This window comes from Leclercia sp. LSNIH3 (genome assembly GCF_002935105.1).
In the GTDB taxonomy this organism is placed as follows: Bacteria; Pseudomonadota; Gammaproteobacteria; order Enterobacterales; family Enterobacteriaceae; genus Enterobacter; species Enterobacter adecarboxylatus.
The window spans coordinates 57,672-115,342 of record NZ_CP026387.1 but is presented as its reverse complement, the minus strand read 5'-3'; the positions used below and the strand labels follow the sequence as shown (position 1 = coordinate 115,342).

Below are 57,671 nucleotides of genomic sequence, written 5' to 3'. Positions count from 1 at the left end.
CGGGTTGGGTTGCAGCAAGACGTGTGATAAGACGGTGGTCGATAACGTCCTGAAGGATCCTGAGCCGGTTTACATCGCTCATTGAGAAAAATTCCGCTGCGAGAGCTGTCATGATGCGGAACCCAGAGTCCGTCAGACGTCATCCAGTTGCGGACGGTCTCGATTGAAAGCCGGATATCATGGCGCTCTCTGAGTTTTTCAGCGGCCAGCGTGGGTCCAAAATCGCTGTAGTTTTCACGTATCAGTTTGAGCACGCGTAGTATGAGAGATTCGGTCAACCGGCGGATGCTGAGCTGGCTAAGTTTGCGGCTGATAAGTCCTTCAGCACCTTGGTGCGCATAATGTATATTATGTTAAATGCGATCTGTGAGTTGATAGCGTCCTGTCCCTTATCCATACCGCATCACTAACTTCCCTCTTCTTTTCATAAGTCGAAGCATTTCAGTCAAGGTTCTACAATTGAGCGCATCACTGGTAATACGGGCGCTTTTCGTCATGGGTCTGGGTCCCGGATTTCTGTCACGGCTCGCCGCGCCCCATGTTGTTGATCAAGCAAGTTTAAGCAAGTGCGTGGCAATTCCCCATCTTACAGCGCTGCACTGCCCATTGATCAGATCGAACACAGAGTAACTCGCGTTGGGTTGCGCGTACCGTGGGAAATTAACGATAGCCCCTTCGTTAAGCCTCGCAAGAACGCCCTGACTGACATGCCCGTGAGACACAATGCAAACTGTTTGATGACGCGAAGTTGCTTCCAGGCGAAATAAAAAATCCATAACCCGCTGAGACGCATGTGCGAGAGTCTCTCCACCTGGTGGGCAGTAATCTGCATCTCGCTCAAATAATGCATGGGCTTCGTTTTGATGATTTTGTCCGAACAGGTCTGTGGACATGCCTTCAAATTCACCAAATGCCTGTTCTTTAAGAGCGGGTTCAGCCGTCAACGAGCAGCGAAAGTGCTCAGCCAGGCGCTGACCCATTTGCCAGGCACGTCCAAGCGGAGAGGCATAAACATATTCTATCTGGTGATCACTTGCAGCAAGCGCCGCCAGTAAGGCAGATGTTTCGCGCAAACCCTTATGAGTTAACGGGCTATCGCTGTGCCCCTGAATAATGCCTCGCATATTCCACTCTGTTTCCGCATGCCGCACCAATATCACCTTCATCGCTTCATTCTCCCGCCGACCGACACACTGCCCTGACCTTCTCTCTTAGCCAGCGATGTCCGGGATCATTTTCCATGCGGGGATGCCACATCTGCGAGACCGTTATCGTCCGGGTTTTGAATGGCAATTCAAAAATATGCAGTTGCTCTGTCATCTGCTGGTTCCGCAAATAGAGTGCGGGCACCATGGCAATCAGATCGGACGCCAGGGCCACGGATAACGCAGTCGGAAAACCAGGCACTACGCTGGCAATCTTACGTGTCATCCCTGATTCTGCCAGCGCATCATCCACAAACCCATGCAAGGAACCGTTGGGTGCCGCGACCACATGGCCCCATGCGACATAATCCTTTAGACCGATTGTCGGTAACGATGCCAGCGGATGCGTCTTACGAACCGCACCCACAAACCTGTCCTGGAACAGCCTCTGAAGTCGGATCTCTGGACCCATATTGCTCTGCACACCAATTTCCAGGTCAACCAGCCCCTCACGCAGATAGCGTGACGTTTTTTCAGGTTTTGGCGCAAAGCGGATGCAGACATCAGGCGCGGCCTCAGCCACGGCGGCAATCAGTGCCGGGCCAAACGCAACGACAAATCCATCATTTGCCCGGAGGGTGAAAAACCGCGCCAGATTTTCCACCTTGAGCGTCTCCATGGACGGCTGCAGCACCGCCCTCGCCTCATGCACCGCGTTTTTGGCGCGATCCCGGGAGGCTTCAGCCCAGGGAGTCAGCACCATGTTACGACCTGCCCGCACCAGGATCGGATCGCCCGTCACTTCCCGTAGCCTGCTAAGGGTACGGCTCATGGCGGATGTACTCAGGTTTAAACGGCGCGCGGCACCTGCAACGCTCGCTTCTGCCAGCAGGATATCGAGCGCGACGAGCAGGTTAAAATCAGGATCGGACATAGTGAACCTCTAAGCGATATCAGATAAGGCGTTTGGTGCAATGATTAAGTGTAAATGCTGCATCTTCCGCACTGTATACCCCATGATTATAGTTTCTTCATCAAAACACCATCCCCAGGAGTCAAGATGAATACGCTATTTTCAAACCAACCCGGCGATGAGGGGTTGCCAGGACAGGCGCGTGCCCGGGTTATGATCGCCGTCATGATTACCACGCTGATGGGCGTGTTTGATGGCACGATGATCAACATTGCCCTGCCCTCTATGGCGAAAGCCATGCAGGTGCCTGCAAGTATCGCCGTCTGGTTCGCCAACGGTTATCTGCTTTCCGCTGCGATGACGTTGCTTATTTTTGCCTCGCTGGCGGCCCGCTACGGATTTCGGATGGTTTTTATGGCTGGCCTCGCCATGTTTGTCCTGACATCACTGGGCTGTGCGCTGGCAACAACCCCGGAAATGCTCATTGGTATGCGTATTATTCAGGGGATCGGCGGCGCGGCCACACTGAGTATCGCCCCGGCCATCCTGCGATCGGTCTTTCCCGGACGGCTGCTTGGACGCGTCCTCGGGCTGCATGCCCTGCTTATTGCCTCCAGTACTGCGGTTGCGCCCGTACTGGGCGGCACGATCCTCGATACGCTGAGCTGGCAATGGCTGTTCGCCATTAACCTGATCCCGGGTACCCTCGCCCTGGTGCTGGCGGGTAAAGCGTTACCCGCAAAACGCATGGCCGGCAATACGGCGTTCGACACCCCCGGGGCGGTGTTATCGGCGACGCTGCTGGGAGCGACGATCATGGCGGCGAACAGCTTTTCCGGCCCTGAGGCCGTGGCTCAACACACCCATCTCGAGGCAACCTGTTGGGGTCTGCTCGCGATGGTCAGCACCGTTGCGTTTATCTGGCATATCCGCCGCGCCCGGGAGCCGTTGCTGCCCCCGGCTATTTTCAACAATGGCCGTTTTTCCCTCGCTGCATTAACCTCGCTGGCCTCTTTTATCAGCCAGGGGATCACTTTTATTGCGCTGCCTTTTCTGTTTCAGAGCGTATATGGCTATAGCCCTGTCGTGTCGGCGCTGCTGTTTGTCCCTTGGCCGGTGGGAATTGTGCTGATTGCGCCCCATGCGGGACGTTGGGCCGATACGTTCTCAGCGCCGCTGATCTCCACCGTTGGGCTGGTTATTTTTGCCGTGGGGTTGATCCTGTTGGCGACGCTGCCCGCCACGCCTGCCATGTGGGATATCTGCCTGCGAAGCCTGGTGTGCGGTATTGGATTTGGCTGTTTTCAAAGCCCAAATAACAGGGAGATGCTGTCTAACGTTTCGCGTGAATATGCCAGCTATGCCTCCGGGATCTTGTCCATCGCGCGGACCTTTGGACAATGCCTTGGCGCCGCCGTTGTGGGTATTCTGCTCACCGTCATATCGAACGATACCGGCCAGACATTACATGAGCAGGCTGTGCATGTTGCCCTGTGGATCGCCGTCGCCGCCTCTGTCGCGTCGGTGTTATTCAGCCTGAGCCGGCTGCGCAAAACGGTGACGTTCTCGCTGGGAGGCGGACGCTAATGATCTCAACTAGACTTCTAAGCGGCTGTAAAATGCTACGTGTTGATTCACTCATTTCACCCAGGTGTTGTTACTCCCCGAGAGGTCTACCATGTCATTTGTCACCACAAAAGATAATGTCCGTATCTTCTATAAAGATTGGGGTCCCAAAGATGCACAACCTATCTTCTTCCACCACGGCTGGCCATTAAGTGCGGATGACTGGGATAACCAGTTACTGTTCTTTTTAGCGGAAGGCTTCCGGGTCATCGCCTCGGATCGTCGTGGACATGGCCGCTCCGATCAGGTCAGCGACGGGCATGATATGGACCATTACGCTGCCGATGTTTCTGCCGTGGTTGAGCATCTGGATCTGCACAATGTGGTGCATGTCGGCCACTCCACCGGCGGTGGCCAGGTGGCGCGATACGTGGCGAAGTATGGCCAACCGCAGGGCCGCGTGGCGAAAGCCGTTTTAATCAGCGCCGTACCGCCATTGATGGTGAAAACACCGGATAACCCGGGCGGTACGCCGATTGAGGTGTTTGATGGATTCCGTAAAGCCCTGGCCGCAAACCGGGCGCAATTTTATCTGGATGTGGCGACAGGTCCTTTCTACGGCTTTAACCGTGACGGAGCTGAAATTTCACAGGGCACGATCCAGAACTGGTGGCGACAAGGGATGATTGGCAGCGCGAAGGCGCACTATGAAGGTATTAAGGCGTTTTCAGAAACTGACCAGACCGACGATCTGAAAGCGATCACCCTGCCGGTCCTTATCTTGCAGGGCGATGACGATCAGGTTGTGCCTTATAAGAATGCCAGCCTGCTGCAGGATGAACTGCTCAGCAACAGCACGTTGAAAGTGTATCCGGGCTATCCTCACGGGATGCACACGACGCATGCCGATGCGATTAACCAGGATCTACTGGAATTTATCCGTCGCTGACGGCAACAAAACGGGTGGCCTTTGCCACCCGTTTTGCTTTACCGGGAACTTACAACGACGCTTTTAAACGCGCCACCGCTTCTTTCAGGTTTTCATCCGTCACGCTGACGTAAGACATGCGCAGCGTGGCATGATCCGGCTCGTTGCAGTAGAAGAACTCCCCTGGCACATAGACCACGCCGTTGTTCAGCGTCTTTTTCAGCCATTCCGTGGTGTTCATCTCGTATTTGAATTTCGCCCACAGGAACATGCCGCCCATCGGTTTATGGAATGTCAGATGCTCGCCCAGCTCGCTTTCAATGTGCTGGCACAGGATCTGGCATTTGTGTTTATAGGCCTCCCGAATCAGATCGATCTGCCCGGCCAGACGGCCGCTCTCCAGGTAGTGGTACGTCAGCGATTGCGACAGCGAGCTGGTGTGCAGATCGGTCGCCTGCTTCAGGATCACCACCTGACGCTTCACCCAGTCTGGCAGCACTAACCAACCTACCCTTGCGCCTGGCGCGAGGATTTTTGAAAACGTGGAGGTATAAATGACGTTATCGCCGCAGCCCATCTCTGCCGCCCAGGCTTTAAGTGGCGTGAAGGTTTTGTCGGTGAAGTTGATTTCGCCATAGGGATCGTCCTCGATGATGACGAAATCGTAGCGCTGGGATAATTCCACCAGTTGCTTACGGCGCTGCTCTGCCAGAGTAACGCCGCCCGGGTTGCCGAACGTCGGAACAATATAGACGGCTTTCACCGGCGTGGTCTTAACCAGCGCTTCCAGCTCATCAATGATCATCCCTTCGCCGTCTGTACCCACCGACATTAAGTTAGCTTCCGCTAACTGTAAAACCTGCAGCGCAGCCAGATAGGTGGGGCGTTCGACAACCACAATGTCGCCCGGATTGATCAGCGCACGCGCCAGAATATCCAACGATTGCTGGGAGCCGGAGGTGACGACCACGTCATCCACACCGCAGTGAATTCCCCTGCCGCTCAGCAGCTGGCAGATTGCGCCGCGTAGCTCCGGGCTGCCCTCGCTCAGACCGTACTGAAAAGCCTCTTTCCATGTGCTGGAGAGCACCTTCTCCATAGCCAGCTCCAGCCCTTCACGATCGAAAAGATCCGGGTTAGGAATGCCCCCGCCGAGTGAAATCACCCCTTCCATCTTGCTGTGTTTTAATAGTTCTCTGATCGCCGATGACTGGAGGTTCTGTACTTTGTGGGCAATTTTGTTCTGCGACATCTTTTATTATCCTGGTTTGTTGTATCCCAGTTTAAGTATCACATGTCGGCCGCTTTGATAATCACTTTCTGTAGAAGAAAAGCGAGGAATAATAAGAGAAGAGACCGGAGCCAGCAGGCTCCGGCAGTAGGATCAGAACTCGATACGGGCGCCGAAGTTATACCGGCGTCCTTCCAGCATCGACGACTGGTTGTACGAGGTGCGGTAGATCGGGTTCGCATCGAACAGGTTATAGATGCCGGTCATCAGCGTGACGTTCTTGTTCAGATGATAACGCGCGCCCAGGTCAACCAGCGCGTAGGCTTCCGTTTCGCTGGATTTACCGATGTCCGGCGAATTACTGCGCCAGCTGGCCTTGGTCCATAGCTCGAGGTCATTTACCGCGTTCCAGGTCAGAGAGACGTTCGCCATACTTTCCGGGAAATCGCTCAGGGCATACCCTTTATAGTCCCCGCTTTTCTGCTCGCTGTGGGTATAGGTATAGTTGGCGTTGGCTCTTAAGGATGACGTTACCTGCCAGTCGCCGTTCAGCTCCAGACCGTAGATCTCCGCATCGCTGACGTTGGCGTACTGGAAGACGGTATCGGCGACATAACCGTTGTAGGTACACTTCTGCGTGTCCGACGCGGTACAAATGAGATGGTCGCTGATTTTGTCCTTGAATTTGGTGTAGAAGATTGTCGCATCCAGCGCCAGCGCGTCCTGCTGCCAGTACAGGCCCAGCTCGGTGTTGACGCTCTCCTCCGGCTTCAGATCGTCATTACCAATGCCGATTTCCGAGTAAGGATAAGCGCCATACACGCTGGTAAAGCCTTCGTTATTCTGCCGCAGATCCGGTTTCTTATAGCCCGCAGAGACGCCACCCTTCAGCGCCCAGCGTTCATCAATGGTCCAGTTGCCGTAGAGCTTAGGCGTGACGTGGTAACCAAAGTAGCTGTCATGATCCAGACGCGCTGAGGTGGTCAGCGTAAAGTCTGGCACAATCATCCAGGCATCTTCAGCAAACACCGCCCAGCCGTCACGGGTAATTTCGCTGACCGGCGTTACACCCGGCGCTTCCTTATCTTTAATCCCGAACTCATCATCCAGTTCGTTACGCGTAAAGTTCACGCCTAACGTCAGTTTGTGATCGCCCAGCGTAAAGGTGTTGGCGCTGTTGGCTTCGTAGTTTTTCTGAGTAATAAACTGCGAAGACATCCCCGGAACGCGGTACTCGGTTTTGGCTTTTTCGTAGCTGATGAAGTTTTTCACTTCCAGCAGATCGTCGCCATACCAGGCGTGTTGCGACAGTGATGCCGCATCGCGGTCAAAGCCCCAGTACCACTGCTTATCGTTATGGGTCTTCTCCTGGTTGCCTTTGGTGGCATTCAGATCCCAGAGCTGAGTATCGGTCGGCGACATGGAGATGGTCGCATCCAGATTGCCGGACTGATGCTTCACAAAACGCTCATCGTTGATGCTGTCATCGTCACGACGATCGAGATAATCCGCGGCCACGCTCACCCCGAGCTTGCCCGGGATCACCGGCCCCATCACAAAGGCATTGGTCTGGTTGGTATTGCCGTATTCGCTCTTCTCCTGCAGGAAGTAGTTATCCTCCAGAACCCCCGTCCATTTCTCCAGGTTATAGGCCTTTTTGGTAATAACGTTGACCACGCCACCGATGGAATCAGAACCATAGAGTGAAGACATCGGCCCGCGGATCACCTCGATCCGCTCGATAGCGGCAAGCGGCGGCATAAAGGCCGCTTCGGTGCCGATATGGTGTCCATAAGGGCGAGATTCACGGGTCGCCTGTTTGATGCCGTTCACCATGTACGAGGTATAGGTGGAATCCATCCCGCGCATCTGGACATCGCCCGTTGCCAGGCTGCCGTGACCGTTACCCACCAGGACACCCGGCATCTCGCGCAGCGCTTCGGTGACGTTCTGATTCGAGCGGGTGTTCAGCTCCTTTTCATTCACCACCGAAATTGTCGCCGGTGCTTCGCGGCGTTCCTGGCTAAAACCGGTCGCGGTCACCACCAGTTCATCTTCGTTTGCGGTGGTCGTTTCTGCGGCGAAAACGGCCAGCGGCAGGTTAGCCAGAGCGAGCGAGACCGCCACGGCCATGCGTGTTTGCTTTATCACAACGGGATCCTTAGAACTGGGTTAAATCAATCTTGAGCACGTAGTCAGCTTTATTGGCTTTTTCATCCTGCTTCACGCTGGCATAGAGCGTGTTGGCATCGGCAGAAAGCGCCAGACTGTTTGGCATCGCCGCGGTTTTAACGGTGTGTTTCAGGCGGTTGCTGGTCGCGTCGATCACGCTAATCTGGCGATCGTTGCGATGCGTGACATAGACTTCTTCCCGTGCAGGGTTATAGAGCACGCCAACGGAGTTAGGCGTCGGGACACGGTGCAGGAGCTTGCCGGAATCCAGCTGCACAACCAGCACATCGCGGGTGTTTGTGTCAGCGATATAACCCACCCCTTTCGCGGTGTTCAGGGCGATGTTGAGGAAGTAATGTTCCGGGTCGGCAGGATCGACCTTCACGCGGCTCAGCGGCTGCGATGTTTTGCCATCAAGGGTGATCAGCTCCCCGGTACCGGAGACGACGTAAACTTTATCGCCCGCTTCATCCACCGCAAAACCTACAGGCTCCAGCTTATGGAGGGTGTGTACAAGCTCTTGCTTCTGCGTATCCACTACCCAGAGCAAGCCTTTATCTTTACGACCAATCCCCGACACATACAGACGCTGGTGCTTCTTATCCAGCACCACTTCACGAACGTGGGCTTTCTTATCCGGATCGGCATTGTCGCTCAGTTGGATGGTTTTGATGACGTCGTTGTTGCGCGTATTAAGCAGCGTGACCGACCCTTCCAGAGCGTTGCCCAGATAAAGAATGTGCTGCTCCTGATCCAGCGCGACGGCAAAAGTGCGGCGTTCTGTCGGGATCTGGTGTTCAATTTTCAGCGTGGGTGCCGACAGCTGGAAGACCAGTCCGGCCGTTTTGTCTTTATCAAAAGAGGGCGCGGATGCCGCATAGAGGGCATTCTGAGCTTTATCATAGGCCAGCTCATAAACGCCATGTCCAAGCGGCTGTACAACGAAATCCTTTTCGGTAAATTCTTTCGCGAATAGCGAACCAGATTGCACCGCCAGGCAAACGGCAAGCGCACACAGGGTTTTGTTCTTTCCGGCAGAGGTAGTTTTCATGTCATTATTCTTTACAGTTGCTTACGTAAAGGAAAATGATAATGAAAATAAATATCATTTACAATTGTAAAGAATTCTCAACCACCTACCATTTTTAGTATCAAAGAACGGTTATGTCGCACACTTAACGGGCCTTTAACTCACGAACCGCCCTATTCTTGCCGCCTGGCTGGCTAACCCCTTAAAAATGGCCTCACTGACCTGCACGGGGAAATCCGGTGGCAATTCTGCCCTGACGGAGGCAATAACGTCGTCTGTTCGCTCCGCCATCTCGGCCAGCAAACGGCGAGCGGCCTCCTGGGAATAACCTGCATAAGCAGCGGTGCTGATAAAGTGACGCGGTTGGATCATCGCAAAATGGTACTGCCGGTTCTTGCCCTGTAACGCCATCGCCATCTTCGCTTTTTTGACCGGGATCCCCCCTGCGTCGAACAGCGGAAACGCGGAAATCACGTCGTACAGCGGGGCCATGCGAAAGGCGGAATCCGCCTCGATAAACAGGCTGAAATTCTTCCCGTGACCATCAATGGCGGCCAGCATCCAGAACAGGATCTGCGCCTTAAAGAACAGCTCGCGATCCTGCCCCGCCAGGCGGGAACCGAGCAGCAGCTTCATGGCGTCGGCAATCCCGGGACCACCGTGAGATTCATATTTCAGCGCTGGGGACACGCCCAGGGCCTGGCAAAAATCTTCCTGCGGCAGGCGCATCAGCCACCCGCTGCTGGACCAACGACGGTCGAAACGCTCGATAATCAGCACTTTCTTGCGGCCAAAGGTTGCCATCTCCGCCTGTGCCACTGGGAAACCAAAGGCTTTGGCAATGCGCAAACACAGCCATTCGTTTTCACAACTTTCGCTCAGGTCGATATTGTTTTGTTCTATTCTGCCGATCGGCAGCTTAAAGATGTGACTGGTTGGGGTGCTACCCTGGGGCCGCTGCCAGCGTGCCTGGTACCATAGCAGCGCCGTCTTTTCCTGCGCGCCGGCCAGCGAAATGCGAAAGTCGGCATCCTCCTCGGTCATCCCCAGCGGTGCCATCTGATACCCGTCGAGCAGCGCGGCAATCTGATCGTCATCCAGCGGTTCGGCCACGATATCTGTTACCGGGGGGATCTCCTGTCCCGGCGGATAGAGCTGAATGGCGCCCACACAGTCACGCCCGACACTGGCCAGCAGATCAAAGGGATGAGCGGTTTCAACCTGGAATCGGGCCTGCATGCGGGCAATAATCGCTTCGGAGTCAGGCAGCAGATTACTGAAGAAATTAAAGACCTGCGCGCCTCTGATCCTGCCGTGCTGTAGCGGCAAAGAGAGCGAAATCGCGCGCGAACCCGGCTCGGCCAGCCACTCCGGGGCATACTGGAAGGACATTGCCCCGCTGCCGTCACGATGCAGCGTACCCACTACGTCGCCATTCATCGCGACAGTCAGTCGTTGTGCGCGCATCGCTTACCACTCCTTTTTCCAGGCATTCTTATCCGGCAACGTGCCGCCTCTTTTCACCACGTGCAGCTCCAGATCCAGCGCCGAGAGGATTTTGAACAAGGTTTCCAGTTTGGTAGAGCCTGGTTTGTTCTCAAATTCCGATACCGTGGTTTGTTTAATCCCCACCTGTTCAGCCGTTGCCGTTTGGGTTAACTTATTGACCTTACGCTGATCCCGGACAGCCTGAGCCAGTGCGTCTGCCGATGTAACTTTCATGTTTATCCCCCATAGCGGATATTTTAGAAAAATCCCCTGTAGGGGATAAAATGAGAATACCCCCTACAGGGGATAAGTGCAAATTATCCCCTTTAACGGATAATCGCCCTCGCCATCTTGTTTTGCCAGACTGTGTTAATGTGCACGATGTTGAGGTAAAAGATAAAAGAATGGCATTGTATGTTGTAACTACAGAATAAATTATTTTAGTGACATCTATTTAATACCTTTTAAAGGTGCGCGATTTAATATTCCCGCGCTAATGAAGAACTGCCCAAATATAATCCAAAATATAAAACAAGCTCCCGTTTCGTTAATTACAGTCTGTAAACCTGTTTTGCGACTAACTAACGTAGCGGCTTCGGGTAATTTATGCGTCCAATATAAAATAATTTCGCTTAAACGAAGCGTACTGCGTAAAAAAAACACCCTTACCTCCCGATGATTTTAATCATTTTTTAGCAAAGCGAAGCAGGTGTTCCATGAAAAGAACCCGCTGCTCATCAGGGTTCCCGTCTATCATTTAAAGATAAGAGAACAGTAGATCTGGTTCGCCTTTATTTTTGCAAGGGATGTTAAAACAAACCTGGTACTTCCGGGTGGTTTTTTTTTGACTCTGTTTAGCCTTTAATGAAATACGGCGAGGGGGTAGGCATGCCTGAATATGATCTAAATATGAGTAAAAGCCAGGTTATTTTACCAGGATTTGACCCATAGAAGTGCTTATTTATTTCTCCTTTTTAAAACCATGCTGGTTTGCTTTTTTATTGAGAAATACTATCCATACGGGAGCAGTGAGATGCCGATTTTCAACTCATTCTGGCAGGCGGGGTTTGAGGGTGCGGATTTTGTTACGCGGCAGGGTCATGCCCTTTCAATGGATGATATTACGGGCCACGGCAGCAGACATCTCGAGGATTACAGGGCGCTCAGCCCCTTTAACATTGCCACGGTAAGAGAGAGCGTTGGCTGGAGACTCGCTGACAAATCAGGTGGTTACGACTTTAGCGCCGTGGCCGCAAAAATGGTGTCAGCAAAGGAGCATGGCGTCCAGATTTGCTGGACAATTTGCCATTACGGCTGGCCGGACGATATCGATTTTTTCTCAGATGAATTTGTAACGCGTTTCGCCTGTCTGTGCGGCGCGCTGGCGGCTTTTTTACGCCCCTGGTATCAGGAGCCGCCGGTCTATTCCCCGATCAATGAAATCTCCTTCACCGCCTGGGGGATCGCGGTAGGTCTGTTTCCCGCCTCCCTTGGGCAAGACATGGACGGCATGCAAATCAAACGGCAGCTGGTTCGTGCCGCGATAGCGGCCTGCGACGCTATATGGGCTGCCGATCCCCGCGCCAGAATGTTGCACTGTGATCCCATTGTCCATCTGATTTCTCCCGATAACGACCCAACGGTCGAACTGGAAACTGAGGCGTTGCGCACTGCGCAGTTTCAGGCGTGGGACATGTTAGCAGGACGGCTGGAGCCAGAACTGGGGGGCCATCCACGCTATCTGGATCTGATTGGGGCCAATTATTACCACGACAACCAATGGATGACGGGAAACAACCAGCGCCTCGCCTGGCATCTTGGTGATGGCCGCCGACGACGATTACATACGATGTTACAGGAGCTTTATGAACGCTATCACCGCCCTATTTTGCTTGCCGAAACAAGCCATGTTGGCAGTGGACGTGGCGCCTGGATTAACGACGTCGCCTCTGAAGTCGCTCAGGCTCAGCTGGCAGGCGTTGAGCTGACCGGGATATGCCTTTATCCCATTATTGATCGCCCCGACTGGGAAAATAACGCTGTCTGGCATCACTGCGGTTTATGGGACATCGCGCCCGATAAAGCACGACATCTGAATACCGTTTATGCACATGCCCTTAAGCAAACCCAGGCGCGGCTGGAACATTTTCAACGGCCATCCGGCGCTTTGACCTTCACCGGCACAGAGGAATCAGATATGAATAAAATATATGTATTTAGTCACCTGCGCTGGGACTTTGTCTTTCAGCGTCCACAGCATCTGATGACACGTCTTGCCCAGCACTATCACATCGTCTTTATCGAAGAGCCGCTCTATTCAGCGGATAAACCGGAGCTGAAACTCTCCCGGCCTGCCCCGAACGTCACTGTGGTTCAGCCCCACACGCCATCAAAAGCGCCCGGATTCCATGACGAGCAGATAGCTTTTCTGGAAACGCTCCTGACAGAGCTACGGGAGCCGGACGAAACCCCGGTGGTCTGGTTCTACACGCCGATGGCGCTGCCGCTGTTAAAAGTCTTTACCCCTGCGATCGTCATCTACGACTGCATGGATGAACTTGCCGCCTTTGAGAAAGCGCCTCGCCAGCTGTTGCAGCGCGAGTCTGCCCTGCTGACACGGGCAGATATTGTCTTTACCGGTGGCCCCAGCCTGTATGAGGCCAGAAAAGGCCGTCACCCGAATATTCACTGTTTTGCCAGTAGCGTCGATGCGGTTCATTTTGAACAGGCGCTGGATCGGGGGAATCATCACCCGCTGCAGGACGACATTCCTCATCCACGGCTGGGGTACTACGGCGTCATTGATGAACGCATGGATTTATCGCTGATAGCCGCCCTGGCGGACTCGCATCCGGAGTGGCAAATCGTGATGGTCGGCCCGGTAGTGAAGATCGATCCCGCAACCCTGCCTCAACGCAGCAACATTCATTATTGCGGCATGCAGCCTTATCAGGCCCTGCCACAGTTTCTTGCCGGCTGGGATATGTGCCTGATGCCTTTCGCGCTGAATGAATCCACACGATTCATTAGCCCGACAAAGGTGCTGGAGTACATGGCCGCGCAGCTGCCGGTGGTCAGCACCGCCATTGCCGATGTCGAAAAACCTTATAGCCACGTTGTTGCCGTCGCCCAGGATCACGCCGCCTTTATTACCGCCTGTGAACAGGCCCTGGCGCTGCCGGAAGAGACCCGAAAAGCGCAGCAGCAGACAATGCAGAGCATTGTGGCCAGCACCTCGTGGGATAAAACCGTGCAGAGCATGCATGCGCTGATTGAGAGCGCGTTTTCACGCTATCTGGATGCCTCCGCCGGGTCGGTTGCGCCCGGGGATAGCCCCTCTGACGAGGCCTCTTCCGAGCCGGTTTTACGGCTGGTTCCACCAAAACTGGCCCATAGCGAAGTTGAGGAGTGTTTAATCCTCGGCGCCGGGCCAACCGGGCTGAGCGCAGCCTATCACTATGGCGAAGGCGCAACGTTACTTGAGCGCAATGCCACGGTCGGCGGGCTTTGTCGCTCCATTCAGGACAAAGGATTTACCTTCGATTATGCGGGCCACATTATGTTTTCCGCAGACGAAGACGTGCTGGCGCTGTACAAGACGTTGCTGGGTGACAATATTCACTGGCAGATCCGCGAAGCCTGGGTTTATACCGACGGTGTTTATACACGCTATCCGTTCCAGGGATCGCTTTACGGACTGCCTGCCACGATCGTCAAAGAGTGCATTCTGGGTGCCATCGAGGCGCGCTACGGGACAGGGTCTGATGTGCAAAGCATGACGACCTGCACAGAGAAAACCGCTCAGGGTAAACATCACCACGACTGCTGTGCCGATGGCGCGGTGCCGGACTACATCAGCGCAGACGCGGCAGAAAAAGCGCCGCGAAAAGACAGCTTTGAAGCCTTTATCTATGAGACCTGGGGCAAGGGGATCGCCCGGCACTTTGCCATCCCCTACAATAAAAAATTGTGGACTGTGCCGCTGTCGGAGATGGAGACGTCCTGGCTGGGAGGCCGCGTTCCCCTGCCCGACCTGGAGCAAATTATCGACGGCGCCCTGAATGAGACCGCAAAACCTATGGGGCCTAACGCCCGCTTCGGGTATCCGTTACAGGGCGGTTTCCAGGCACTGATGAACGGGTTCCTGCCGCATATCAAAGGCCGGATCGAGACCGGGGCTGAAGTAAGTAAAATATATGCCAATCAGCGCATTGTTGCCCTCGCAGATGGACGGCAATACCGCTATGAAAGGATGATCAGCACCCTGGTGTTGCCGGAACTGATTCGTCTGATGGGCGATGAAGTGCCGCCTGAAGTCCGTAAAGCGGCGAAAGGCCTGCGCCACGTCTCCGTTCGCTGCGTAAACCTGGGGATTGGTCGCGATAATCTGACTGACAAACACTGGATCTACTACGCCGGGAAAACGATCTTCCACCGCATATTCGTCCAGGGTAACGCCAGCCCCTTCTGTAGCCCACCGGGCGGTTGCGGCCTGACCTGCGAAATCAGTTATTCACCGGATAAGCCGCTGCCGGTTGACGGCCAGGCGTTAATCGACCGATGCATTAAGGAGTGCATTGAATGCGGGATCATTTCGGCAGACGATGAGATTATCACCGCCAATCAGATAGATATCCCGTATGCCTACGTGATCTACGATCAGAACAGGAAAGAGAACGTGGAAACGATCCGCAAATGGCTGCTGCTGCATGGCATCACGCTGGCCGGACGTTACAGCGAATGGGAATACTACAATTCAGACCATGCGTTTATCGCCGGGAAAGTAGCGGTCGAGAAAGTCCGCGGATCGGCCTACCGGCATTCTGTTTCCTGACGGCTAAATCATTAACTGTTCAGCTGTCGCCGTTTGCGCTAACGTATTGTTCGCAAACGGCGACGATCGGGCTCCCAATCGCTGTAGAACCAAGACAAACGGGCACAATGTTGAGGTGTCTTATTCGTATAAGTTTATTGTATGTTGTAACTACAGACAATTCTGCCGCTGCGCCTGGTCTGTTCTACACTCACTTACACAACACCATCGGGAGAAGATCAGAAATGGAGACTCCATTAACCCCCCACGAGCTTCATCTCTTCTCGCACATCCTGTGGCAACTCGGCTCGGGCCAGGGCAGCCGCACCCTGCGTCAGGAGACGCTGGAAAATGTCTGCGCCTTGTTACAGGCCGATTTTGCGGCATCCTGCATCTGGTCTTCCCTCTCTAACACCTCACGCCATGGCGTCAGCTGGAACATTGACGACAAAGCGATGCGCGAGCATGCCAGCACCTGGCAATATATCGATCCCATCACCCCACTTCTGCGCGCAAAACAGCGCCCGACGCTGGTTGATGAGGTGATGCCAGCCCACGAATTATACAAAACGCCCTTTTACCAGCACTTCCTGAAACCCTGCGGGATGCATCACGGGGTGAATGTCTACTTTATACGTGAAGGTGAAGACGTGGGCGATCTGCGCATCTGGCGGGCCAAAGGTGCCCCGCCGTTCGGGCAACGCGAGATCGCGCTGCTGCAGTTGCTGGAGCCCTGGTTTGCCAGAGCCTTACCCAAAGATGACGCGTCACCGGCTTTAACCGCCCGCGAGCAGGAGGTTGTCAATCTGGTCAGTAAAGGCCTGGGGGATAAAGAGGTCGCCCGACTGCTGAACATCAGCTTCACCACCGTTCGCACTCATCTCAATCACGCGCTCAAAAAGCTGGATTGCGCCAACCGCACGGAGCTGGCCTCACGGTTCAGGCATTAATGCCTCCTCAATCCTGAGGATGGCGGGCGCGTTTGGGATTTGCCTAAATGTTGCGGATACCTACAGCCAGGAAACAGCCCATGAAAATAATAACACCCGCAACCCCTGCACCTCTGGATACCCTCTCCGCCGCCGATGCGGCGCAGCTCATCAGCGACCGAAAGATAACGAGCGAAGCCCTGGTTCGCGCCTGCTTAGCCCGCATCGATGCCCATGAGAACCTCAACGCCTTTATTACGGTCAATGCGGAACAGGCGCTGGCCCAGGCCAGAGCCTGGGATCAACACCTCTCGGACGGCGGTGCCCCCTTGCCGCTGGGTGGCGTTCCCGTCGCGGTGAAAGACAATATTCACGTCGCCGGTTTGCCCAATACGGCGGGTACGCCTGCGCTGAAAAATTTCGTGCCCAACACCACCGCCCCGGTGATCCAACGTCTTATCGATGCGGGCGCGATTATTATTGGCAAATGCAACATGCATGAGCTGGCCTTCGGCGTCACCGGTTATAACGCGGCGTATCACACGCCTGCGATTAAGGGCGTGCGCAACGCCCACGATGTCAGCCGCATTGCGGGCGGCTCCTCGTCGGGCAGCGCGGTGGCCGTAGCTGCCGGGATGGCTCCGGTGGCAATTGGCACAGATACCGGGGCATCGGTGCGCCAGCCCTGCGCCCTGAATGGCTGCGTCGGTTTTCGCCCCACCACCGGGCGCTATTCGCAGATAGGGATCACCCCCATCTCCCACACCCGGGATACCGCAGGCCCGATGGCCCGCAACGTGGCAGACATTGCCCTGCTCGACCGCCTGATAGCCGGTGGCGACGTGTTAGCCCCTAAACCCGCCGGGACCCTTCGCCTCGGAATTGCGCACTATTTCTGGCAAGCGCTGGATGAAGAGGTCAGCCAACTGGCCCACGCCGCGCTCGACAGGCTGCGCGCTGCCGGGGTCACGCTGGTTAGTGTGGATATGCCCGGGCTTGAAGAGGCCAACGCCGCTGTCTCCTTCCCGGTGGTGATGCACGAGGGCAAACACGATTTGATTGATTATCTGCAGGCGCACGAAACCGGGCTGACGCTGGAGGATATCGTGGCGCACATCGCCAGCCCGGATGTCCGCGCCATCTTTGAGCACGGGATTGTACCGGCGCTGATCCCGGACAGTAACGGGGATCCCATCCCGCTGCCGCCGCTGTATCAGGAGGCGATTTCGCAGGGGCTCGGGCGGTTACTCGCCCTATATGAACAGACCTTTAGCGACCATCATCTCGACGCGCTGATTTTCCCCTCCTCGCCGGTCGTCGCCCCGCTGGCGAATGATGAGGTGAGTTCAACAGAAAACTTTGCCCGTTTGATCCGCAATGTGGATCCTGGCAGCAATGCACGACTGCCGGGACTGACCCTGCCGGTCGGGTTTGGTGCCACCAGCGGGCTACCTGTGGGGCTGGAGATAGACGGCTTGCCAGGCTGCGATGCGCAGATTCTGGCGACAGGTGCCACGCTGGAGCGGATTTTGGGGCAGTAGCAAGTCGCGAATTCTCCTGCTAAACAGCCGGAAACCATGAGGGTTATACAGCAGCGTCACCGGAACCAGCAGCGCAACGCTTATCAGCTGAGCGCGTGGTGTCTCCGGTGATGCTGTCGCCTGATACATCCCGATCGTAGACAGGACGATCCACACATACAACGTAACACCGCGCACCAGAACGAGAACTCACCAGCCTCCCCGCCTACGACAGAAAGTGATACTCGCATTTATGACTGCCCCACCAGCACCGCCCCGGTAATGGATAGCAAGAATCGGGGATGCTGCAGATGCAGAGGCCACGTCTCCCGAGATTGCGCGGACCAGAATAATATTCGGCCACCAGCGACAGTATGCAAAAGAGCGGAAACAGGCTGAGCCACTGCCGGCCGGAGCCAAGTCATTGGGATCGTCTGGATCAAACGCCCGTCAATCAGGCAGAACCAGATCTCGCTTAGCCGCAGACGTAACAGCAGTACGCCGCTGAGAAAAAAGCCGCTCCCAAACAGGATAAAGACCGCGTGCCCGCCAACAAATATCAGCCAGCCGCCGGGAATACTTTATGTCAGGACAAGCAGTTAGCCGCTCAACACGGCCTGGAGACGTGTTTTTGTCTGTGGCATTGCCCGTCTCTTTTCTTAACTCAGGCAATAAAGCAATCGACAGGCAGGCAAACGAATAAACAGGCGTGCCGTGGTTTAATGACGAAATTGCTAACATCACTACACTTAACTGGCGACAGGCAACCTGAATACGGAGCAGCGGATGGTTAGCACACATGTTTTTATCGCGGTCAGTCTTGATGGTTACATTGCCCGCCAGGATGGCGATATCGACTGGCTGTTGCAGCGCGATGATCCGACAGAAGATCATGGCTATACAGCGTTCATTGCGGACAAAGAGTGGATCGTGATGGGTCGGGGGAGCTATGAGAAGGTGCTGACCTTTAAGGAATGGCCTTATGACCGCCCAGTGCTGGTACTCTCCCGACAGCTGGCCGATACCCCGGTGCCCGAAGCGCTGAAGGGCAAAGTGCAGTTCTCACGCCACACGCCAAAGGACGTGCTCAATGACCTGACAGCGCAGAACGTACAGCGCGTCTATCTCGATGGCGGGCAAGTGATTCAGTCGTTTCTGCGTGAAGGATTGGTCGCCGATATGGTTATCACTACCGTTCCTGTCCTGCTGGGCTCAGGAAAACCGCTGTTCGGTTCCCTGTCCCGGGATATCAATCTGACATTGTTATCCAGCCGCAGCTTCCCTTCAGGTCTGGTGCAGTCGCACTATCGGCTGATGTCATAGCTGACAGGGATAGCGGCGACCAATACTCACGCGAGTAGCACTCACCGTTAAAAATTGACTTGCCTCCGAATAGAACGAAAATAAACGTTCCCGGCGACACACTATAGAAATGGAGTCTATCATCGCCTGCTCACGTCATTTTCAGCTTACGACCCGGCTTAAACGTTCAGGTGCCCTGATCGCGGGGGCATTATTGCTGGTCAGTTGCAGCTCTACGCCGCCAAAATCGCTGGTTACTCCGCTGCCGCCGGTAGCTAAACATCCCCTGCCGGATAAAACAGGCCGACATGAGCCGGTGCGTGGCGTCTGGCTGGCTACCGTCTCCCGCCTCGACTGGCCGCCCCTGGAGTCGGTGAACGGTCGCCCTGCCGCATCGCGGATCGCTATGCAGCAAAAGGCGCTGACCGATAAGCTGGATAACCTGAAAAGTCTCGGGATTAATACCGTATTCTTCCAGGTCAAACCGGACGGTACAGCCCTGTGGCCGTCAAAGATTTTGCCGTGGTCCGATATGCTGACCGGCAAAATCGGTGAAGATCCCGGCTATGACCCGCTGCAGTTTATGCTCGATGAAGCACACAAGCGCGGAATGAAGGTCCACGCCTGGTTTAACCCTTATCGCGTCTCCACCAATACCCGCCCCGGCACGGTCGCGGAGCTGAACCGTACCCTGTCGCTAAATCCGCCGAGCGTGTTTGTTCTGCATCGGGAGTGGATCCGCACCGCAGGGGATCGCTATGTTCTCGACCCGGGCATTCCTGAAGCGCGGGACTGGATCACCAGCATCGTGGCAGAAGTGGTGTCGCGTTACCCGGTGGACGGCGTGCAGTTTGATGACTACTTCTATACCGAAACCCCCGGCTCGATGCTGAATGACAGCCAGACGTACCGCCAGTATGGCCAGGGTTTTGACTCGAAAGCCGACTGGCGCCGTGATAATACCCAGAAGTTGATTGCTCAGGTCTCGCGTACCATTAAACAGCTCAACCCTAACGTCGAGTTCGGCGTCAGCCCGGCAGGAGTATGGCGTAACCGCTCCCACGATCCGGCCGGGTCCGACACACGGGGTGCCGCGGCGTATGACGAGTCCTTTGCCGATACCCGTCGCTGGGTGCAGCAGGGTTTTCTGGACTATATCGCCCCGCAGATCTACTGGCCGTTTTCGCGGGATGCAGCGCGGTATGACGTGCTGGCGAAATGGTGGGCCGGGGTGGTGAAACCAACCCATACCCGCCTCTACATTGGCGTTGCGCTGTATAAGGTGGGCGAGCCGTCAAGCAAAGAGCCAGACTGGACGGTGAAAGGCGGCGTGCCGGAGCTGAAAAAGCAGCTTGACCTGAACGAATCCGAGCCGCACATCGACGGCACGATTTTGTTCCGCGAGAACAATCTCAATCAGCCTCAGGCGCAGGAGGCGGTGCGGTATTTGAGAACCCGCTGGGGGTCCTAGCGCCTGATGCTGGGTATCTGTGTTATTCGCGCCGGTGTTAATGTCCCTTTGCAGGCAAAACGGTGCATTCCGTAACGGGACCGTAATCATATCCCTGAACGGTGAAGTTCGGGAAATCAGTCACCGTGACCATGCTGTCAGACTGATAACTCGGAGGAGCATTATTGCGGAGCTGGTCTTCATTTTCCCGTGCCAACTCCGCTGAAAAGGGGCTGGTCACACTGATGCTGTTCGGATCAACGGTATGTAGCTGCCCCGTTTCGTCTGTGGTGATACTGAGCCGATAGCGTTGTGTGATGTAAGAGGTGGTTTTGCCTTTGGCTATAAAGGTTGTGATGACCTGAAATACCCGGGTGTCACCCTGATTAGCGATCACGGTCATGCTGTTTTTGTAATCCAGGATGACGGGCTTATTATCCGCCACGATCGTTATCGGAACATGACAAATAACCTGAGCACCCGGCTGTTGTACGGCATTTAAGCGCAATACCTCTTCATGCGAGGCCGCGTGGACAATTGTTGGGGCTAACAGGAAAGCAAAAACCGCGAAGGCTCTGCACATTAGTATATTTCCCTTATTTATAATTTTCTTCCAATGTACCTGTCGCGTTTATTCATTGAAAGGCCCCCTTTACGCCCCTACCCAAACGGGGAGCAAAGGGATTTGCCCGTCTTACAGGCTGCGTTCCCCAAGCAGAGTATGCGTTTCAGGCTGAGAACCACTCTCCAGCCGCCGGATTGCCGGTACCAGACTGGCCCCTGCCGTGGCAATCACCACCGCCAGGGCTGAAACCAGCAGCACGTTGCTGGTGCCGTACTGAATCGCCAGCGGGCCAGCGATAAGTTCACCAAAGGGAATGGCCACAAACGACCCTACCGCGTCATAGGCATAGACCCGCGCCAGTTTTTCCGGGGGAATGTGGGTTTGCAGAGACTGCGCCCAGGCGACGCCAAACAGCCCAAAGGTGACGCCAGCCATAAAGAACGCAGCGATAAGCCAGGGGGTGGTAGCCAGCTGGCTCAGCATGAAAATGGGTAAGGCGCAAAACGACATCAGCATCACCCCAATGAAGAGGTCGCGGCGAGGACGCCAGCGCAGCGCGAGGGATGATCCGACGATCAGGCCGATACTTTGGGCGGCAATGATAAACCCCCAGTGTGCTCGACCAAATGAAGCATCCGCAATCACTGGCCCCAGCACCATCATCACGCCGCTGAAGGCCGCATTAATAATGGTGAACTGGACGACGATAGCCCAGACCCAGGCCCGGCTAACGAACTCCTTCCATCCCTCTTTCAGGTCTTGCAGGATATTGCTTTGCGTTGAACCCGTTTCGACGGGCTGCACGCGAATGAAATGATAGAGCGGTGCCGCGGCGGCGAAGCCCAGCGCATCAATGGCCAATCCCCAGCCGGGACCGACAGCGCTGATTAAAATACCGCCCAGCGACGCGCCGATTACCGTCCCGCCATAAATACCGGCCTGAAGAAAGGCGTTGGCCTGACGCAGGTTCCTGGCGGGAACCGTCTGGGGGATGAGCGCGGATGAGGCCGGTAAAGCAATGCCGGCAGCAGCGCCATTGATGGCGCCAAGCAAGGCCAGTCCGGTGACCGTCGCAGACCCGTCCAGTACCGACCAGGCCACAATAGCCTGTGAAAGGGCCGCCACCACGGAAGAGGCAACTAACACCCGGCTACGGGAATAACGGTCTGCTAACACCCCGCCCAGCAGCAGGAAAAGTACGTTGAAGATCGACCGGGACGCGACAACGATACCCAGATCGGAGACCGACCCCCCGATATCCAGCACCGCAAAAGCCAGGGCGATAGGAGCGATACCATTCCCCAGCACGGTGAGGAAGCGAGCAAAAAATAGATAGCGAAAGGCGGAGAAATGAAAGGCACGGACGTTTTTATGAGGCGTTTTCATGGAGTCAATGGCATCGGGTTCGGGAGAGGCATTATAACGGAACAGCGTTTCAAAAACATCCGTTCGCGGTTATACCCTCACATGATGGCTGGTTAGCGCGCCATTGACGTAGCGATGGATCATTAGCCCCGGCGCGTCCTCGGCGGGAGGAACCCGCTCGCTACCAAACCAGACCGGATTGGCCGGGCACACGGAGGCACAAATATGTGCTGGTATGCCCGCAAACATCCCGGCCACCGGTCTGTGTACGTGTCCTGAAGCCATCGCAAGCGGTCTGGTCGCCGCGCGGTGAATCAGGGCTTCCAGCCGATCCAGCCCGTTGCACAGGGTCTGATCCAGGGTTGGTATGCCGCAGGCAAAAATATGATGATGCAGGAACAGAATGGATGGCAGCGCGTCGGCCCGGTTGAGCTGCTTCTCCAGCCAGTCCAGATGCGCCGTCACAGAGCCGTGATCGTGCCCCTCCACCGTTGTATCAAGACCCATCAGACGCAGACCACCAACCTCCAGAACGGCATGCAGCGCGCCATCACAGGCATCCTTTACCCCTGTCTCCTCGCGCCATAACGCGCGCATAAGGCGACGATTGTCTGAGTTACCCGGCAGTATTAAAGAAGGATAATGCTCCTCAGCCAGACGGGCGGCGATCTGTTGATACCCCTCAAGCCAATCGTTGTCGGTTAAATCCCCGGAAAGCACCAGCGCGTCAGGCTGGAGTTGTCTCAGCCACCTGAGTACCCGGTCAAAGCGGGCCAGATGATCGTTATCGGGAGCGGCATGAATATCTGAAATCTGGGCTATCAACATCGCGTTTTCCTTAAGCCTGGGAACCCGTCAAGGCGCTTGCTGGCCCCCTGCTTTTCTTGTACCCTCCCCGCTTTTAACCCCTTGCCAGAATATAAAAGGATGCCTGTGACAGCACACCCTTCTAAAGATCCTTTGCATGGCGTCACGCTGGAGATGCAGATCAATGCCCTGGTGGCGCGCTACGGTTGGGCGCAGCTGGGTAAGCTGATTAAAATCAACTGCTTTAACAGCGATCCCAGCGTCAAATCCAGCCTCAAATTTTTGCGCCGCACGCCATGGGCACGCGCCGAAGTCGAAGCCCTCTATCTTGACTCCCTGGACGATCCCGCGCCGACTGACGTCGACGACGAGACCACCAGCCCGTGGGAAAGAGCACGGGCTGGCAAGTAACCCCGCGCGTTATGGCCGCCGTAACAGCACGATGCTGCGGCCTGGCAGCGGGAAATCAGTATCCGGGAGCACTGCCTGCCCCATCTGCTCATCACCTGCCGTACTCAGCTCCAGCACCCAGCCATCCTGACCGCATTCCGGGATTCGGAACGGCACCGACCCCTCGTAGGGGTTGATTAACAGCAGCACCTCCTCCCAGATCCCCGGCTGATCGTGCAGGTCGGGCCGGGTAAGATACAGCCCAAGGGTCGTCCCCTCGTCCCAGTGCTCCGGCAACTGTGGCCCGCCACCCGCGTTAAACCACTGGATCTCCATTCCGTCACGCCAGCTTTCGCGGCGCAACAGCGGCTGGCTGGTGCGCAGCTCAATCAGATGTCGGGTGAACTTGCGCAGCGCCTCGGCGCTTTCCGGGAGGTTTTCCCAGTGTACCCAGCTGATCTCACTGTCCTGACAGTAGCCGTTGTTGTTACCCAACTGGCTACGGCCAAACTCATCCCCCGCCAGCAGCATCGGCGTGCCGTGAGAGAACAGCAGCGTGGTCAGGAAGTTACGTTTCTGCTGTTCACGCAGGGCGTTGATCTGCTCATCGTCGGTTGGGCCTTCAACGCCATAATTCGATGACCGGTTATCATTGTGGCCGTCGTTATTGTCCTCGCCGTTGGCTTCGTTGTGCTTCTCGTTGAAGGAGACCAGGTCGTTCAGGGTAAACCCGTCGTGAGCGGTAATGAAGTTGATGCTGGCCCACGGGCGACGCCCGCGCTGGTCATACAGATCTCCGGAGCCGAGCAGGCGTGCGGCAAAATCGGACGAGACGTTATCGCCGCGCCAGTATTCGCGCACGGTGTCGCGGTATTTATCATTCCACTCGCCCCAGCCTGGCGGGAAGCCCCCGACCTGATAGCCACCAGGGCCGATGTCCCACGGCTCGCCAATCAGCTTCAACCGCGAGAGGAGCGGATCCTGCATCATGGCATCGAAAAAGCCGCCGCGCTGATCGAACCCTTCCGGCTCGCGGCCAAGAATGGTGCCGAGGTCAAAACGGAAGCCGTCAATGTGCATCGACTCTGCCCAGTAACGCAGGGAATCCATCACCATCTGCAGCACCCGTGGGTGCGAGGTATTCACCGTGTTACCTGTACCGGTGTCGTTCACATAGTAACGGTGCTGACCGGCAATCGTGCGGTAGTAAGAGAAGTTGTCGATCCCCTTGAATGACAGCGTTGGGCCAAGCTCGTTACCCTCGGCGGTGTGGTTATACACCACGTCGAGGATCACCTCGATACCGGCATCGTGGAAGGCGCGCACCATGTCGCGGAAGCCCTTGATGCCGTTCGGGCCGCCGTAGCGTGACGCCGGGGCGAAGAAGTTAAGGGTGTTATAGCCCCAGAAGTTCTTCAGCCCGCGATCCAGCAGATGCTGATCGTCCGGGAAAGCATGCACCGGCAACAGTTCAACCGACGTAATGCCAAGACTCTTGATGTAATCCACCGTCGCTTTGTGCCCCATCCCTTCGAAGGTGCCGCGCAATTCAGGCGGGATCGCCGGGTTAAGCTGGGTAAAACCTTTCACATGGGTTTCGTACAAAATGGTGCTGGACCAGGGCACCGCCGGGCGGTGCGGGTCCTGACCGTCGAACACCCGCGGGTCAACAACCCGGCATTTTGGGGTATAAGGCGCGCTGTCGCGGGTATCAAAGCTAAGATCAAGCTCGTCATGCCCCAGCTCATAACCAAAATGGGCGGGGTTCCAGATAAGCTCCCCGGTCAACGCCCGGGCATAAGGGTCAATCAGTAGCTTATGCGGGTTAAAGCGGTGGCCATTTTCAGGATCGTAAGGGCCATAGACCCGGTAGCCGTACAACGCACCCGGTTTCAGATCCGGGACATAGCCATGCCAGACTTCATCGGTGTATTCCGGTAACTCGAGACGGGCTATTTCAGATTTACCACTCGGGTCAAACAGACACAGCTCAACACGTTCGGCGCAGGCGGAAAAGAGGGCAAAATTCACCCCTTTGTCATCGTAATTCGCCCCAAGGGGATAACTTTGCCCCGCCTGAATTTCATAAATTTTGTCATATGCCATAGAGTCTCTCCCTCGAACAGTAATAATCATCAGCCGCAGGCCAGTAACACCCGCCAGCAATCCTGTGCTTCATTCAAATGCAGGCTTTCGCCTAAGGTCAGGGTTTCACCACTGAAACAATCCCGGTAGCGGCGCCCGGCCAGTTCGGGAGGAAGAACCACCTCTGTCGCGCCCCACAGGGCCGCCCCGGTAACAGGAAACGTCTGTGCGGCATTTGCCAGCGCCAGCCGCGGTGCCACCACAATCAGCACGTCATCGTCATCGACGCGGGCGTAGGCAATCGCCTTATCCGCCCGTTCGCCACGGGTCAGCAGCGCAACATAGCTGCCCAGGCGGAACAGCGCCGGTTTGCGCTGGCGCAGATGCAGTAGCGTGCGGGTGACAGACAGCTTCAACTGCCCGTTCAGCCAGCTCGCCTCCTGGGCGGCAATATGAGGGTCTGCCGTATCCAGCTGCTGACGAAGCTGGTCGAAATCTGGCTCGCGGCGGTTATCAGGATCGACAAGGCTAAAATTAAGCCCCTCGCTGCCCTGATAAACATCCGGCACCCCCGGTGCGGTAAGTTTGATCACCGTCTGGCTCAGGCTGTTCACCAGCCCGGCGCGAATAAACGGACGTAACGAGGAACTGAAGTCCTGCAGGAAGTCCTGATTGTCCGGGGACAACAGATGGCGGGCATACTCCAGTACCACCGTTTCATAGGCTTCGTTGCTGTCCACCCAGTCGGTGCGCAGCTTGGCCTCGCGCAGCGCCTTCTCGACAAAAGCCAGGAAGCGCTCTTCCAGGGCATTCAGCCCCGCCGCATCCTGCGGGTCCAGCTCTGGCGGCCAGACACCCGCCAGCGCCTGATAGAGCATCCAGGTATCGGCACCGCGCGGCGCCGTGCCATCATTCAGAAAGCGAACGTGGGTCTGGTTCAACTGCTGCCAGCGGGCCACGCATTCCGCCCACACCTCCGGCGCTTCGGTCAAAGAATAGAGCCGGGCGCGGGCATCTTCTCCACGCTTGGTGTCGTGGGTCGAGGTGCCGGAAAGCGCATCCGGCTGACGGTCACGTCGCGCGGTCATCTCGGTGTGGAAGCGCGTCAGCGAGAAAGCCTGCGGCACCGGCTCGGCTCCCACCTCGTTGAGCGCCAGATCCATGTGCTGACGGAAAAACAGCGTATCTTCCACCGACTTCGCCATCAGCGGCCCGGTCAGCTGCTGGAAACGGGTGCGGAAATGCGTGGCGGTATCGCGGGCCTCCTCAGAGACCTCGCCGGTCAAAATACGCATCAGCAGTGCGATGGCGTCAGGATCGGCGCTGATTGTGGCGACCACGCTGTTCAGCAGGCGCACATCCGCGGCTGACATTCCCTGTGCCGTGCCATAGGTGCGGTACACCGGGAAGGCCACCAGCAGCTCGCGCAATGCCAGCCGCAGAGGCTCCTCTTCCACCTGGACGCCTTCCGTTTCGGAAAGGGTTTTCGCCAGCTTCAGCAGAGTGGAAAATTCCCCGGCGAAGTTTCTGTCCACCATCAGCAACCGCGCGTCGCGCAGTTCGTCGTGCATATCGACCGGGCGGCCCATCACCTTGTCATAGGCCTGACGCAGACTGTCGATTTTGTCGTCATCTATCAGCACCTCTGACAGCGAGGCGATAAATTCGTAGCCGGTGGTCCCGGAGATCGGCCAGTCGGTGGGCAGGTTCTCGCCCTTACTGAGGATCTTCTCCACCGTGATATAGCAGTCGGCACCTGCCTCCTGACGCAGACGTTGCAGGTAGGCTCGCGGGTCGGCCAGCCCGTCCACGTGGTCAATACGCAGCCCGTCCACCGCTCCCGAACGCACCAGGGCGAGGATCAGGGCATGGCTGTCATCAAACACCGCGTCGTCTTCAACCCGCACGCCCACCAGGCCAGTGATTTCGAAGAAGCGACGCCAGGAGAGTTCGTTCGGCGCATCTCGCCAGCTGGTAAGCCGCCACGGCTGCTGGTCGTGCAACCGGCTGATAGCCGCGGGATCGCTGAGGCTCAACACCTCCTCTTCGCGCCCTTGCCAGCTGTCGGGCGTCAGCGGGTAGAAGTTGTCGAAATAGGCCAGCGCGGGTTTGCCGGTGTTGGGATCGCGCTGCACGCTGAGCTCACCGTTCGCCAGCACCACTTCAAAATCATCTCCCAGAAACGGCAGCGTCAGACGGCGCGACCAGTCGATATCAAAATGACGGGCGTAGCGACTCTTTTCCCCATGCTCAATCACATCACGCCACCAGGCATTTTCCAGCGAGGTGGACATGTGGTTCGGCACAATATCAAGGATCAAACCCAGCCCGGCCGCCTTCAGGGCGCTGACCAGCCGCTCAAAACCGGCCCGGCCTCCGATGGAGGGGTCAATCTCGTTAGCATCGGTGACGTCATAACCGTGCGTCGAATCCCGGGCGGCAGTAAATATTGGCGAAGCATACAGATGGCTGATGCCGAGCTGTTGCAGATACGGCACCAGACTGGCGGCACGATCAAAGGTCATGCCGTTACGAAACTGAATACGCCAGGTCGCTGTGGGGATCATCAGGTCGGTTCTCCTTGTGCAAAACGTACAATAACGGTGTTCGCGAGCAGTTCCGTGCGGCCTTCAGGCCAGGCAAACAATGTTTCACCCGCTATCTCGGGCATCGTCTGCGGCTGATCACCCGTATTAAGTGCCAGCGACAGCGTACCCTGTATAAATGTCCAGTTCACCACCACGCAACCCGGGGCCGTTTTTATCACCCTGCCATTCCCGCCCTGCGCGCCGGCCAGCAACGGCACAATAGCCCGCTGGCGCAGCTGCAACAGCTGCTGGGTAAAGCGCAGCCAGTTCTGGCCGTCAGGCTGGTTGAGTTTGTCCCAGTCGAGTTTCGAACGGGCAAAGGTCTCAGGGGCATTCGGATCCGGTACGGTCTCGTCGTGATCGCTAAATTCTTTGGCGCGCCCTTCCCGCACTGCCCGCGCCAGGTCTCCGTGAAAATCGGTAAAGAACAGGAACGGCTGGGTTTCACCGAACTCCTCACCCATAAACATGAGGGGGATATGCGGCGACAGCAGCAGCGCAGCCATCAGTACTCGGGTACGCTCTTCCCCAATGAGACTTAACAAGCGATCGCCCTGAGCACGATTACCAACCTGATCGTGATTCTGGATGAAATCGACGAAGGCCGCTGGCGGTTGAGCGGTACTTTTCACACCCCGGATTTCACCGGTTTGCGGGGAACGTTCCCCCTGATAAGCAAAGCCTTCCGCCAGCGCCCGCGCCACCCATTGTTCGGGTTTTTCAGCAAAATCCTGGTACCAGGCGTGGGTTTCACCGCTGGCCATGACGTGGACGGCATTGTGCAGATCGTCATTCCACTCCCCGGTGAACAACGGCACGCTGCCGTCCTCCTCACGCGGATGAAGAAACACCACGTTGCGGCTGTCTTCGGTGGTCAGATGCACCGGCCGGTCGGTAATGGCAGCGCGAATGCGGGTGGCGATCTCAATTAACACGTGCGGCTCGGAGGTGTCTTCGATCTGGTCGATGGCGTCAAAGCGCAGGCCGTCGAAGCGGAACTCCGTCAGCCAGTACAGCGGCGCATCGACAATAAACTGACGCACCGGGGCCACGTCATAGGCGATGCCGTTCCCCCACGGGGTCATGCGTTCCGGATGGAAGAAGTCCGGGGCCAGCTTCGGCAGGTAGTTACCCTCCGGTCCAAAATGGTTAAGGACAATATCCAGCACCACCGACAGCCCCAGCCCATGGGCGGTATCGACAAAGGCTTTCAGCTCATCCGGCGTACCGTAGGCACTGTGCGGGGCATACAGCAGTACGCCGTCGTACCCCCAGCCACGGTTGCCTCCGGCCTGGGAGACCGGCATCAGCTCAATCATGGTAATGCCGAGCGAGGCCAGGTACGGCAGTTTGTCGGCGGCCGCGCGGAAGGTGCCCTCAGGGGTAAAGGTCCCGATATGAAGCTCATAGACCACGCTCTCTTCCCAGGGGCGGTCTTGCCAGTGGGTATTGCGCCAGACATAGCTGTGAGGATCGCACACCAGCGAAGGGCCGTTGACATCCCCTTGCTGCGCGCGGGAGGCCGGATCGGGTACTGCGGAGCCGTCAGGCAGGATAAAACTGTACGCAGAACCTGGGGCAACGTTGTTGACCGTCAGTTCAAATCCGCCGTCGCCGGTCGGGTTCATCGGCAGCGTTTCGTCATTCAGGCGCAGGGTTACGTGCTGCTGACCGCTGGCCCACAGATGAAAGCGAACGTTGTTCGCATCGCTATATTCACAACCCCAATACCTAATAGATTTAGCAGTCATTCCATCACCTCGTTTGACCCGTGATCCTCGGGTTACCTGCGTTTATCACTAAGCAGAGGGAAAAAGAGAAAATGCGCAGGCATGACGCCGCGCATGAACTTCAAGCATAGACCAGGAAAGTAATGTGAGATGAGTCACTTCGACAGGAACAGAAGGAGGGAGATAAATCCCCTCTCCCCGTTGAGGAGAGGGTCAGGGCGAGGGAGAACCGGCCGCACCCGCAAGCCGGAAGCAGTGCTCTTATGTTATGCCGGTTCCGGCAGTCTGAAGCTGGCGATGCTCTGGGTAAGATGCTTCGCCTGCTCTTCCAGCGAGGCAGCAGCGGCCGCAGACTCCTGCACCAGGGCGGCGTTTTGCTGGGTCACGCCATCCATCTCGGTCACCGCCTGGCCGACCTGGCCGATTCCGCGGCTTTGCTCTTCCGAGGCCACCGAGATCTGCTCCATCAGCGTGTTCACTTTATTGACCGAGTTAATGATGGCATGAATCACTTCCCCTGAGCGATTCACCAGCTGAGAACCGTTTTTCACGCTGGAAACCGACTGGGCGATCAGGTTTTCAATGTCCTTCGCCGCCACGGCGCTCTTCTGCGCCAGGGTACGGACTTCGGTCGCGACCACCGCAAAACCGCGCCCTTGTGTGCCGGCCCGGGCGGCTTCCACCGCGGCATTCAGCGCCAGGATATTGGTCTGGAAGGCAATGCTGTTGATCACGCTGGTGATGTCTTCGATACGCTGGGAGTTGGCCGCGATGGTGTTCATGGTCTCGATCACCTCGCGGGTTACCGCCTCCCCGGTGCGGGCGTTGTTCACCGCATCCTGCACCAGCTTACCAGCCTGATACACATTGTCGGTGTTATTGGCAACGGTGGCGCTCAACTGCTCCATGCTGGCGGCGGTTTCCGTCAGGGCTGAAGCTTGTTGCTCGGTACGTGAGGCCAGGTCGATGTTGCCCGAGGCGATTTCCTGCGAGGCGTAGTTAACGGTACGGCAGGCTTCGCGCACCTGAGAGATGGTCTCCAGCAGGGCCAGACGCATCTGCTCCATCGACCCCATCAGCAGGTCGATTTCGTTATTCGAACCCGCCTTTTGCGGCACGGCTTCCGTCAGTTGCCCGGCGGCAATCTGGCTGCAGTGTTCCCGGGCGAGGTTGATTGGAGCAAACACATACCGCTTCATCAGGACGCTCACCCCGATAATCACCACCACAAAGAGCGCGGCAAAGGCGGCAATAATGGTTAAGCCGGATGCAAAATGAGTGCGCGCATCGTCATTCAGCTGCTTCGCATATTTCTGATGCACAGACAGTACCTGATCGAGAACGATTTCATACTGGCGGTCGAGCCGGGAAATCTGCGGGATCAGGGCATTGAATTTTGCCGCATCGTGCGCTGAGGCCGCGTCGATCAGCGGGGACAGGCCTTCATTGCGATAGGCGAGCCAGGCATCGTCATAGTCCTTCACTAACGGGGCCTCATCTGCCAGGCGCGGCGCGTCGTTAAAGGCGGCGAAAGCGCCATCCGCTTTGGTCAGCGCGAGTTTTACCGAGTCCAGCTTCTCCGCAAGACCCGCAGTATCGCCACTCTCGACCTGCTTCATGTACTCCATGACCCGCACGCGCAGGGTACGGCTGTGGTTAATGGGATCGATGATGGATAACACCACCTGAATCTCTTTATTCACGTTATCCAGAGAATCATTGCTTTTAATGGCCAGCCAGACGTTGGTTGCGGCACTGGCAACAAAGAAAAACAGTAAGGCAAGAAGAATGGCAAGGGACGACTTTTTTAACGACATAACTACCTCAGAAATAAAACGGTCTGAAGTGTTATCGGCATTTGCCCCTTAATATTGAATTAAAGTTATTTATTTATGCGAACATCAATAATGTCGTTAATACTTATTTAAATCATTATATTGCGCAACAGGGCCGGATATTTCGGCCCTGTTAAACATTGAGATTTTTTATCTGTTTAGCGCTTGATTATCTGTTGCAGCGTTAATCGCTCAAATATTCATCACGGGTAAATTGCGGCCAGTGAATTTCTCCCACACCATTTAATTTAGGCCGGGCGAATAAAAAGCCCTGAAAACGCTTGATGCCTGCCGACTCCAGCCAGCACCACTCTTCGATTTTCTCGATGCCTTCTGCCACCAGCGCTATCTCCATATCGGTACAGCAGCTGATGATCGACTTCACAATCGCCTGCTTTGGGCCGCTTAAATGAATGTTGCTAACAATCTCGCGATCGATTTTTAGCTTATCCGGCTGGAAACGGGTCAGCAGCGACAGCCCGGCATAGCCTGACCCAAAATCGTCAATGGCCAGGCCGATCCCCGCCGCCCTTAATTGTTTGATGGCGCTATTAAACTGGTTAAACCCGGAGATCATTTCGTTTTCGGTCACTTCAATCACCACCTGCTCCGGCTGCAAACCGTGGGCGAGGATCTGATCCATCAGAAAATCGACGGCGTGGGGCACATTCACCAGCGACATCGGCAGCAGGTTAATGGCAATTTTATGATCGCCAATGTCGATCTTCTCGGCCAGCGCAAAGGCATAGGCTTTGGTCAGCAGATCGACCTCGTACACTTTGTCCTGATCCAGAGCGTTAAAGAACCGCTCCGGGCTACCGCCGTCGTTACCGCGAATAAGCGCCTCAAGCGAGGAGATTTTTCCCTCAGTAGGTTCCACGATCGGCTGCAGGGCAAACTGGCAAATTTGATTCTCAATCAGCCCGTTAATGGTTTTGCCGAAAGGCATATGCTCCGGGACCATCGTCCATTTTTCAGGCCGGAAGTTTAACTCACCCGCCGTCTTTTTGGGCTGGATAATAAAAGTCTGAATGAATTTAAATACCCGGTCTTGCGCCGCCAGATAATTGTCCAGCTTGCTGTAGCGCAATACCGAAGACAGGACCGATTTTGGCGTGTCGACCCGCAGATCGAACAGCAGCATACCGACGTTTTCGAAGCGTCGGCGCGGGCCGTAATCACGCATCAGTTCCACCACGCTGTCGTGACGCTTGTCCTTGCTGATGCGCGCGAATAACGTCTCAATGACCTCTTCAGACCCTTCGAGGATCTGCAGGAAATCGCTCCCGTTAAACAGCAGAATGCCCGTGACATCCAACAGGGTATTGCTCTGTTTGGCCTTTTCAACAAGTGCGAGGAGGGATAAGGATTTACAGGACGGATTTAACTGGCTTTTGTAAATGAGAGTGGTCAGCACAGCTATTGTTCCCGAAAGATGGTTAGGCTTTTTAAACACTTGTTTAGCATACATTACATTCATGGACTAATAATATTAAAAAGATATATCAGCAAAGAAACGATTCGGCTCAAAAATAATCAAAGTGCCGGTTAAATGTCGGCGGAGGTGTTGATGAAACGAACATTGTGGCTGCTGCTCTGTTTGCCGGGGTATGCGCTGGCCGCTCCGCTGGTGCCTCCCGTTGGTTTTACCCAGCCCTTGCCGCACACGGCATCGGGCGGCTGCGTGACCCTGCCCGCGCCCTACACCGCCCCCCTGGCGTTGCGCAGTAAATATGAAGGATCCGACAGCGCCCGCGCCACGCTCAATCCGCAGGCCGAACAGGCATTTCGTGCCGCGACTAAGCCCATCGTCGGCTTTGAACGGGGGATTTCGAAAATGGTCTGGCGCTATAAACAGAGCGGGGATCCGCGAACCTTACGTTGTATTCTGGAGGGCTACGCGACATGGGCCGACGCCGGGGCGTTACTCTCCGGGCAAACCAGCCACACCGGCCGCGCAATGCGTAAATGGGCGCTGGCGACGCTGGCCAGCAGCTGGCTGGAGCTGAAGTTTACCCCCGGAACTTCCCTTGCCGGGCAGCAGACCACAGAACGCTGGCTGGGCCAGCTGGCGGATCGGGTGGTACAGGAGTGGGATGGCCTGCCGATGAAAAGCACCAATAACCACAGCTACTGGGCGGCATGGGCGGTCATGGCCAGCGCCGTGGCGCTCGACCGTCGGGATCTGTTCGTCTGGTCATTGAAAGAGTACCGCATCGCCGCCGGACAGATTGCCGCCGACGGCACGCTGGCAAACGAACAACGCCGTCGCGAGCGGGCAGTGGCCTATCATAATTATGCCCTGCAGCCGCTGGTGATGATCGCCAGTTTTGCCGCGGCGAATAAGGTGGATGTGACGCAGGAGAACCATGGCGCGCTGGCGCGGCTGGTGAACTATGTGTTGCAGCAAAAGGATGGAGATCTCGAATGGCTGGAACCCTGGTGCAACCTGTCTCACTGCAGTTCAGTGACACTGTCACGCCTGGATGCCAGCCGTCCGTTACAGGATCGCCGCCTCGGCGGCAACCTTACCCTACTTTATCAGCGTTAAATCTGCGCCATCCCGCCATCCACAAACAGCTCGGCGGCGTTGATAAAGCTGGCGGCATCGGAGGCGAGGAACGCCACCACTTTTGCTACCTCTTCCGCTTCGCCAATGCGTCCCAGTGGGACAGTCGCGGCTAACGCATCAAACAACCCCTGGCGCTGATCTTCCGGCACCAGCTCTCCCAGACCTGGGGTTTTAATCGGGCCAGGGCTGACAACGTTGACCCGGATCCCGCGCCCCTGTAAATCCAGCGCCCAGGAGCGGGCAAAATTCCTCACTGCCGCCTTGCTGGCACTGTAGACGCTGAAGTTAGCAGTGCCTTTGATGGAGACAGTCGAGCCGGTAAGGATCACCGACGACCCGGAGACCAGCAGCGGCAGTGCTTTCTGCACGGTAAAGAGCACACCGCGTACGTTAGTGGCAAAGATACGGTCAAAATGTTCTTCTGTGATGGCACCCAGCGGCAGCATATCGCCACCCCCCGCGTTGGCATACAACACATCCAGCCGCCCGGCCTGTTCCGCAATCTGCGCATAAACGGTATCGAGATCCTCTAGGCGTGAGGCGTCGGCGCGGATGCCGGTGACCTGTCCGCCCAGGCTGGCGACGGCGTTATCCAGTTCTGCCTGACGACGTCCGGTGATATATACCTTCGCGCCCTGAGCGGCCAGCTCTTTGGCGGTTGCCAGACCGATACCGCTGGTACCACCGGTGACGAGAGCGACTTTACCTGCTAATACTGTGTTCATCTGATTTACCTTGTCTGTTGTTGGTGTGGATGCACTGTACCGCTTGCGGGATTAGGGAAAAATCAGCAAAAATGGAAATCACTTTTTCCCTGTGGCAATAATCCACCCGTTCGTGAGCGCCTCCCGATGGATCAGTTAATGGCAATGCGCGCCTTTACGCGCGTCGTGGAAACCGGCAGTTTTACCCGGGCAGCAGACTCGCTGAACATGCCCATCGCCACGCTCAGTAAACTGGTCAAGGCGCTGGAGGCGCATCTGGGCGTGCGGTTGTTACAGCGCACCACCCGACGGGTGACGCCCACCCCGGAAGGACAGGACTATTACGAAAAAGCCCGGCGGGTATTAATTGACATCGAAGATATCGACACCTCGTTCAGCGCGATCAAACAACAGCCGCAGGGTCATTTGCGTATTGATGTGGGTGGTTCGACGGCGCGGGACGTGCTGATCCCGCTGCTGCCAGACTTCATGCGCCGTTATCCCGACATCCGCATCGACCTGGGGGTGGCCGACCGTCCGGTGGATTTAATCAGTGGCAATGTAGACTGCGTGATCCGCGGCGGCGCGCTGGGAGACTCCACGCTTATTGCCCGGCATATCGGCAATGCAGAGATGGTCACCTGCGCCACCCCGGACTATCTGAAGCAGCACGGGATCCCCGCCTACCCGGAGGAGCTGCGCAATGGTCATAAGCTGGTGAGTTATCTCTCCCCGGCGACCGGCCGCGCGTTCCCTTTCCGCTTTACGTACAACGACGAAACCCACGAAATCACCCTGCGCCACCATATCGGGGTAAATGAGAGCAACGCGCATCTGGCGGCAGCGGTTGCCGGGATGGGCATTATCCAGACCTTTCGCTACGCCGCGGGGGCCTTGCTGGAGGCAGGGACGCTGATGGAGATACTGGCGAAGTGGCGTCCACCGCACTATCCGTTTTATGTGGTGTATCCACAAAACCGGCACGTGACGCAGCGTTTAAGAGTCTTTATTGCGTGGCTGGCGGAGGTGTTTCCAGAGGCGGTGAAGGGATAGCCGGGCATAACGCCCGGCGGAAGGATCAGTTCAGGGTGTAGTCGAGCGTAATCTCGGCATTCAGCACCTGAGAAACCGGACAGCCGGCTTTGGCCTTCTGGATAACGCCGTCAAACTGCTGGGGATCAATGCCCGGGACGGTCACTTTACTCTTCAGGGCAATTTTGCTGATCGCAAAGCCACTGTCAGTTTTATCCAGCGACACATCGGCGGTGGTATCAATGCTGTCGGCCGTGTAACCCGCCTCGCCCAGCATCAGGGACAGGGCCATTGAGAAACAGGCTGCATGCGCTGCGCCGATCAACTCTTCCGGGTTTGTGCCTTTCTCCCCTTCAAAGCGGGTATTGAAACCATAAGGTTGCTGATTCAGGACGCCGCTTTCGGTAGAAACCGTACCTTTGCCGCGTTTAATATCGCCAGACCAATGTGCCGAACCGTGTTTGTGAATTGTCATAAGTGTTCTCCTTTTGGCTTACAAGGGGTTAAGTATAGAAGAGAGATTCAGTATTGCCTCAAAGACAGAAGAGTCTCATGACATTGTGCAGTTATTCACCCGCCGCAAAAATATAACGTCCCCTGTCAGCCTGCTATATTTTGTTTTTTTAAAGAGGAGTCGCGCATGAATTCACCCGCCCGAGGTATCGACCACATTGGTATTACCGTACCGGATATTAATCAGGCCACGCTATTTTTTGAGCAGGCCTTTCACGCCAAAGAAATATATCGATCCGTAGAGCCTGGCGACGGAAATATTGATCCCGATGCCCAGCAGAAGACATTACGCCTGGTACCCGGCACAGAAGTTCGCGCAATACGTATGCTGGCCATGCCACATGGGCCGGGGATTGAACTTTTCGAAATGCATGGCCCGGAACAGCAACCACCCGCGCGAGCAAGCGACTTTGGTCTTCAACACTTTGCCGTCTAAGTTGATGATTTCGCACAGGCGATAGCACGCTTTACGGCGGCAGGTGGCGAGATGTTTACCGAGCCTAAGGCGCTCTCCTTTCCGGCCGAGCAGGGAGAAGGCAATGCTTTTTGCTACGGGAAAACGCCCTGGGGTAGCGTCATTGAACTGATATCCTGGCCCTCACCCATGCCTTATGAGAAATATACAGACCGGCGTCGCTGGAAGCCGTGATATATCCTTAAAAAGACCAGGATAATGATATTTTTATTTCCAGGACGAGTCTTACACACAGCGCAATAAAATTTTGCCATTCTGAATGTGCGTTAAGTCATTGCGAACCGGAACATTAAACAGAAAACGACACGGAGGCACTATGTTTACTTATACATCAGCAACTACCCCATCCGCACAGCCAGAGCTGGTTAATGCTATTGCACAGGGTTTACGCGCAGAGTTGGGCGCTGTCACCGAAGATGACATTTTGATGGAACTCACCAAGTGGGTTGAAGCCTCAGACAATGACATCCTCAGTGACATCTACCAGCAGACCATTAATTACGTCGTCAGCGGTCAGCACGCCAGTTTGTAAAAACCTGCTATGCTGGATCTGCAACCTTAGGGGTTACATTTCGTTCGCCTTATCACTATTAACAGGATTGAGGAGCTACTATGAAATCGAACCGTCAGGCACGCCATATTCTGGGACTGAACTACAAACTCTCTAACCAGCGTAAAGTGGTGATTGAGGGCGACAGCGAAACGCAGGTCACCCACGCTACTGGCAGAAAACGACACGAACCTAAGTAAGTTCGCTACAGGATCCCCGACACCATCGGCATTGCCGGTGGTGTTTTTATTTGTACGTTGCGGTTTTTAACATTCACCTCCTTTATACTATGCCCCTGACATCCCCTGCGGGCACAATAGCGACAATGATCAATACCAGTGCCAGGGACGGATTTCCCAAAATTAAGTGAGTGACATGGACAACAAATCAACCCGACATCGTTCCCTTTATATCCCTTATGCCGGACCGGTTCTGCTGGAATTCCCCCTGCTGAACAAGGGCAGCGCTTTCAGCATGGAAGAGCGCAGCAACTTCAACCTGCTGGGCCTGCTGCCAGAAGTGGTCGAAACCATCGAAGAACAGGCCGAGCGGGCGTGGATCCAGTATCAGGGTTTCAAAACCGAAATTGATAAGCACATCTACCTGCGCAATATTCAGGACACCAACGAAACCCTCTTCTACCGACTGGTGCAAAACCATCTCGACGAGATGATGCCGGTGATTTACACCCCGACGGTCGGTGCTGCCTGCGAACGCTTCTCTGAAATTTACCGTCGCTCGCGCGGCGTGTTTATCTCGTATCAGAACCGTCACAACATGGATGACATTCTCCAGAACGTGTCAAACCACAACATCAAGGTGATCGTGGTGACCGACGGCGAGCGTATTCTTGGTCTTGGCGATCAGGGTATCGGCGGGATGGGCATTCCAATTGGTAAGCTGTCGCTGTACACCGCCTGCGGCGGCATCAGCCCGGCCTACACCCTGCCGGTTGTGCTGGATGTCGGTACGAATAATCAGCAGCTGCTTAACGATCCGCTGTATATGGGCTGGCGTCACCCGCGCATCACGGACGACGAGTATTACCAGTTCGTGGACGACTTCATCCAGGCGGTGAAACATCGCTGGCCGGACGTGCTGTTGCAGTTTGAAGATTTTGCCCAGAAAAACGCCATGCCGCTGCTGAATCGCTATCGCGACGAAATCTGCTCCTTTAACGATGATATTCAGGGCACCGCTGCGGTCACCGTCGGCACCCTGATTGCCGCCAGCCGCGCGGCAGGCAACCAGTTAAGCTATCAGAAGATTGTCTTCCTGGGCGCCGGTTCTGCCGGATGCGGCATCGCAGAGCAGATCATCGCCCAGACCCAGCGGGAAGGGTTAAGCGAAGAGCTGGCCCGCTCGCGCGTCTTTATGGTGGATCGCTTCGGCCTGCTGACTGATGCCATGCCGAACCTGCTGCCGTTCCAGACCAAACTGGTGCAAAAACGCGAGAATCTGAAAAACTGGGATACCGACAACGAAGTGCTGTCCCTGCTGGATGTGGTGCGCAACGTGAAGCCGGATATTCTGATTGGCGTCTCCGGGCAGACCGGCTTGTTCACCGAAGAGATCATCCGCGAGATGCATAAATACTGCGCGCGTCCTATCGTGATGCCGCTGTCGAACCCGACCTCCCGCGTGGAAGCCACCCCGCAGGACATCATCGCCTGGACCGAGGGCAATGCGCTGGTCGCTACCGGCAGCCCGTTCGCGCCGGTCGTGTGGAAGGATAAAACCTACCCCATCGCCCAGTGCAACAACTCCTACATCTTCCCGGGGATTGGCCTGGGGGTGATCGCCTCGGGCGCCTCGCGCATCACCGATGAGATGCTGATGTCTGCCAGCGAAACTCTGGCTAAACACTCGCCGCTGGTGAATAACGGTGAAGGCCTGGTTCTGCCGGAGCTGAAAGATATTCACGTGGTGTCAAAGGCGATTGCCTTTGCCGTGGGTAAAATGGCGCAGCAGCAAGGTGTGGCGGTGAAAACCTCTGCCGATGCGTTGCAGCAGGCGATTGATGAGAACTTCTGGCAGCCGGAATACCGCAGCTACCGCAGGACTTCAATCTAAAAGCAAAAAGGCAACGTAAGTTGTAATGCCAGTCAGTTAAGCCCGGCGGATTGTTCCGTTCACCTCAGGTTCAGCAGAACATGGCATTACACAACCCGTGAACGTGACAAGGGGGCCGCCGGGCCCCCCTTGTCAATCCCCGCGGCCCCGCAATGAAACCGGTGCTTCGCACTGCGCTCACCTCCCGACCGGCTGCCTGCGGTCGGCTCAACTCGACATCCTGTCTCGATTCGCCTCTGGCCGCCATCCCTGGCGGCCAGCCCTTGTCATCCGGTCTCCGGTTCGCCGGTTTCAGCGGGGAATCAACCCCCGTGCCCCATTCAAACCGCAGAGAAGCTTGAGGGAGCGTGAATCCGGCTGAAAATCGACGAAGCGTTTCCGTAAGGCCGGGGCGAGGCGCAGGGACGCGCCGAGAGGGCATAGCCTGCATGGATGCAGGCTGGTGCCCGACCCGAAAGCCTGAAGGAATAAGCTGAGTGCACCGCGAAGCGGCGATTTTCCTGGCCGGGAGCCGGGGTAGCCAGGGGGGAGGCGGCGAGCCCCCCTGGCACGTTCACCGCAGCGGAGGGGGCATAAAGCAGAGATGCTTTAGTGAACGGAACCTTTCCACTTCGGTCATTTAGAGATACCGAATCTTTTAACTGACTGGCATTAAAACGTAAGTTGCTTTTTTTACTCTCTTTGCGCGTGCAGGTTGGGATGAGGGCATCAGGGCGCACATCCCAACCCTCGCAGGTTACTTCTTCTTATTCAGCATCGCCTGTAAATCGGCAAACGGATTATAGGTCGCCACGCCCACGTCTTTTTGCGCGTCTTCGCCAGCCACCACGGTGGTGCCGTACTGATCCGCTTCCGTGTATTTGGAATGCTCATGATCGTGGCAAAACAGACACAATAGTTCCCAGTTACTGCCATCTTCCGGATTATTGGTATGGTCGTGATCGATATGGTGAACCGTTAACTCACGCAGGTTTGAATAAACGAACTCACGGGAGCAGCGCCCACATACCCACGGATAGATTTTTAATGCTTTCTCGCGGTAGCCGCTTTCCAGCCGCGCGTAGTTTTTAGGGATCAGAGCCATTGTGAAGTTACCTGTGGCAAAAACCTGATTTTACGACAGTGCGCCTGAGAATTCACCTGCGTTCACTGGCGCAATCCCGTGTTTCTGTGCGCTGGCGTTGCGTCATCCACCAGAACGCCAGCGCCAGCAAACTGACCGATGCGCCAAGTGTGCACACCCCTTGCCAGCCGAAACGGGCATAGGTGACGGTGGTACTGATGGCACCCAGTCCGCTGCCGACGGCATAAAACATCATGTACAGCCCCACCAGCCGGCTATGCGCGTCCGGGCGGGTGCGGAAAATCAGGCTCTGATTGGTGACGTGCAGCGCCTGGCCGCCCAGGTCCAGCAGCACGATCCCCATCACCAGCGCCCAGAGTGAAATGTCCATCAGCGACAGCGGCCACCAGGCCAACAGCAGCACCAGGAGCGCTAATCCGCTGGTACGCCGGGCATACCCTCTGTCGGCCCACTGCCCGGCCCGCGCGGCGGCCAGCGCACCCACCACTCCCGCCAGGCCAAATGCGCCAATCAGGGTATGGGAAAAGTTGTAAGGCGGTGCGCTCAGGGGCAGCACCAGCGCACTCCAGAAGATGTTAAAAGCGGCAAACATCAACAGCGCCAGCATTCCTCTGACCTGCAGGACTTTCTCCTGACGCAGCAACGTCAGCATGGAGGCCAGCAGGCGCGGATAACTGAGCGTGCGTGAGGCCGGCGGCAAGATGGGCAGCCGTCGCCACAGCGGGATCGCAATCCCCAGCATCAGGAGCGCGGCGCAAAAATAGACCCCGCGCCAGCCCGCCAGGTCGCTGACGCCCCCGGCAAAAACCCGTGCCAACAGCAGACCGATAAAGACGCCACCCTGCGCCGTGCCCACTACCCGCCCCTGTTCATGAGGGGCCGCGGCGCTGGCAGCATAGGCGATCAGCCCCTGGGTCATCGCCGTGCCCAGCAGCCCGACGGCGAGCATTCCCGCCAGCAAGGCAAGCGTGGACTGCGCCATGCCGACTGCAACCAGTGCGAACGTCAGGGCCAGCATTTGCATCGCCATCAGACGACGGCGATCCACCCTGTCACCCAGCGGTACCAGAAACAGCAGCGCCAGCGCGCATCCCAACTGTGTGGCGGTGATAACCCCGCCGACCGCCGCGTGACTGATACCGAAATCCCGGGCCAGGGCGTCGAGGAGCGGCTGGGCGTAATAGACATTTGCCACGCTCAGGCCGCTGGCGATGGCGAAGAGCCACGCCAGGCTGGTTGATACACCCGTTCTCAGTTGCACATTCATGCTGTCAGCCTCTCTCGATGTGGTTCCATAATAAAACCATTTAGAGGGTAGGTCAGATGGTTTTAAAATGCAACCACATACTCAGGGTGAGGATTTCCCCCCTGGTGAACGCAGCGCTACCCGGCGAAAATCACGCCTGCTTGCCGGAGATACCAAACCCCGCTACACTCCTTTCATCCATCAACCCACTGAATATAAAAGGAGGCTAATTATGCTGTGCTGTGAAATCTTTGATATTTCACTTCACCTTGGCGATCGCGTCAGCTCAAGCGTTATCGGTTTCGTGCTGCGATAACTTTGGCTTGAGCGAAGACACCCAAGACTGAATCCCTTCTCTCGGGCTTACCGGGTTATCGTCAGCGATGTTTGACGAGGCATTTTCATGCCTGTAACTCTTGAGTAAGCAAATGAGCACATTACTGACTGCACTTTCTCTTCGTGTTGATACTGCCTTTGACACGCTGTTCAACGACCTCACCTTTAGCCTCAAAAAAGGCGACCGCATTGGTCTGCTGGGCGATAACGGCTGCGGCAAAAGTACCCTGCTGAAGATCCTCGACGGCACTGACACGCCCCTCTCCGGCAGGGTAGCGCTGGCCGGGCACTGTCTGATGGCGCGGGTGGAGCAACATCTTCCTGAATCTGTTTATCCGTTGACCATGATCGACGCGGTTCTGGCGCAGCTGCCGGTGGCCGAGCGCGAAAGCCTGCGCTGGCGGGCAGAAGCTCTGCTGGCGGGTATGGGGTTTACCCCGCAGGACACGGCCCTGCAATCGGCCACCCTCAGCGGCGGGCAGCACACCCGTCTGTTGCTGGCGCGGGCGTTGATAAACGAGCCGGATCTGTTGCTGCTGGATGAACCCAGTAACCACCTCGACCTGCCGACGCTGCTGTGGCTGGAGCAGTTTCTACAAAACTGGTCCGGCAGCTTTGTGCTGGTCTCGCACGACAGGCAGTTACTGGATGCCGTCACCAATGGCTGCTGGATCCTGCGGGACAAAACGTTACACTACTTCGCCCTTCCCTGTACCCGCGCGCGTCAGGCGCTGATAGAGAAAGACGAAAGCGACGCCCTGCGCCATAAAGCCGAGCAAAAGGAGATCGACCGGGTCACCGCCAGCGCAAAACGGCTGGCGACCTGGGGTAAGGTCTACGATAACGAAGATCTGGCCCGCAAAGCCAAACAGATGGAACGCCAGGTGGAGCGGCTGAAGGAGAGCCAGACGGCGCTGACCACCGGCAGTCCCTGGACTTTAACCCTGCGCGGCGATGCGCTGAGGGCCGACCGACTGCTGGAGATTGACGCGCTTGGCGTTCCGCCTGCACCCGGCCTTGCGCCACTGTTCGCGATAGAAAACGTCCGGCTTAAAAGCGGCGACCGGGTGGCGATTGTCGGGCGTAACGGCTGCGGCAAATCCTCTCTGATGCGACTTATCTGGCAGCAATTCATCGCCCAGGAACTGCATGCGGGGCTGAAGATCCATCCGCGTGTGGCAATGGGGTATTACGACCAGACCCTGCATCAGCTGGCGGATGACGCCACGCTGATTGATGCCCTGGAGCCATTCGCACCCAACCCGCAGGATCGCAAAATGGCGCTGATTTCTGCCGGGTTCGCCTGGGCGCGGCACGGGCAAAAGGTCAGTACGCTCAGCGGCGGGGAACGTTCACGGCTGCTGTTTATCGGCCTGACTCTGGCCCGCTTCAGCCTGCTGATGCTCGATGAACCGACCAACCATCTGGACATGGAAGGTAAAGAGGCACTGGCCGACACCTTGCAACAGTTCGAGGGCGGTGTGCTGCTGGTCAGCCATGACCGGCAGTTAATCAGTCAGAGCTGTAACCGCTTCTGGCTGATTGAAGATGGTCTGCTCAGCGAATGGCATGACGCCGACGCGGTGTTTGCCCGTCTTCGCGACGGCAATGGCCAGAGCACTCTCCCCGCGCCCGTTGCACAGGATGACGATCGGGCAAACCCCGCGGAAGATCTTTTGGAGCGGCTGGTGCTGCTGGAGAGGTTGCTGGAAGAAGATCGGCTGCGTAAGCCGAAACATCAGAAGCCGCAGCTTCAGGCACAGTGGCAGGAGGAGATTGCCGCGCTGACGGCGCAGCTGTAGGAAAATGCCCGGCGGGTAGCCGCCGCCGGGCATCTTTTTACTTCGGCTGGTTCGTTTTCCAGGCATCCCATGCCTGTTTGATTTCCTGTTTAGCGGTGGCGGCATCGTTAAAGCCGTTCAGTTCCACCGACTTGCGCCCTTCCGGCAGCTGTTTGTAAACGCGGAAGAACGACTCCAGACGCTGCTGTTCAATCTTCGGCAGATCGCTCAACTCTTTGATGTCGTCATAGGTCGGGTCAATTTTACTGGCTGGCACTGCCACGATTTTGTCGTCTTTTTCACCGCCGTCGATCATCTTCAGCACGCCAATGGCGCGCAGTTTAATCAGGGTGCCCGGTGCCATCGGGGCGCGGGTGTAGAAAATGACGTCCAGCGGATCGCCATCCCCCGCCAGAGACTGGGTCAGTGAGCCGTAGTTTGCCGGGTAGGCCACCGGCATCGACTGGAAGCGATCGGCCACGATAAAGCCGGTTTTGGCATCCGTTTCATACTTAATAATCCCGCCCGCCGGAATTTCGGTGACGGCGTAAAACTCTTCCGGGTTGTTATCAGGCTGTGGGAATTCGAGGATATTTTGCGCCTGCACAGAAGCTGACAGGAGGACGCTCACTGCGAGAAGTTTTTTTACCAGATGCATTGTCTTGTTAACTCTTCGGTTTTTAAGAAGACCACACCTTACGGGGCTGAAATGTCAGAATAATAACAAATTTCCTACAGAAATATTCCACCCTTAATCATCATGGTTATTGATATTTTCGGCAATCAATATGCCTTAAATATCAAATAAATGAATAAATTGTATTGCAACAGACTTGCCAGACAGTTCAAAAACTTTAATCCTTAAGGGGTATGCCGTGCCCCATCAAGCGCCATACCTGCCTCGCAGATCCCTCATTATGAAAATGGAGAAACATATGAAAGCTGCTGTCGTGACCAAAGACCATCAGGTAGAAGTAACCGAGAAAACATTGCGCCCGCTGAAGCACGGCGAAGCGCTGCTGAAGATGGAGTGCTGTGGCGTTTGCCACACCGATCTGCATGTGAAGAACGGCGATTTTGGTGATAAGACCGGGGTGATCCTCGGCCATGAAGGGATTGGCGTGGTCAAGGAGATCGGGCCGGGCGTGACCTCGCTGAAACCGGGCGATCGGGCAAGCGTAGCCTGGTTCTTCGAAGGCTGTGGCCACTGTGAATACTGTAACTCCGGCAATGAAACCCTGTGCCGCACCGTGAAAAACGCCGGCTATTCCGTGGACGGCGGTATGGCGGAAGAGTGCATTGTCACCGCCGATTACGCGGTAAAAGTGCCGGATGGACTGGAATCCGCCGCCGCCAGCAGCATCACCTGCGCCGGGGTGACCACCTACAAAGCGGTGAAAGTATCAGAGATCAAACCTGGCCAGTGGATTGCTATTTATGGCCTGGGCGGACTGGGTAACCTGGCCCTGCAATACGCCAAAAATGTCTTTAACGCGAAAGTGATCGCCGTTGATGTTAACGATGAACAGCTGAAGCTGGCCTCAAGCATGGGGGCCGATCTGGTGGTTAACTCCCGCAGCGACGATGCCGCGAAATTTATTCAGGAAAAAACCGGTGGTGCCCACGCCGCGGTCGTGACGGCGGTGGCGAAAGTGGCCTTTAACTCTGCGGTAGATGCCGTTCGTGCCGGGGGTCGCGTGGTGGCGGTCGGTCTGCCGCCGGAAGCAATGAGTCTGGATATTCCGCGTCTGGTATTGGACGGGATTCAGGTGGTGGGTTCGCTGGTGGGCACCCGTCAGGACCTGACCGAAGCCTTCCAGTTTGCCGCCGAAGGTAAGGTGGTGCCGAAAGTGGCGCTGCGTCCGCTGGGGGATATCAACGCCATCTTTAAAGAGATGGAGCAAGGCCAGATCCGCGGCCGCATGGTGATTGATTTCCGCTCATAAGTTGAACGCCCGGCGGCGCTGCGCTGTCGGGCCTACGCGTTCCGCCGATCCGCAATCCACTCCTGCACCTCAATCTGAAAAGTATCCGGCGCTTTACGGTACATTTTGCGCGCCAGGTCAAGGATCGTATGCCGCGCCAGCTCCTCTTCCATTCGCTGCTGGGCGCTGTCCATCACCGAGCGCACACCGCACGGCCCGTCGCAAACCCAGGCAGGCGGCGTTTCTTCAAACACGGCCAGCCGCTGACGCACTTCCCGACACTCGAATATGTTCTTCTCGCCATCGATAGCATGCGCCACATCCAGCACGGTGATCAGTTCAGCAGGCCGTGCCAGACGAAAACCGCCGCCCTTTCCTTCGGTGCTGCTCACCAGTCCGGCGCGTGACAGACGTGTGAAGATCTTGCCCAGGTAGTCATAGGGAACGCCCTGCAAGGCCGCCATTTCTCTGACGCTCATCTCACGGTCGTTACCTTTCGCATCCACCATGGTCATCAGGCTATGAATGCCGTACTCCACACCGGAACTGTAAAAAGCCATGCTTAACTCCGAAGTTATTATTCCAGGTCATTATAGCCGCGTTCCGCGACAGAAAGACAGCCGCAATCCTCTGTGCCCCTAACCTTCTGTTTTTACGACCCGCAGAAAACTAACTCAGAAAGAAGTTGTCGCAGTTAACTCCGACAAGTATAGTTGCAGTCACGTCAGCCACAGGGCCTGATGCGAAAAAGGATCGAAGATGAAGAAGCAAATTTTAATTGTAGGCAGCGGTTTTGCGGGTATGTGGGCAGCGGTGAGTGCGGCACGTCTGGCCGATTTAACGGGAAGTGACGATCTGCAGATCACCGTTCTGGCTCCCCGTCCCGAGTTGCGTATCCGCCCGCGCTTTTATGAAGAGCAGGTTGCAGCCTTTGCCGCCCCGCTAAGCGATCTCTTTGCTGAAATGAATGTTCACTTTATTGCCGGAACCGCTGAACGTATTGACGCGAAAAAGAAAAGTGTCTGGTATCGCGACAGCCAGGGCAACGTAACGCTGGTCGCTTACGACCGTCTGATTGTGGCAACAGGCAGTCAGACGCGCCGCCCGGCGATCCCTGGTCTGGCAGAATTTGCCTTTGATATTGACCAACTGGAATCTGCCCAACATTTCGAAAATCACCTTGATTCACTGGCGACACGCCCTTCGACGCCGGAACGTAATACCGTGGTGGTGTGCGGTGGCGGTTTCACCGGCATAGAACTGGCTACCGAACTCCCTGCGCGTCTGCGCGCCCGTTTTGGTGATGATACACAGACCAAAGTTATCGTAGTTGAACGCGGATCGGTCATTGGCGGTCGTTACAGTGAAGAACTGCGTGGCACTATTGAAGAGGCAAGCCTCGCGCTGGGTGTGGAGTGGCGTCTGAACAGTGAAATCAGCGCCATCGATCCCCACGGCGTCACGCTTAAAAATGGCGAGCGCATTGCGGCCGCCACCGTTGTCTGGACGGCGGGCGTGGAAGCCCATCCCCTCAGCCAACAGATTGCGGGCGAGCGAGATCCCCAGGGGCGCTTAAAGGTCAACGAAAGCCTGCAAGTACCGGCGCACCCGGACGTGTATGCCACCGGGGATATGGCCCACGCCCACACTGACGACCGCGGCAATACGGCGCTCATGACCTGTCAGCACGCCATTCAGTTGGGCAAGTTTGCGGGACATAACGCCGCGGCCAGCCTGTTAGACGTGGCGCCTTATCCCTATCGCCAGGTGAACTATGTCACCTGTCTCGATTTGGGCGGCTGGGGCGCGGTCTACAGCGAAGGCTGGGATCAGAAGGTGAAATCCGTTCGCGATGACGCAAAGAAAATCAAAATCGCCATCACCAACGAGTTGATCTACCCACCTGCCGCCGACCGCGCCGTCGCTTTTGCCGCCGCCGATCCGCTGGCGAAATTTGTCTAGCGTTTGCTTACCGCGCCCCCCGGCGCGGTTTTTTTTATTGCCACTTTTCGCAAATCCTTAGCTCAATTCCTTTGTTCCCTTCTTTTCGGCCCCGCCCGAAGATGCATTCGACGCTAACAAGAAGATAACAAAGGAATTCACCATGCAAACCCCATTTCGCCTGCCGCTGCTGACGGCGTTAATTCTTGCGACAACGGCGGCATATGCAGCCGATACGCCGGTTAAAGGCGGCACCCTGGTCTATCTGGAGCAACAGGCGCACACCAACCTTTATCCCCCGGCGGGCGGGTTTTACCCTAACGGCGGGATCCTGAACCAGATAACCGACAAGCTGACCTGGCAGAACCCGAAAACCCTTGAGGTGGAGCCGTGGATCGCCGAGAGCTGGACCACCAACGCCGATAAAACCGAATACACCTTCAAGATCCGCCCGGGTGTGACCTTCTCTGACGGCACACCGCTTGATGCCAGCGCGGTCGCAAAGAACTTCGATACCTACGGCAAAGGCAACAAGGCCCAGCGCCTGCCGGTATCGGAAGTGATCAACAACTACGACCACAGCGAAGTCATCGACCCGCTGACCGTGAAGTTCTACTTCAAAAAGCCGTCCCCGGGCTTTTTACAAGGTACTGCGACCATTGGGTCCGGCTTAGTCTCCCTGAGCACGTTAAAACGTAACTTTGAAGAGCTGGGTGATGCCCGGCATATCATCGGTTCCGGCCCGTTTGTGGTGAAAGATGAAAAGCTGGGGCGCGAAGTTAACCTTCAGGCGCGGAAAGACTACGCCTGGGGACCGAAAAACCTCGCCCAGCAAGGCCCGGCGAACCTCGATGGCATTACCTATCTGGTTACCCCGGAAGACAGCGTTCGCGTCGGCGCCCTGCTGGCCGGTCAGGCGGACTTTATTCGCCAGGTGCAAGCCTATGACGAAAAGCAGGCCACCGAGCAGGGATATCACATCTACGCCGCCCCAACCCGCGGGGTGAATGACAGCATCAGTTTCCGTCCGGATAACCCGCTGGTGGCGGATGTGCGGGTGCGTCAGGCCCTGCTGCATGCCACTAACGCCAAACAGGTGGTGGACACCCTGTTCTCACCAAACTATCCGCAGGCCAAATCGGTGATTGCTGACTCCGCAGCGGGCTTTATCGACCTCAGCGACAAGCTGACCTTTGATCCAGCGAAAGCCAGCCAACTGCTGGATGAGGCGGGCTGGAAAGCGGGCGGCGACGGCATCCGCGCCAAAGATGGCCAGCGCCTGGCCCTGACCATCTATGAATCCCTGCCGCAGCCGCAGAATAAAGAGGTGTTGCAGCTGGTGGCGCAGCAGTGGCGTCAGGTGGGAGTTGCCCTGAACGTGAAGGCCGGTGATGCCGGGAGCCACGTTCTCGACAACCTCGATCCGCTGAAAACGCCCCTCACCGTCTCGGAAGTGGGACGCGCCGACCCGGACGTGGTGAAGAGCATGTTCTATCCAAATAACCGCGATGCCCTGCTGCAAAAAGGCGGCTCCAGCGACAAGGTGAACAGCTTCCGCGACGACAAGCTCAACGACCTGTTAGTGAACATCTCCGCCGAAGTTGAGCCGCAGAAGCGCCTCCAGCTCACCGGTGACGCCCAGCGCTATCTGCTGGATAACGCCTATGTGATCCCCATTTTTGAAGAGCCACAGGTCTTTGCCGGTGCGCCCTGGCTGAAAGGGGTAAGTTTTGAAGCGGTCGGACGCCCGTCGTTCTACGGCGCGTGGATCGAGAAACACTAAGGGGGCAACGATGAGCCACTATCTGCTGCGACGCGCCGGACTGGGGCTGCTGGTGTTATGGGCAGCGTTCACCCTGTCGTTCGTGCTGCTTCAGGTGCTGCCGGGAGACGCAGTACTGATCAAGTTCCAGAACCCGGATCTGGGCCTTAGCCCGGCGCAAATCGAAGAGATGCGCATCGCTTACGGGGCGGACAGCCCGCTGTGGCAGCAGTATCTGCATACCCTTGGGGCGATGCTGCACGGCGATTTTGGCTTCTCGGTGCAGGCGGGCGTTGCGGTGAGCGAGCTTATCGCCACCAACCTACCGGACACCTTAAGCCTGGCGTTGCCCGCCTTTGCGCTGGCGGTGGTGCTGGCCTTCACCCTGGCGCTGGCCTCGCGTCTGCCTGGATTACGTTGGCTGAGTAATGCCATCCAGTCCCTGCCGGTACTGTTTATCTCGCTGCCGACCTTCTGGCTTGGTATCGCCTTAATTCAGCTGTTCTCCTTCCAGTTGCGCTTGATTCCGGTGATCAACCCCAGCCCGCTGCAGGGATTGATCCTGCCAATTATTACGGTCGCCATTCCCATCTCCGCCCCGCTGGCGCAGATCCTGATGCGCAGTCTGGATCAGGTCGCTGCCCAGCCGTTTGTCGCCGTGGCGCGGGCCAAAGGGTTAAGCGAAACCGCCGTTCTCTGGCGGCACGTTATCGGCAATGCCCTGCTGCCGGTGCTGAACATCGCCGGGCTGCTGCTGGGCGAACTGATTGCCGGGGCGCTGATCACCGAGACCGTGTTTGGCCGCAGTGGGCTGGGTTTGCTCACTCAGCAGGCAGTGAATAATCAGGATATCGCCGTGTTACAGGCCGTGGTGATGATATCTGCCCTCGGTTTTGTCGTGATTAACCTGCTGGTGGATCTGCTGATGCCGCTGTTCGATCCCCGTCTGCAAACCGTTACCGGAGGTGCTGCATGAGCCTTGTTGATTATGCTGCCGCGGCGCGTAAACGCCTTCCCGCCTGGCACGGGTGGCGCTGGCAGCCGGGGTTATGGCTGGCCTATGCCATTATTGCCGTTGCCGCGCTGGCGGCCATCGCGCCAGGGCTGTTTACCCCTCTCAGCCCGATTGAAGGCATTGCGGGCGCACAGCGCCTGGCTCCCCAGGCTGACTACTGGCTCGGCACCGACCAGCTGGGTCGTGATGTGTATACCCGCATCATTTATGGTGCCTCGCACTCCCTGAGCGCGGCGCTGGTGGCGGTGGCCATGGGTCTGTTTATTGGCACCGCCATCGGCGTGATTGCCGGTGCCTTTACGGGACGGGTGGAGTCCGTGCTGATGCGCCTGGTAGACGTTCTGCTCGCCATCCCCTCGCTGCTGCTGTCGCTGACGGTCATTATTCTCCTCGGCTTTGGCACCCTGAATGCAGCTATTGCCGTTGGCGTGGCGTCGATTGCCAGCTTTGCCCGCCTGGCGCGGGGTGAAGTGGTGCGCATCCGCCACAGTGATTACGTCGAAGCGGCGTTTGGCAGCGGCGGCACCTTCTGGGCGGTGCTGTGGCGCCACATTCTGCCGAACGCCCTCACCGCCGTGCTGGCCTTTGCCACGTTACAGTTTGGTCAGGCGATCCTTGCGCTTTCAACCCTCAGCTTCCTCGGCTACGGCACTCCACCACCCGTCCCGGAATGGGGGCTGTTGATTGCCGAAGGGCGTAACTATCTCTCTACCGCCTGGTGGCTGACGACCTTCCCCGGCCTGGTGGTCCTCGCCGTGGTACTGGCCACCAACCGTATCAGCCGTCAGTTAAGCGGAGGTCGCCCATGACCGTATTATCTGTTGAAAATCTGACCCTCAGCTACCGCACGGGGCGGGAGTGGCGTGAAGTGGTGCATAACGTCAGCTTTAGCCTTGAACGCGGCGAAATGCTGGCCTTCGTCGGCGAGTCCGGCTCGGGAAAAACCACCACCGCCCAGGCGATCATTGGCCTGCTGGCGGATAATGCCCGCCGCGACGGGGGAAGCATTTGCCTTAATGGAGAAGATCTCAGCCAGTGGTCAGCCAGACGGCTCGACAGCCTGCGCGGGGCGCGCATCAGCCTGGTGCCGCAGGACCCGGGTAACTCCCTTAATCCGGTGAAAACGGTCGGTGCGCAGGTGGGTGAAATCTTGCGCCTGCATCAGAAGATAACCCGGGCCGAGTGCGACAATCAGGTGCTGGCCCTGCTCACCAAAGTGGGCCTCAGCCACCCGGAACAGCGGATGAAGCAGTTTCCGCATCAACTCTCAGGCGGGATGAAGCAGCGGGTACTGATCGCTATCGCTATCGCCCTGCGCCCGGACGTCATTATTGCCGATGAACCCACCAGCGCGCTGGACGTGACGGTGCAGAAGCGCATTCTCGATCTGCTGGACCTGCTGCGCCGTGAATCCGGCACGGCGGTATTGTTTGTCACCCACGACCTGGCCCTGGCGGCCCAGCGTGCCGACCGGCTGCTGGTGTTCCGCAACGGCGAGGTTCAGGAGCACGGCGCCACCGCTGACGTGGTGCGCGCCCCGCAGCACGCCTACACCCGCCAGCTGCTGAGCGATCTGAACGGTCAGCGGCTGACCATCGCCCCGGTGGCCGGTCGCCCGCTGGCGTCCCCGGCAATCCGCGCCGAGGGAATCAGTAAACGCTTTGCCCTGGGGAAAGGCCACCAGTTGCAAGCCCTGGATGCGGTGAGCTTTGCCGTGCAGCGCGGCAGCACCCACGCTCTGGTTGGGGAGTCCGGCTCGGGCAAAACCACCCTTGCGCGCATCCTGCTGGGCTTTGAACAGGCCGACAGCGGGCAGGTGATTATCGATGATATCGATGCCACCACCTTAAGCCACGAGGCGCGGCGTCAGCTGCGGCAGAAGATCCAGTTCGTCTACCAGAATCCCTTTGCCTCGCTGGATCCACGCCAGACGCTGTTTGAGATTATCGAAGAGCCGCTGAAAAATTTCGCCCCGGTCAGCAAAGCGGAACGGGCCGCCCGGGTGGAGAGCGTCGCCCGGCGCGTGGCCCTGCCACCGGAGCTGTTAAGCCGCACGCCGCGGGAACTCTCGGGTGGGCAACGCCAGCGCGTCGCCATTGCCCGCGCGTTAATTCTTGAGCCAACCATTCTGGTGCTGGACGAGGCGACCTCGGCGCTGGATGTCACCGTGCAGGCGCAGATCCTCGCCCTGCTCCAGCAGCTGCAACAGCAGTTGGGCCTCACATATCTGTTTATTACCCACGACCTGGCGACCGTCCGGCGCATTGCCCACAGCGTCACCGTGCTGCGCAGCGGCCAGGTTGTGGAGCACGGTGCCGTCGACAGGCTGTTCGCTTCGCCGCAGAGTGACTATACCCGCGAGCTGATCGACGCCATTCCCCATTTTTCATCCCTTACGGAGGAGTACGCATGACGCGTAAACGCCTGGGTTTTTTCACCCGCCTGCTGGACGATGCGCCAGCCAAAGAACGCTATCGCCTGGCAACAGAGCAGATCCGCCATGCCGAACGCTACGGATTTGATACCGCCTGGATCGCCCAGCACCATTTCCATGAGCATGAAGGCGGCCTGCCGTCGCCGCTGGTGTTTCTCGCCCACGTGGCGGCATACACCACCCGCATTCGGCTCGGCACTGCCATTATCACCCTGCCCCTGGAGAACCCGCTACGGGTCGCGGAAGATACGGCGGTGCTGGATCTGCTGGCGGACGGGCGGCTGGAAATCGGGTTTGGTTCCGGCGGGACCCCGACCTCGTTTCTGCCGTTTGGGCTGACCATCAACGAACGGGCAGCGACCTTCGCCGATCACCTGCATCTGATTAACAGCGCCTGGCGCGGGGATTCCCTGACGCACCCGGATAACCATCTTTACCCCCCCGCGCCAGGGCTTACAGAGCGGGTGTGGATCGCGACGTTCTCGATTGACGGCGCAGTACGTGCCGCCCGACAGGGACACGGGCTGATGCTCTCCCGCACCCAGCCGCGACCGGCAGATGATCTCTTCCTGCCGCTGGATGCGATCCAGAATCCGATTATCGATGCTTATCTCGACGCTCTGCCGTCCGGCGTTGCGCCGCGCATTCTGGCTTCGCGCACCGCCTTTGTTGCCGGCAGCGATGCATATGCCCTGAGAGTGGCCGAACCGGGATTAACCCGGCAGGCGCAGCAGCATCAGGCTGCCGGGAACGCGCTCATCGGTGACACTGTCACCGATTATATTCGCCAGTTCGATGCCCACATCGGCGCACCGCAGACGGTGCTCGCCTCGTTGGCGCAGGATTCGGTGCTGGCGCGCGCCACCGACATTTCGTTTCAGGTGCATTCGGTTGAACCGTCGCATCAGGACACCTTACGTTCGATTGAATTAATCGCAGAGCAGATCGCCCCTCATCTTCTTTAAGGAGTCACTATGGCATTAAGTCAGGATATTCTCGCCGAACTGGCGGAGATCGCCCCGGGTTCCCCGCTGGAACAGGCACGACTCACCCGCGAGGCGGCAACACGTCACGCTCAGGGGAGCTACGAAACCTTATTTAGTCAGCAGGATGCTGACTTTGCGCTGGACGAACGCTTTGCCGTGGCAGCAAAAGTGGCGAAATGGCATAACGCCGACGCGCTGGCTGCCCATTACGCCGGGTTTGGCCTGGCCGATCCGACCTCAGTGCGCCTGACTCCCGCCCTGACCTTTGCCCGTCTGCTGACCTTTTCGCCGGTCGAAGCCACGCCCGGTGCGCTCAATGCGCTCATCCTCGCGGGCTGGAGCACAGAAGGCATTGTCACACTGGCGCAGCTGATAGCGTTTGTCAGCTTCCAGAGCCGCCTGATCGTCGGCCTGCGTCTGCTCAATGACAAAACGGTGGTGCCAAGCGATGCCCCTGTCGTGGCAGGCCACTGGCACACCGTGCCGCTCACCAAAAATGGCAAAGCCGCGCCGGTGGTATTCACCCAGCTGGAACTGGGCTGGGAGCCATGGCTGGCACCCAAACCGCTGGCAGAATATACCGCCGATGAGCAGGCGATCCTCGCCAGATTCGGCCATACCGACTCCGACTATTTCCGCCTGCTGGGGCGCAACCTGCCGGTGCTTGAGCAACGCACGCTTACTGATAAAGGCATATTCTATACCTCGGGTGGTCTGTCGCGGGCGGAGCGTGAGCTGGCCGCCGCGGTGACCAGCAAAGTTAACGGCTGCATTTACTGCGCCTCGGTCCATGCGCGTAAAGCCAGCCAGCTGTCGAAGGATAACGAGGCAGTGGAAAGGCTGCTGGCGGTCGCGCCGGGTCAGTCGCTGAGCAGCGGACAGTCGCCGCGCTGGCAGGCAGGGATTACGTTTGCTGCCGCGCTGTCGGTAACCCCTCCAGCGGTAACGCCGGGACATCTGGCTGAGCTGGAGCGTCAGGGGCTGGATACCCTTGCTCAGTTAGATCTGGTGCAGTCAGCGGCGTTTTTCGCCTGGGCTAACCGCTTGATGTTGACCCTGGGTGAACCTTCGCTGCCATAAGCCTGTACAAGGCTCCCGGGACGGGAGCCGTTAATCCAGGGCAACGATATGGCACTGTTGCCACAAAGCGTACAGCCTCGCGGAGAAAGCGTGTAAACTACTTTTAGTAGACAATGACGCGAGGGCATTATGGTCGTTAAGCGGTTGAGAAAAGAGGATCGGCGGGTGCAATTGTTGGAAGTTGCTCGCGGGATCGTGCGTCAGCAAGGCACCGAGGCGCTGACGCTGGGTTATCTGGCAGAGCGGGCTAATGTCACCAAGCCTATTCCCTACGATCACTTCGGGGATCGTGAAGGGTTATTGATGGCGCTGTACCAGGATTACAGCGACCAGCAGTTAAAAAAATTCCGTGAAACGCTGAATGTCGATAACAAAACACTGGAGAAGACGGTTCGCTTTTTCAGTGCCGCCTATATTGATTGCGCCATTAGTGCCGGGCCAGAGACAGGCCCTATCGCCGCTGCGCTCTCTGGTTCACGGGCACTGCAGACGTTTCGGGAGGCGTGCGTCGCCGAGTGTGCAGACTGCCTGCGCACCGCGCTCTCCCCCTACATCACCCTGAAAGGTGTGCAGGGTGAAGCGGCGCTGACGGCCATTATTGGTGCGGCGGATGCGCTGAGCACCGCCGCAAGCAACGGCGTCCTGGCGCGTAACGTTGCGGAGACTATGCTCTGCGGCGCGATGTTTGGCGTACTGAACACCTGTAGCGATAGCACCAAATAAGCACAGCAGACGGATTGACACCTAAGTTACCAATAGTAATATAGGCAGTACGTTAACTCCGTGCTGAGGTGGTTATGTCTGTAACAAATGTCCTGAATAATGCGCTGATCGTGACGGCTCACCCTGTCGAAAATTCGTTATCCCACTCACTGGCGGCGCGTATTGCCGCGCGCTTACGTGAGCAAGGTACGCAGGTTGAGATTGCCGATCTTCATGCCGAAGCCTTTACACCGGCAATGCTACGTCCCGATCTTGCGCTGTATCACGGGGATGCCAGCGCCCCTCCTGCCGATATTCAGCGTGAGCAACAGCGGGTGGAGCGGGCAGATATGCTGGTCTTTGTCTTTCCGGTGTACTGGTGGTCTGTTCCCGGCCTGCTGAAAGGCTGGTTTGACCGGGTTCTCACCCTGAACTGGGCATACAAAGTGGCAGAAGACGGCCGGATTGTGGGCAATCTACGCAAGGTTCCGGTACGCCTTATCGCGACGGCGGGCAGCGATGTCGCAGGTTTCGATAAACACGGTTATTCGACGGCGATACGAACCCAGTTAGTTGAAGGCGTTTTCGGCTTTTGCGGCCTGAAGGACGTCACGCTGGATATTCTTTACCAGGCAGACACGGCTTCGTCAGAGCAGGTTGACGATTTCCTGAAAAGCCTTGAGCGCGTTCTGTAAACCGGTCATGACCAGAGGCTGATGGAACGGGAGTTTGTCTGCCGGGTGAGCGCAACGTCACCCGGCATTGCACTTTCAGGCTAGCGCCTGTGCGTTAGCCTGTGTCCGACGGGCTTTCAGATAACCGTAGATCAGAAGCGAAGACATCGCGCAGAACGACAGTACCGCCGCAGGCAGGGTCACGTAACTCCAGCTAAAGCCAAGGGTAATCATCATCCCGCCAAAGTACGCCCCAATGGCGCTGCCGAGGTTAAAGGCCACCTGGCCCCCCGCTGCACCGAGCATCTCCCCACCCTGGGCATTTTGCAGAAGCAGGATCTGCAACGGGGCCGACAGCGCAAACAACCCGGCGCAGCAGATAAAGCCCATCATCAGCGAGGCCACAGGCAGCGCACCGAAGGCAAACAACAGCAGCAGCGACAAAACAATCACCAGATCGGTGAGTGCCGCAATTCGCAGCGGACTGTAGCGCCCGGAAAGTTTGCCGCTGAACAGGTTGCCCAGCACCATGCCGAGTCCCATTAACATCATGATCGCGGTCATCACCCCTTCGGAGAAGCCCGATACGTTGATCATGAAGGGTTTGACGAAGCTGAACCAGGCAAAGACTCCGGCGTTGCCGAACATGGTGGCGGCGAAGATAAACCAGGGTTCCGGCTTTTTCAGGAAATGAAATTGCTCGCTCAGGCGTGTCTGGGATTTATCAAATGTCTGCGGCACCCAGAGGGCAATCGACACCATGACCAGCAGGTTAAACGCAGCGATCAGGAAGAAGGTATAACGCCAGCTGAACTCATGCCCCAGCCAGGTGCCGAGGGGCACACCCGCGAGGTTAGCCACCGTCATCCCGGCAATCATGCCAGCCACCGCCAGCGTAACCTTACCCGGCGGCGCAATACGCGAGAGGATAATG

46 protein-coding genes and 2 pseudogenes (1 of these 48 only partly in view) are annotated in these 57,671 nt (G+C 57.0%); 25 read left to right on the top strand and 23 right to left on the bottom strand.

Translation table 11 applies throughout. The features are described from left to right. Positions 1–113 precede the first annotated feature (113 nt). The 3 genes and pseudogenes from C3F35_RS00510 to C3F35_RS00500 form a co-directional block, all read right to left on the bottom strand. Positions 114–341 (bottom strand): annotated as a pseudogene (locus C3F35_RS00510) (ISNCY family transposase); the annotation flags it as partial. A 207-nt stretch (positions 342–548) separates the two neighbouring features. Further along, positions 549–1,166, bottom strand: coding sequence for a histidine phosphatase family protein (locus tag C3F35_RS00505; RefSeq protein ID WP_103792386.1), 618 nt, complete (start codon positions 1,164–1,166; stop codon positions 549–551). 4 nt (positions 1,167–1,170) lie between these two features. Further along, a complete protein-coding gene (locus tag C3F35_RS00500; protein ID WP_103792385.1) occupies positions 1,171–2,079 on the bottom strand; it encodes a LysR family transcriptional regulator in 909 nt (302 codons plus the stop codon). A 126-nt stretch (positions 2,080–2,205) separates the two neighbouring features. On the opposite strand from C3F35_RS00500, the gene C3F35_RS00495 reads away from it, so the two are divergent. Next, the gene (locus tag C3F35_RS00495; protein ID WP_103792384.1) at positions 2,206–3,645 is read left to right on the top strand and encodes an MFS transporter; all 1,440 of its coding nucleotides are present in this window, start codon (positions 2,206–2,208) and stop codon (positions 3,643–3,645) included. A gap of 91 nt (positions 3,646–3,736) precedes the next feature. Beyond that, positions 3,737–4,573, top strand: a complete 837-nt coding sequence (locus C3F35_RS00490; protein WP_032618093.1) for an alpha/beta fold hydrolase — start codon at positions 3,737–3,739, stop codon at positions 4,571–4,573. 49 nt (positions 4,574–4,622) lie between these two features. Here the strand turns inward: C3F35_RS00490 and C3F35_RS00485 are convergent, their stop codons facing one another. From C3F35_RS00485 to C3F35_RS00465, 5 genes are all read right to left on the bottom strand, one after another. Beyond that, entirely contained in the window at positions 4,623–5,804 is a 1,182-nt protein-coding gene (locus tag C3F35_RS00485; RefSeq protein WP_032618094.1) for an aminotransferase-like domain-containing protein, read from the bottom strand. Between the two features lie 132 nt (positions 5,805–5,936). Further along, positions 5,937–7,934: a TonB-dependent receptor domain-containing protein gene (locus C3F35_RS00480; RefSeq protein ID WP_103792383.1), complete on the bottom strand. Its 1,998-nt coding sequence runs from the start codon at positions 7,932–7,934 to the stop codon at positions 5,937–5,939. 10 nt (positions 7,935–7,944) lie between these two features. After that, positions 7,945–9,006: a 7-bladed beta-propeller protein YncE gene (gene yncE, locus C3F35_RS00475; RefSeq protein ID WP_103792382.1), complete on the bottom strand. Its 1,062-nt coding sequence runs from the start codon at positions 9,004–9,006 to the stop codon at positions 7,945–7,947. 135 nt (positions 9,007–9,141) lie between these two features. Then, positions 9,142–10,452 carry a type II toxin-antitoxin system HipA family toxin gene (locus tag C3F35_RS00470; RefSeq protein WP_103792381.1) on the bottom strand — a complete coding sequence of 437 codons (1,311 nt, stop codon included), beginning with the start codon at positions 10,450–10,452 and terminating at the stop codon, positions 9,142–9,144. A 3-nt stretch (positions 10,453–10,455) separates the two neighbouring features. Further along, positions 10,456–10,707 (bottom strand): helix-turn-helix domain-containing protein, encoded by a 252-nt coding sequence (locus tag C3F35_RS00465; protein ID WP_103792380.1) that lies wholly within the window; start codon positions 10,705–10,707, stop codon positions 10,456–10,458. A gap of 799 nt (positions 10,708–11,506) precedes the next feature. Between C3F35_RS00465 and C3F35_RS00460 the strand changes: the two genes are divergently transcribed. The 5 genes from C3F35_RS00460 (at position 11,507) to C3F35_RS00440 (ending at position 20,508) form a co-directional block, all read left to right on the top strand. After that, positions 11,507–15,307 carry an NAD(P)-binding protein gene (locus C3F35_RS00460; RefSeq protein ID WP_103792379.1) on the top strand — a complete coding sequence of 1,267 codons (3,801 nt, stop codon included), beginning with the start codon at positions 11,507–11,509 and terminating at the stop codon, positions 15,305–15,307. A 224-nt stretch (positions 15,308–15,531) separates the two neighbouring features. Continuing rightward, on the top strand, positions 15,532–16,236 hold the full coding sequence (locus tag C3F35_RS00455) for a response regulator transcription factor (RefSeq protein WP_103792378.1): 705 nt from the start codon (positions 15,532–15,534) through the stop codon (positions 16,234–16,236). Between the two features lie 80 nt (positions 16,237–16,316). Then, the gene (gene iaaH / locus C3F35_RS00450; protein WP_103792377.1) at positions 16,317–17,756 is read left to right on the top strand and encodes an indoleacetamide hydrolase; all 1,440 of its coding nucleotides are present in this window, start codon (positions 16,317–16,319) and stop codon (positions 17,754–17,756) included. A 765-nt stretch (positions 17,757–18,521) separates the two neighbouring features. Continuing rightward, entirely contained in the window at positions 18,522–19,058 is a 537-nt protein-coding gene (locus C3F35_RS00445; RefSeq protein ID WP_103792376.1) for a dihydrofolate reductase family protein, read from the top strand. A gap of 109 nt (positions 19,059–19,167) precedes the next feature. Further along, on the top strand, positions 19,168–20,508 hold the full coding sequence (locus C3F35_RS00440) for a glycoside hydrolase family 10 protein (RefSeq protein ID WP_059307936.1): 1,341 nt from the start codon (positions 19,168–19,170) through the stop codon (positions 20,506–20,508). 37 nt (positions 20,509–20,545) lie between these two features. On the opposite strand, the gene C3F35_RS00435 is transcribed toward C3F35_RS00440, so the two are convergent. The 3 genes from C3F35_RS00435 to C3F35_RS00425 form a co-directional block, all read right to left on the bottom strand. Then, positions 20,546–21,070: a hypothetical protein gene (locus tag C3F35_RS00435; RefSeq protein WP_103792375.1), complete on the bottom strand. Its 525-nt coding sequence runs from the start codon at positions 21,068–21,070 to the stop codon at positions 20,546–20,548. Positions 21,071–21,181: 111 nt separating this feature from the next. Beyond that, positions 21,182–22,438 carry an MFS transporter gene (locus tag C3F35_RS00430; protein WP_103792374.1) on the bottom strand — a complete coding sequence of 419 codons (1,257 nt, stop codon included), beginning with the start codon at positions 22,436–22,438 and terminating at the stop codon, positions 21,182–21,184. Between the two features lie 69 nt (positions 22,439–22,507). Beyond that, on the bottom strand, positions 22,508–23,245 hold the full coding sequence (locus tag C3F35_RS00425; protein WP_103792373.1) for a metallophosphoesterase: 738 nt from the start codon (positions 23,243–23,245) through the stop codon (positions 22,508–22,510). 105 nt (positions 23,246–23,350) lie between these two features. Here C3F35_RS00425 and C3F35_RS00420 point away from each other — a divergent pair, with 105 nt between their 5' ends. Next, the gene (locus C3F35_RS00420) at positions 23,351–23,635 is read left to right on the top strand and encodes a VF530 family DNA-binding protein (protein ID WP_032618132.1); all 285 of its coding nucleotides are present in this window, start codon (positions 23,351–23,353) and stop codon (positions 23,633–23,635) included. A 9-nt stretch (positions 23,636–23,644) separates the two neighbouring features. Here the strand turns inward: C3F35_RS00420 and glgX are convergent, their stop codons facing one another. The 5 genes from glgX to C3F35_RS00395 all read right to left on the bottom strand — a co-directional run bounded on the left by glgX (position 23,645) and on the right by C3F35_RS00395 (position 33,269). Continuing rightward, positions 23,645–25,720: a glycogen debranching protein GlgX gene (glgX, locus tag C3F35_RS00415; protein ID WP_103792372.1), complete on the bottom strand. Its 2,076-nt coding sequence runs from the start codon at positions 25,718–25,720 to the stop codon at positions 23,645–23,647. A gap of 29 nt (positions 25,721–25,749) precedes the next feature. After that, entirely contained in the window at positions 25,750–28,266 is a 2,517-nt protein-coding gene (gene treY, locus C3F35_RS00410; RefSeq protein WP_103792371.1) for a malto-oligosyltrehalose synthase, read from the bottom strand. Further along, positions 28,266–30,038, bottom strand: coding sequence for a malto-oligosyltrehalose trehalohydrolase (gene treZ, locus C3F35_RS00405; RefSeq protein WP_103792370.1), 1,773 nt, complete (start codon positions 30,036–30,038; stop codon positions 28,266–28,268). The genes treY and treZ overlap by 1 nt, the downstream gene beginning before the upstream one ends. Positions 30,039–30,283: 245 nt before the next feature. After that, positions 30,284–31,834: a methyl-accepting chemotaxis protein gene (locus C3F35_RS00400; protein WP_103792369.1), complete on the bottom strand. Its 1,551-nt coding sequence runs from the start codon at positions 31,832–31,834 to the stop codon at positions 30,284–30,286. 202 nt (positions 31,835–32,036) lie between these two features. Beyond that, positions 32,037–33,269: a diguanylate phosphodiesterase gene (locus tag C3F35_RS00395; protein ID WP_032618117.1), complete on the bottom strand. Its 1,233-nt coding sequence runs from the start codon at positions 33,267–33,269 to the stop codon at positions 32,037–32,039. Between the two features lie 153 nt (positions 33,270–33,422). Between C3F35_RS00395 and C3F35_RS00390 the strand changes: the two genes are divergently transcribed. Continuing rightward, on the top strand, positions 33,423–34,403 hold the full coding sequence (locus C3F35_RS00390) for a mannuronate-specific alginate lyase (RefSeq protein ID WP_164529818.1): 981 nt from the start codon (positions 33,423–33,425) through the stop codon (positions 34,401–34,403). On the opposite strand, the gene C3F35_RS00385 is transcribed toward C3F35_RS00390, so the two are convergent. Beyond that, complete coding sequence (locus C3F35_RS00385; RefSeq protein WP_032618119.1) at positions 34,400–35,149, bottom strand: SDR family oxidoreductase; 750 nt, start codon at positions 35,147–35,149, stop codon at positions 34,400–34,402. The genes C3F35_RS00390 and C3F35_RS00385 overlap by 4 nt on opposite strands. A gap of 126 nt (positions 35,150–35,275) precedes the next feature. Between C3F35_RS00385 and C3F35_RS00380 the strand changes: the two genes are divergently transcribed. Beyond that, positions 35,276–36,181, top strand: a complete 906-nt coding sequence (locus C3F35_RS00380) for a LysR family transcriptional regulator (protein WP_103792368.1) — start codon at positions 35,276–35,278, stop codon at positions 36,179–36,181. A gap of 25 nt (positions 36,182–36,206) precedes the next feature. Here the strand turns inward: C3F35_RS00380 and C3F35_RS00375 are convergent, their stop codons facing one another. Next, a complete protein-coding gene (locus C3F35_RS00375) occupies positions 36,207–36,635 on the bottom strand; it encodes an OsmC family protein (protein ID WP_032618121.1) in 429 nt (142 codons plus the stop codon). Between the two features lie 165 nt (positions 36,636–36,800). Between C3F35_RS00375 and C3F35_RS00370 the strand changes: the two are divergent. From C3F35_RS00370 to C3F35_RS00355, 4 genes and pseudogenes are all read left to right on the top strand, one after another. Next, positions 36,801–37,322: pseudogene (locus tag C3F35_RS00370) on the top strand (VOC family protein). A gap of 142 nt (positions 37,323–37,464) precedes the next feature. Beyond that, the gene (gene bdm / locus C3F35_RS00365; protein WP_032618123.1) at positions 37,465–37,680 is read left to right on the top strand and encodes a biofilm-dependent modulation protein; all 216 of its coding nucleotides are present in this window, start codon (positions 37,465–37,467) and stop codon (positions 37,678–37,680) included. Between the two features lie 80 nt (positions 37,681–37,760). Beyond that, on the top strand, positions 37,761–37,898 hold the full coding sequence (gene sra, locus C3F35_RS00360; protein ID WP_032618124.1) for a stationary-phase-induced ribosome-associated protein: 138 nt from the start codon (positions 37,761–37,763) through the stop codon (positions 37,896–37,898). 175 nt (positions 37,899–38,073) lie between these two features. Continuing rightward, positions 38,074–39,771, top strand: coding sequence for an NAD-dependent malic enzyme (locus C3F35_RS00355; RefSeq protein WP_032618125.1), 1,698 nt, complete (start codon positions 38,074–38,076; stop codon positions 39,769–39,771). Between the two features lie 736 nt (positions 39,772–40,507). On the opposite strand, the gene yajD is transcribed toward C3F35_RS00355, so the two are convergent. Both yajD and C3F35_RS00345 read right to left on the bottom strand, forming a co-directional pair. After that, positions 40,508–40,855 carry an HNH nuclease YajD gene (gene yajD / locus C3F35_RS00350; protein ID WP_032618133.1) on the bottom strand — a complete coding sequence of 116 codons (348 nt, stop codon included), beginning with the start codon at positions 40,853–40,855 and terminating at the stop codon, positions 40,508–40,510. Positions 40,856–40,907: 52 nt separating this feature from the next. Further along, positions 40,908–42,122, bottom strand: coding sequence for an MFS transporter (locus C3F35_RS00345; protein WP_103792367.1), 1,215 nt, complete (start codon positions 42,120–42,122; stop codon positions 40,908–40,910). A 407-nt stretch (positions 42,123–42,529) separates the two neighbouring features. Here C3F35_RS00345 and C3F35_RS00340 point away from each other — a divergent pair, with 407 nt between their 5' ends. Continuing rightward, positions 42,530–44,239: an ABC-F family ATP-binding cassette domain-containing protein gene (locus tag C3F35_RS00340; RefSeq protein ID WP_103792366.1), complete on the top strand. Its 1,710-nt coding sequence runs from the start codon at positions 42,530–42,532 to the stop codon at positions 44,237–44,239. Between the two features lie 37 nt (positions 44,240–44,276). Here C3F35_RS00340 and C3F35_RS00335 read toward each other — a convergent pair whose 3' ends face one another. Further along, a complete protein-coding gene (locus tag C3F35_RS00335; protein WP_059307925.1) occupies positions 44,277–44,876 on the bottom strand; it encodes an inorganic diphosphatase in 600 nt (199 codons plus the stop codon). Between the two features lie 277 nt (positions 44,877–45,153). On the opposite strand from C3F35_RS00335, the gene adhP reads away from it, so the two are divergent. Next, positions 45,154–46,164, top strand: a complete 1,011-nt coding sequence (gene adhP / locus C3F35_RS00330) for an alcohol dehydrogenase AdhP (RefSeq protein WP_103792365.1) — start codon at positions 45,154–45,156, stop codon at positions 46,162–46,164. Positions 46,165–46,196: 32 nt separating this feature from the next. On the opposite strand, the gene C3F35_RS00325 is transcribed toward adhP, so the two are convergent. Then, positions 46,197–46,703 carry an RrF2 family transcriptional regulator gene (locus C3F35_RS00325; protein WP_103792364.1) on the bottom strand — a complete coding sequence of 169 codons (507 nt, stop codon included), beginning with the start codon at positions 46,701–46,703 and terminating at the stop codon, positions 46,197–46,199. A gap of 199 nt (positions 46,704–46,902) precedes the next feature. On the opposite strand from C3F35_RS00325, the gene C3F35_RS00320 reads away from it, so the two are divergent. The 9 genes from C3F35_RS00320 to C3F35_RS00280 all read left to right on the top strand — a co-directional run bounded on the left by C3F35_RS00320 (position 46,903) and on the right by C3F35_RS00280 (position 56,758). Next, complete coding sequence (locus C3F35_RS00320; protein WP_103792363.1) at positions 46,903–48,105, top strand: NAD(P)/FAD-dependent oxidoreductase; 1,203 nt, start codon at positions 46,903–46,905, stop codon at positions 48,103–48,105. A gap of 142 nt (positions 48,106–48,247) precedes the next feature. After that, positions 48,248–49,867, top strand: coding sequence for a TIGR04028 family ABC transporter substrate-binding protein (locus C3F35_RS00315; RefSeq protein ID WP_103792362.1), 1,620 nt, complete (start codon positions 48,248–48,250; stop codon positions 49,865–49,867). A gap of 10 nt (positions 49,868–49,877) precedes the next feature. Then, positions 49,878–50,822: an ABC transporter permease gene (locus tag C3F35_RS00310; protein ID WP_103792361.1), complete on the top strand. Its 945-nt coding sequence runs from the start codon at positions 49,878–49,880 to the stop codon at positions 50,820–50,822. After that, complete coding sequence (locus tag C3F35_RS00305; protein WP_103792360.1) at positions 50,819–51,670, top strand: ABC transporter permease; 852 nt, start codon at positions 50,819–50,821, stop codon at positions 51,668–51,670. The genes C3F35_RS00310 and C3F35_RS00305 overlap by 4 nt, the downstream gene beginning before the upstream one ends. Next, on the top strand, positions 51,667–53,274 hold the full coding sequence (locus C3F35_RS00300) for a dipeptide ABC transporter ATP-binding protein (protein WP_103792359.1): 1,608 nt from the start codon (positions 51,667–51,669) through the stop codon (positions 53,272–53,274). The genes C3F35_RS00305 and C3F35_RS00300 overlap by 4 nt, the downstream gene beginning before the upstream one ends. Next, positions 53,271–54,260, top strand: coding sequence for a putative FMN-dependent luciferase-like monooxygenase (locus C3F35_RS00295; protein WP_103792358.1), 990 nt, complete (start codon positions 53,271–53,273; stop codon positions 54,258–54,260). Before C3F35_RS00300 ends, C3F35_RS00295 begins: the two co-directional genes overlap by 4 nt. Before the next feature lie 9 nt (positions 54,261–54,269). Continuing rightward, positions 54,270–55,361, top strand: a complete 1,092-nt coding sequence (locus C3F35_RS00290; RefSeq protein ID WP_103792357.1) for an alkylhydroperoxidase domain protein — start codon at positions 54,270–54,272, stop codon at positions 55,359–55,361. Between the two features lie 129 nt (positions 55,362–55,490). Beyond that, a complete protein-coding gene (locus tag C3F35_RS00285) occupies positions 55,491–56,084 on the top strand; it encodes a TetR/AcrR family transcriptional regulator (protein WP_059307917.1) in 594 nt (197 codons plus the stop codon). A gap of 74 nt (positions 56,085–56,158) precedes the next feature. Beyond that, positions 56,159–56,758 (top strand): NAD(P)H-dependent oxidoreductase, encoded by a 600-nt coding sequence (locus tag C3F35_RS00280; RefSeq protein WP_059307916.1) that lies wholly within the window; start codon positions 56,159–56,161, stop codon positions 56,756–56,758. Between the two features lie 75 nt (positions 56,759–56,833). Here the strand turns inward: C3F35_RS00280 and araJ are convergent, their stop codons facing one another. Then, on the bottom strand, positions 56,834–57,671 hold the 3' portion of the coding sequence (gene araJ / locus C3F35_RS00275) for an MFS transporter AraJ (RefSeq protein WP_103792356.1). It continues 338 nt past the right edge of the window; only the last 838 of its 1,176 coding nucleotides appear in the window; its start codon lies beyond the right edge, outside the window — the gene reads right to left on this strand; it ends in the stop codon at positions 56,834–56,836.

Excerpts from the sequence above, each read along its gene's own strand:
- C3F35_RS00505 (WP_103792386.1), bottom strand. The coding sequence starts at position 1,166 with ATGAAGGTGATATTGGTGCGGCATGCGGAAACAGAGTGGAATATGCGA.
- C3F35_RS00500 (WP_103792385.1), bottom strand. The coding sequence starts at position 2,079 with ATGTCCGATCCTGATTTTAACCTGCTCGTCGCGCTCGATATCCTGCTG.
- C3F35_RS00495 (WP_103792384.1), top strand. The coding sequence starts at position 2,206 with ATGAATACGCTATTTTCAAACCAACCCGGCGATGAGGGGTTGCCAGGA.
- C3F35_RS00490 (WP_032618093.1), top strand. The coding sequence starts at position 3,737 with ATGTCATTTGTCACCACAAAAGATAATGTCCGTATCTTCTATAAAGAT.
- C3F35_RS00485 (WP_032618094.1), bottom strand. The coding sequence starts at position 5,804 with ATGTCGCAGAACAAAATTGCCCACAAAGTACAGAACCTCCAGTCATCG.
- yncE (WP_103792382.1), bottom strand. The coding sequence starts at position 9,006 with ATGAAAACTACCTCTGCCGGAAAGAACAAAACCCTGTGTGCGCTTGCC.
- C3F35_RS00470 (WP_103792381.1), bottom strand. The coding sequence starts at position 10,452 with ATGCGCGCACAACGACTGACTGTCGCGATGAATGGCGACGTAGTGGGT.
- C3F35_RS00465 (WP_103792380.1), bottom strand. The coding sequence starts at position 10,707 with ATGAAAGTTACATCGGCAGACGCACTGGCTCAGGCTGTCCGGGATCAG.
- C3F35_RS00460 (WP_103792379.1), top strand. The coding sequence starts at position 11,507 with ATGCCGATTTTCAACTCATTCTGGCAGGCGGGGTTTGAGGGTGCGGAT.
- C3F35_RS00455 (WP_103792378.1), top strand. The coding sequence starts at position 15,532 with ATGGAGACTCCATTAACCCCCCACGAGCTTCATCTCTTCTCGCACATC.
- iaaH (WP_103792377.1), top strand. The coding sequence starts at position 16,317 with ATGAAAATAATAACACCCGCAACCCCTGCACCTCTGGATACCCTCTCC.
- C3F35_RS00445 (WP_103792376.1), top strand. The coding sequence starts at position 18,522 with ATGGTTAGCACACATGTTTTTATCGCGGTCAGTCTTGATGGTTACATT.
- C3F35_RS00440 (WP_059307936.1), top strand. The coding sequence starts at position 19,168 with ATGGAGTCTATCATCGCCTGCTCACGTCATTTTCAGCTTACGACCCGG.
- C3F35_RS00435 (WP_103792375.1), bottom strand. The coding sequence starts at position 21,070 with ATGTGCAGAGCCTTCGCGGTTTTTGCTTTCCTGTTAGCCCCAACAATT.
- C3F35_RS00430 (WP_103792374.1), bottom strand. The coding sequence starts at position 22,438 with ATGAAAACGCCTCATAAAAACGTCCGTGCCTTTCATTTCTCCGCCTTT.
- C3F35_RS00425 (WP_103792373.1), bottom strand. The coding sequence starts at position 23,245 with ATGTTGATAGCCCAGATTTCAGATATTCATGCCGCTCCCGATAACGAT.
- glgX (WP_103792372.1), bottom strand. The coding sequence starts at position 25,720 with ATGGCATATGACAAAATTTATGAAATTCAGGCGGGGCAAAGTTATCCC.
- treY (WP_103792371.1), bottom strand. The coding sequence starts at position 28,266 with ATGATCCCCACAGCGACCTGGCGTATTCAGTTTCGTAACGGCATGACC.
- treZ (WP_103792370.1), bottom strand. The coding sequence starts at position 30,038 with ATGACTGCTAAATCTATTAGGTATTGGGGTTGTGAATATAGCGATGCG.
- C3F35_RS00400 (WP_103792369.1), bottom strand. The coding sequence starts at position 31,834 with ATGTCGTTAAAAAAGTCGTCCCTTGCCATTCTTCTTGCCTTACTGTTT.
- C3F35_RS00390 (WP_164529818.1), top strand. The coding sequence starts at position 33,423 with ATGAAACGAACATTGTGGCTGCTGCTCTGTTTGCCGGGGTATGCGCTG.
- C3F35_RS00385 (WP_032618119.1), bottom strand. The coding sequence starts at position 35,149 with ATGAACACAGTATTAGCAGGTAAAGTCGCTCTCGTCACCGGTGGTACC.
- C3F35_RS00380 (WP_103792368.1), top strand. The coding sequence starts at position 35,276 with ATGGATCAGTTAATGGCAATGCGCGCCTTTACGCGCGTCGTGGAAACC.
- C3F35_RS00375 (WP_032618121.1), bottom strand. The coding sequence starts at position 36,635 with ATGACAATTCACAAACACGGTTCGGCACATTGGTCTGGCGATATTAAA.
- bdm (WP_032618123.1), top strand. The coding sequence starts at position 37,465 with ATGTTTACTTATACATCAGCAACTACCCCATCCGCACAGCCAGAGCTG.
- sra (WP_032618124.1), top strand. The coding sequence starts at position 37,761 with ATGAAATCGAACCGTCAGGCACGCCATATTCTGGGACTGAACTACAAA.
- C3F35_RS00355 (WP_032618125.1), top strand. The coding sequence starts at position 38,074 with ATGGACAACAAATCAACCCGACATCGTTCCCTTTATATCCCTTATGCC.
- yajD (WP_032618133.1), bottom strand. The coding sequence starts at position 40,855 with ATGGCTCTGATCCCTAAAAACTACGCGCGGCTGGAAAGCGGCTACCGC.
- C3F35_RS00345 (WP_103792367.1), bottom strand. The coding sequence starts at position 42,122 with ATGAATGTGCAACTGAGAACGGGTGTATCAACCAGCCTGGCGTGGCTC.
- C3F35_RS00340 (WP_103792366.1), top strand. The coding sequence starts at position 42,530 with ATGAGCACATTACTGACTGCACTTTCTCTTCGTGTTGATACTGCCTTT.
- C3F35_RS00335 (WP_059307925.1), bottom strand. The coding sequence starts at position 44,876 with ATGCATCTGGTAAAAAAACTTCTCGCAGTGAGCGTCCTCCTGTCAGCT.
- adhP (WP_103792365.1), top strand. The coding sequence starts at position 45,154 with ATGAAAGCTGCTGTCGTGACCAAAGACCATCAGGTAGAAGTAACCGAG.
- C3F35_RS00325 (WP_103792364.1), bottom strand. The coding sequence starts at position 46,703 with ATGGCTTTTTACAGTTCCGGTGTGGAGTACGGCATTCATAGCCTGATG.
- C3F35_RS00320 (WP_103792363.1), top strand. The coding sequence starts at position 46,903 with ATGAAGAAGCAAATTTTAATTGTAGGCAGCGGTTTTGCGGGTATGTGG.
- C3F35_RS00315 (WP_103792362.1), top strand. The coding sequence starts at position 48,248 with ATGCAAACCCCATTTCGCCTGCCGCTGCTGACGGCGTTAATTCTTGCG.
- C3F35_RS00310 (WP_103792361.1), top strand. The coding sequence starts at position 49,878 with ATGAGCCACTATCTGCTGCGACGCGCCGGACTGGGGCTGCTGGTGTTA.
- C3F35_RS00305 (WP_103792360.1), top strand. The coding sequence starts at position 50,819 with ATGAGCCTTGTTGATTATGCTGCCGCGGCGCGTAAACGCCTTCCCGCC.
- C3F35_RS00300 (WP_103792359.1), top strand. The coding sequence starts at position 51,667 with ATGACCGTATTATCTGTTGAAAATCTGACCCTCAGCTACCGCACGGGG.
- C3F35_RS00295 (WP_103792358.1), top strand. The coding sequence starts at position 53,271 with ATGACGCGTAAACGCCTGGGTTTTTTCACCCGCCTGCTGGACGATGCG.
- C3F35_RS00290 (WP_103792357.1), top strand. The coding sequence starts at position 54,270 with ATGGCATTAAGTCAGGATATTCTCGCCGAACTGGCGGAGATCGCCCCG.
- C3F35_RS00285 (WP_059307917.1), top strand. The coding sequence starts at position 55,491 with ATGGTCGTTAAGCGGTTGAGAAAAGAGGATCGGCGGGTGCAATTGTTG.
- C3F35_RS00280 (WP_059307916.1), top strand. The coding sequence starts at position 56,159 with ATGTCTGTAACAAATGTCCTGAATAATGCGCTGATCGTGACGGCTCAC.